40 protein-coding genes, 1 tRNA gene and 2 rRNA genes (2 of these 43 running past the window's edge) are annotated in these 57,671 nt (G+C 71.9%); 19 read left to right on the top strand and 24 right to left on the bottom strand.

The window, feature by feature from the left end:
* The 3 genes from AC3IYJ_RS29890 to AC3IYJ_RS29880 all read right to left on the bottom strand — a co-directional run.
* A protein-coding gene (locus AC3IYJ_RS29890) for an ROK family protein (RefSeq protein WP_489402967.1) crosses the window boundary here: on the bottom strand, positions 1–819 show its 5' portion. It extends 132 nt beyond the left edge of the window; the window shows 819 of its 951 coding nt (coding positions 1–819); it begins with the start codon at positions 817–819; the stop codon falls past the left edge of the window.
* A 75-nt stretch (positions 820–894) separates the two neighbouring features.
* Positions 895–1,926 carry a LacI family DNA-binding transcriptional regulator gene (locus AC3IYJ_RS29885; RefSeq protein WP_489397623.1) on the bottom strand — a complete coding sequence of 344 codons (1,032 nt, stop codon included), beginning with the start codon at positions 1,924–1,926 and terminating at the stop codon, positions 895–897.
* An 8-nt stretch (positions 1,927–1,934) separates the two neighbouring features.
* Positions 1,935–6,212: a glycoside hydrolase family 38 N-terminal domain-containing protein gene (locus tag AC3IYJ_RS29880; RefSeq protein WP_489397622.1), complete on the bottom strand. Its 4,278-nt coding sequence runs from the start codon at positions 6,210–6,212 to the stop codon at positions 1,935–1,937.
* Between the two features lie 249 nt (positions 6,213–6,461).
* Here AC3IYJ_RS29880 and AC3IYJ_RS29875 point away from each other — a divergent pair, with 249 nt between their 5' ends.
* Both AC3IYJ_RS29875 and AC3IYJ_RS29870 read left to right on the top strand, forming a co-directional pair.
* A complete protein-coding gene (locus AC3IYJ_RS29875) occupies positions 6,462–7,748 on the top strand; it encodes a glycoside hydrolase 5 family protein (RefSeq protein ID WP_489397621.1) in 1,287 nt (428 codons plus the stop codon).
* A 160-nt stretch (positions 7,749–7,908) separates the two neighbouring features.
* Positions 7,909–9,996, top strand: a complete 2,088-nt coding sequence (locus AC3IYJ_RS29870; RefSeq protein ID WP_489402966.1) for an endo-beta-N-acetylglucosaminidase — start codon at positions 7,909–7,911, stop codon at positions 9,994–9,996.
* Between the two features lie 63 nt (positions 9,997–10,059).
* Here the strand turns inward: AC3IYJ_RS29870 and AC3IYJ_RS29865 are convergent, their stop codons facing one another.
* Both AC3IYJ_RS29865 and AC3IYJ_RS29860 read right to left on the bottom strand, forming a co-directional pair.
* Positions 10,060–11,478, bottom strand: a complete 1,419-nt coding sequence (locus AC3IYJ_RS29865; RefSeq protein WP_489397620.1) for a sensor histidine kinase — start codon at positions 11,476–11,478, stop codon at positions 10,060–10,062.
* 11 nt (positions 11,479–11,489) lie between these two features.
* Positions 11,490–12,248, bottom strand: coding sequence for a response regulator transcription factor (locus AC3IYJ_RS29860; RefSeq protein ID WP_489397619.1), 759 nt, complete (start codon positions 12,246–12,248; stop codon positions 11,490–11,492).
* 279 nt (positions 12,249–12,527) lie between these two features.
* On the opposite strand from AC3IYJ_RS29860, the gene AC3IYJ_RS29855 reads away from it, so the two are divergent.
* The 8 genes from AC3IYJ_RS29855 to AC3IYJ_RS29820 all read left to right on the top strand — a co-directional run bounded on the left by AC3IYJ_RS29855 (position 12,528) and on the right by AC3IYJ_RS29820 (position 18,893).
* Positions 12,528–13,313, top strand: coding sequence for an amino acid ABC transporter ATP-binding protein (locus AC3IYJ_RS29855; protein WP_489397618.1), 786 nt, complete (start codon positions 12,528–12,530; stop codon positions 13,311–13,313).
* Between the two features lie 107 nt (positions 13,314–13,420).
* The gene (locus AC3IYJ_RS29850; protein WP_489397617.1) at positions 13,421–14,275 is read left to right on the top strand and encodes a glutamate ABC transporter substrate-binding protein; all 855 of its coding nucleotides are present in this window, start codon (positions 13,421–13,423) and stop codon (positions 14,273–14,275) included.
* Between the two features lie 154 nt (positions 14,276–14,429).
* On the top strand, positions 14,430–15,104 hold the full coding sequence (locus AC3IYJ_RS29845; protein WP_489397616.1) for an amino acid ABC transporter permease: 675 nt from the start codon (positions 14,430–14,432) through the stop codon (positions 15,102–15,104).
* Positions 15,101–15,982 carry an amino acid ABC transporter permease gene (locus tag AC3IYJ_RS29840; protein ID WP_489397615.1) on the top strand — a complete coding sequence of 294 codons (882 nt, stop codon included), beginning with the start codon at positions 15,101–15,103 and terminating at the stop codon, positions 15,980–15,982. The genes AC3IYJ_RS29845 and AC3IYJ_RS29840 overlap by 4 nt, the downstream gene beginning before the upstream one ends.
* A 188-nt stretch (positions 15,983–16,170) precedes the next feature.
* A complete protein-coding gene (locus AC3IYJ_RS29835) occupies positions 16,171–17,769 on the top strand; it encodes an FAD-dependent monooxygenase (RefSeq protein ID WP_489397614.1) in 1,599 nt (532 codons plus the stop codon).
* Between the two features lie 32 nt (positions 17,770–17,801).
* Positions 17,802–17,888, top strand: coding sequence for a putative leader peptide (locus AC3IYJ_RS29830; RefSeq protein WP_311318651.1), 87 nt, complete (start codon positions 17,802–17,804; stop codon positions 17,886–17,888).
* A 67-nt stretch (positions 17,889–17,955) separates the two neighbouring features.
* Positions 17,956–18,510, top strand: a complete 555-nt coding sequence (locus AC3IYJ_RS29825; protein ID WP_489397613.1) for a cupin domain-containing protein — start codon at positions 17,956–17,958, stop codon at positions 18,508–18,510.
* Entirely contained in the window at positions 18,501–18,893 is a 393-nt protein-coding gene (locus AC3IYJ_RS29820) for a rhodanese-like domain-containing protein (protein WP_489402965.1), read from the top strand. Before AC3IYJ_RS29825 ends, AC3IYJ_RS29820 begins: the two co-directional genes overlap by 10 nt.
* 82 nt (positions 18,894–18,975) lie before the next feature.
* On the opposite strand, the gene AC3IYJ_RS29815 is transcribed toward AC3IYJ_RS29820, so the two are convergent.
* From AC3IYJ_RS29815 to recA, 3 genes are all read right to left on the bottom strand, one after another.
* Positions 18,976–21,507, bottom strand: a complete 2,532-nt coding sequence (locus AC3IYJ_RS29815; protein WP_489397612.1) for an FtsX-like permease family protein — start codon at positions 21,505–21,507, stop codon at positions 18,976–18,978.
* A gap of 88 nt (positions 21,508–21,595) precedes the next feature.
* Positions 21,596–22,261, bottom strand: a complete 666-nt coding sequence (recX, locus tag AC3IYJ_RS29810; protein ID WP_489397611.1) for a recombination regulator RecX — start codon at positions 22,259–22,261, stop codon at positions 21,596–21,598.
* A 3-nt stretch (positions 22,262–22,264) separates the two neighbouring features.
* A complete protein-coding gene (gene recA / locus AC3IYJ_RS29805) occupies positions 22,265–23,377 on the bottom strand; it encodes a recombinase RecA (RefSeq protein ID WP_489397610.1) in 1,113 nt (370 codons plus the stop codon).
* Positions 23,378–23,561: 184 nt separating this feature from the next.
* Between recA and AC3IYJ_RS29800 the strand changes: the two genes are divergently transcribed.
* Positions 23,562–24,173 carry a 2'-5' RNA ligase family protein gene (locus AC3IYJ_RS29800; RefSeq protein ID WP_489397609.1) on the top strand — a complete coding sequence of 204 codons (612 nt, stop codon included), beginning with the start codon at positions 23,562–23,564 and terminating at the stop codon, positions 24,171–24,173.
* Positions 24,174–24,254: 81 nt separating this feature from the next.
* Positions 24,255–25,013: a Clp protease N-terminal domain-containing protein gene (locus tag AC3IYJ_RS29795; protein WP_489397608.1), complete on the top strand. Its 759-nt coding sequence runs from the start codon at positions 24,255–24,257 to the stop codon at positions 25,011–25,013.
* On the opposite strand, the gene AC3IYJ_RS29790 is transcribed toward AC3IYJ_RS29795, so the two are convergent.
* The gene (locus AC3IYJ_RS29790; RefSeq protein WP_489402964.1) at positions 24,967–26,079 is read right to left on the bottom strand and encodes an AI-2E family transporter; all 1,113 of its coding nucleotides are present in this window, start codon (positions 26,077–26,079) and stop codon (positions 24,967–24,969) included. The genes AC3IYJ_RS29795 and AC3IYJ_RS29790 overlap by 47 nt on opposite strands.
* Positions 26,080–26,262: 183 nt before the next feature.
* A complete protein-coding gene (locus tag AC3IYJ_RS29785; RefSeq protein ID WP_330298909.1) occupies positions 26,263–26,457 on the bottom strand; it encodes a DUF3046 domain-containing protein in 195 nt (64 codons plus the stop codon).
* Positions 26,458–26,535: 78 nt separating this feature from the next.
* Between AC3IYJ_RS29785 and AC3IYJ_RS29780 the strand changes: the two genes are divergently transcribed.
* Complete coding sequence (locus tag AC3IYJ_RS29780; RefSeq protein WP_489397607.1) at positions 26,536–27,489, top strand: hypothetical protein; 954 nt, start codon at positions 26,536–26,538, stop codon at positions 27,487–27,489.
* 51 nt (positions 27,490–27,540) lie between these two features.
* On the opposite strand, the gene AC3IYJ_RS29775 is transcribed toward AC3IYJ_RS29780, so the two are convergent.
* Positions 27,541–27,849 carry an AzlD domain-containing protein gene (locus tag AC3IYJ_RS29775; protein WP_384651178.1) on the bottom strand — a complete coding sequence of 103 codons (309 nt, stop codon included), beginning with the start codon at positions 27,847–27,849 and terminating at the stop codon, positions 27,541–27,543.
* Entirely contained in the window at positions 27,846–28,601 is a 756-nt protein-coding gene (locus tag AC3IYJ_RS29770; protein WP_489402963.1) for an AzlC family ABC transporter permease, read from the bottom strand. The genes AC3IYJ_RS29775 and AC3IYJ_RS29770 overlap by 4 nt, the downstream gene beginning before the upstream one ends.
* Before the next feature lie 72 nt (positions 28,602–28,673).
* Between AC3IYJ_RS29770 and AC3IYJ_RS29765 the strand changes: the two genes are divergently transcribed.
* Positions 28,674–29,480: a DUF4037 domain-containing protein gene (locus AC3IYJ_RS29765; protein WP_489397606.1), complete on the top strand. Its 807-nt coding sequence runs from the start codon at positions 28,674–28,676 to the stop codon at positions 29,478–29,480.
* On the opposite strand, the gene AC3IYJ_RS29760 is transcribed toward AC3IYJ_RS29765, so the two are convergent.
* Positions 29,477–30,352 (bottom strand): AraC family transcriptional regulator, encoded by an 876-nt coding sequence (locus AC3IYJ_RS29760; protein ID WP_489397605.1) that lies wholly within the window; start codon positions 30,350–30,352, stop codon positions 29,477–29,479. The two genes, AC3IYJ_RS29765 and AC3IYJ_RS29760, sit on opposite strands and share 4 nt — an antisense overlap.
* 80 nt (positions 30,353–30,432) lie before the next feature.
* Here AC3IYJ_RS29760 and AC3IYJ_RS29755 point away from each other — a divergent pair, with 80 nt between their 5' ends.
* From AC3IYJ_RS29755 to AC3IYJ_RS29740, 4 genes are all read left to right on the top strand, one after another.
* On the top strand, positions 30,433–35,049 hold the full coding sequence (locus AC3IYJ_RS29755; RefSeq protein ID WP_489397604.1) for an Lhr family helicase: 4,617 nt from the start codon (positions 30,433–30,435) through the stop codon (positions 35,047–35,049).
* Between the two features lie 124 nt (positions 35,050–35,173).
* Entirely contained in the window at positions 35,174–35,395 is a 222-nt protein-coding gene (locus AC3IYJ_RS29750; protein WP_489397603.1) for a hypothetical protein, read from the top strand.
* A 192-nt stretch (positions 35,396–35,587) separates the two neighbouring features.
* Positions 35,588–36,535, top strand: coding sequence for an Fpg/Nei family DNA glycosylase (locus AC3IYJ_RS29745; RefSeq protein ID WP_489397602.1), 948 nt, complete (start codon positions 35,588–35,590; stop codon positions 36,533–36,535).
* 36 nt (positions 36,536–36,571) lie between these two features.
* Positions 36,572–37,339 carry an SDR family NAD(P)-dependent oxidoreductase gene (locus tag AC3IYJ_RS29740; RefSeq protein WP_371618195.1) on the top strand — a complete coding sequence of 256 codons (768 nt, stop codon included), beginning with the start codon at positions 36,572–36,574 and terminating at the stop codon, positions 37,337–37,339.
* Between the two features lie 430 nt (positions 37,340–37,769).
* Here AC3IYJ_RS29740 and AC3IYJ_RS29735 read toward each other — a convergent pair whose 3' ends face one another.
* From AC3IYJ_RS29735 to AC3IYJ_RS29700, 8 genes are all read right to left on the bottom strand, one after another.
* On the bottom strand, positions 37,770–38,150 hold the full coding sequence (locus AC3IYJ_RS29735) for a helix-turn-helix domain-containing protein (RefSeq protein ID WP_371618193.1): 381 nt from the start codon (positions 38,148–38,150) through the stop codon (positions 37,770–37,772).
* Positions 38,151–38,259: 109 nt separating this feature from the next.
* Positions 38,260–38,799: a CinA family protein gene (locus AC3IYJ_RS29730; RefSeq protein ID WP_489402962.1), complete on the bottom strand. Its 540-nt coding sequence runs from the start codon at positions 38,797–38,799 to the stop codon at positions 38,260–38,262.
* Between the two features lie 152 nt (positions 38,800–38,951).
* Entirely contained in the window at positions 38,952–39,608 is a 657-nt protein-coding gene (gene pgsA / locus AC3IYJ_RS29725) for a CDP-diacylglycerol--glycerol-3-phosphate 3-phosphatidyltransferase (protein WP_489397601.1), read from the bottom strand.
* Positions 39,605–41,113, bottom strand: coding sequence for a 30S ribosomal protein S12 methylthiotransferase RimO (gene rimO, locus AC3IYJ_RS29720; protein WP_489397600.1), 1,509 nt, complete (start codon positions 41,111–41,113; stop codon positions 39,605–39,607). Before rimO ends, pgsA begins: the two co-directional genes overlap by 4 nt.
* Before the next feature lie 114 nt (positions 41,114–41,227).
* A complete protein-coding gene (locus AC3IYJ_RS29715) occupies positions 41,228–42,124 on the bottom strand; it encodes a helix-turn-helix domain-containing protein (protein ID WP_489397599.1) in 897 nt (298 codons plus the stop codon).
* 205 nt (positions 42,125–42,329) lie between these two features.
* Complete coding sequence (locus AC3IYJ_RS29710; protein ID WP_489397598.1) at positions 42,330–45,125, bottom strand: FtsK/SpoIIIE family DNA translocase; 2,796 nt, start codon at positions 45,123–45,125, stop codon at positions 42,330–42,332.
* 173 nt (positions 45,126–45,298) lie between these two features.
* Complete coding sequence (locus tag AC3IYJ_RS29705) at positions 45,299–45,985, bottom strand: response regulator (protein WP_489397597.1); 687 nt, start codon at positions 45,983–45,985, stop codon at positions 45,299–45,301.
* A 236-nt stretch (positions 45,986–46,221) separates the two neighbouring features.
* A complete protein-coding gene (locus tag AC3IYJ_RS29700; RefSeq protein ID WP_489397596.1) occupies positions 46,222–51,603 on the bottom strand; it encodes a HAMP domain-containing protein in 5,382 nt (1,793 codons plus the stop codon).
* Between the two features lie 393 nt (positions 51,604–51,996).
* Here AC3IYJ_RS29700 and AC3IYJ_RS29695 point away from each other — a divergent pair, with 393 nt between their 5' ends.
* Positions 51,997–54,531: a SpoIIE family protein phosphatase gene (locus AC3IYJ_RS29695; RefSeq protein ID WP_489397595.1), complete on the top strand. Its 2,535-nt coding sequence runs from the start codon at positions 51,997–51,999 to the stop codon at positions 54,529–54,531.
* Between the two features lie 118 nt (positions 54,532–54,649).
* On the opposite strand, the gene AC3IYJ_RS29690 is transcribed toward AC3IYJ_RS29695, so the two are convergent.
* The 3 genes from AC3IYJ_RS29690 to AC3IYJ_RS29680 form a co-directional block, all read right to left on the bottom strand.
* Positions 54,650–54,725 (bottom strand) — tRNA-Thr (locus AC3IYJ_RS29690).
* A gap of 5 nt (positions 54,726–54,730) precedes the next feature.
* A 5S ribosomal RNA gene (gene rrf, locus AC3IYJ_RS29685) occupies positions 54,731–54,848 on the bottom strand.
* A 74-nt stretch (positions 54,849–54,922) separates the two neighbouring features.
* Positions 54,923–57,671 (bottom strand): 23S ribosomal RNA (locus AC3IYJ_RS29680) (it continues 375 nt past the right edge of the window).

Below are 57,671 nucleotides of genomic sequence, written 5' to 3'. Positions count from 1 at the left end.
GATCGGCGTGAAGAGGGTGTCCCCCGAGGCCGCGACGCCGCCTCCGACGACCGCGATGTCGGTCTCCACGAGGGTGGCGGTGGCCGCGATGGCCGCGGCCAGCGCCCGGCCGGCGCGGTCGAAGGCCGCCAGGGCGACCGGGTCGCCCGCCTCCGCCGCCGCGGCCACGCCCGCCGCGGTGGGGTCCCCGGCCGGGATCCAGCCCTGGGCCAGGGCCCAGCGGGCGATGGCGGTGCCGGAGGCGATGGACTCCACGCAGCCGACGCCCCCGCACGCGCAGGGCTCCCCGTCGAAGGCGACGCTGATGTGGCCGATGTGACCCGCGTTGCCGGTGGGGCCGGGGTGGAGCCGGTTGTTCAGGACGAGTCCACCGCCGACCCCGGTGGAGACCACCATGCAGAGCGCGTTGGCGTGCCCCCTGGCCGCGCCGAGCCAGTGCTCGGCCGCGGTCATCGCCACCCCGTCACCGACCAGCACCGTCGGGATCCGGGCCCCGAGCTCCTCGAGCCGCGCCTCCACCCGGGCCTGGACCGGGAAGTCCCGCCAGGCACCGATGTTCACCGGGCTGACCGTGCCCCGCGCGGAATCCACCGGGCCCGCGCTGCCGATTCCGCAGCGCACCACCGAGGACCACAGCGGGCCGGCCGCGAGCTCCGCGACCACCTCCGCGACGGCCGCGAAGACGGCGTCCCCGTCCGGGCCGCGCGGGGTCGGGCGGCGGGTGGTGGCCGTCATCGTGCCGTCGGAGTGCACCAGCGCGCCGGCGATCTTCGTACCGCCGATGTCGATCGCGACCGTCAGGCCGGAGTCGCCCGGCACACCGGCCCGGGGGGCGGGAAATGCGGAGGTGGGAGTGGGAGTGGTCACGGGGGCGCTCCAGGAAGGGGTCGAAATTCAGTATGCGGCCGGCGGCGGAGCCGTACTCTCCCGGGGCTCCAGCCGGGGCCGCTCGCTCTCGCGGGACCTCGGCGGGCTCCCGGCCAGGACGGCGAGGAGTTCTTCGGCGGCGAGCCGTCCGAAGCCCGCGGTGTCCCGGACGAGGGCGGTGAGCCGGGGGTGGGTGACCCGGCAGAGCGCGGAGTCGTCCCAGGCCACGATGGAGAGCAGGCCGGGCACGGCGATGCCCAGCTCGGCCGCGACGGCGGCGCCCGCCACCGCCATCACGTCGTTGTCGTAGACGATCGCGGTCGGCGGCTGCGGCTCGGCGAGGATCCGCCGGGTGGCCGCCGCGCCCTCGGCGTCGGAGTAGTCGGTGGCCACCGAGCGCACCTGGCCGGGGCCGAGCCCCAGCCGCAGCGCCTCGGCCTGCAGCGAGCGGATGCGGCGATCCGTGTGGGCGAGTCCGGGCATTCCGGCGACGTGCGCGATCCGGCGGTGGCCGAGTCCGTACAGGTGGTCCAGCACCTGCGCCATGGTCCCGGCGTCGTCCGCCCACACCGCGGACAGGGTGGAGGGCGGGCTGGTCTCCCCGACCGTGACGGCGGGCAGCGCGAGCTGCTCGAGGAGGGCCGGGCGCGGGTCGTCGGTCCTGGGGTCCACGACGATGACCCCGTCCACGCGCCGCTCGGCCCACCAGCGGCGGTAGACGGCGCATTCGGCGTCCAGGTCATCGACGACCTGGAAGAGGAGGGCGATGCGGCCGGCGGCCAGGACCTCCTGGATGCCGGAGACCAGCTGGAGGAAGAAGGATTCGACGCCGAGGGTGTGCGCGGGCCGGGCGAGGACCAGTCCGACGGCCCCGGAGCGTTCGCCGGACAGGGCGCGGGCCGCGCTGTTGGGCTGCCAGCCCAGTTCCTCGGCGACCCGGCGGATCCGGGCACGGGTGTCCTTGGAGACTCCCGGCCGGTCGTTGAGCGCGAAGGAGACCGCGCTCTCCGACACCCCGGCCTGGCGGGCGATGTCCTTGATGGTGGGTCTGCGGGCCATGGCCTGTCTCATCCCTCGCTGACGTGGACGGCAATGGCCGGACCGTACGCGATCCTGCCCTGGCAGACCGCCTTGACCGCCACCCAGTACTCCCCCGGAGGGGTCCTGAGCGGCGGCCGCACCTCGATGACGACCTCGGCACCGCCGTCGGCCGGTACCTCGACCGGCTGCACGGCGGGGGCCGTCAGCTGCCAGCTGCCGTACGGGGAGACGGCGTACGCCTGCCCCCTCAGGGTGGACCGGATGCCGGTGGACCCGATGCGCACCCGTACGCGGGCACGTGCGCCGGGAGCGACGGTGACGGCGGGTTCCGGCGCCTGAACCCACAGCCCGGCCGGGCCGTCGGGGGCTCCGGGGACGGTGACGGTCAGCACGTCCTCGAATTCGCCCGCCGGGGTGTCGGCGAGGATCCGGACCAGGTGCTCGCCCGGTTCGGCGTCCGACGGGGGCTCCACGGCCAGCGGCAGCGACACGTGCCCGCCGGGCGGCAGCTCGGTCCGGCGCCGGGTCCAGGAGGTCTTCCAGCCCTCCGGGGCCCGGACCTCCAGGGCCGCCGGGCCGCCCGCCCCGGCCCCGTGGGCGGCGAGGGTGACGGTGGCGTCGGAGGCGATCCCGTCACAGGTCACCGTGTACGGGGCGTCGCCGAGCGGAGCGGTCCCGGTGTTGTGCAGCCAGTACCGGCTGAAGACCGGCTGGTGCGCTTCCCGTTCGCCCTCGCGCAGCGGCACGCCCGATTCCGCGAGCAGCAGCAGGGTGGTCGTGGCCGCGCCCCGGATCCGGCCCTCGAAGAAGCCGAGCGGGCGGTCCAGCAGATCGGCCTCGGCGGCCGGGTCCGTCGGCCACAGCGTCCCGGCCGTCGCCGGGCGGCCGTGCGTCTCCCGCAGCCGGACGGCGAGGTCCGCGGAGCCCTCGGCCCGTTTGACCGTCTCGATCAGCACCCGGTCGGCCGGCTCCACTCCGAGCAGCGAACGCGCGGGCGGCCGGGGGCCCTCGCCGGGCGCGGCCGTGACGGCGGTCAGCGGCTTGTTGAACTCCCGCCCCCGGCGCACCAGGTCCAGCGACCGCCAGTCCCCGGAGCCCGCGACCAGCGCGTGTTCGAAGACGTGGGTCCAGTGCTGGAGCTGGAAGGAGCTGCCGTCCGGGGCGGTGCGCCGCGGGGGGTCCATCCACTCGCCGCTCGGGCGGCCGGTGCAGGACCGCATCAGGGTGCTGTGCAGCCGCCCGGCGGTGTCGACGGCGAAGCTGGGGGTACCTCGGACCAGGATCCCGACCGTGCGGTCCGCGTACGGCTCCTCGTGCGGGTACGGCTCCTCGTCCGGGTACGCCTCCCCGTGCCCGTACGTCTCCTCGTGCGCGCCCCCCTCGGCGGCCGGATCCCGCGCTTCGAGCCGGCCCGACTCCGCGACGGCGTCCGCCAGTTCCGCCGCCGGCCCGGTCAGGACCAGCACCGGCAGGTCCCGGATCCCGGTCAGGTCGCAGCCCGGGGTCCACAGCGAGCGGAGCCCGGCGCGGGCCGGGATCCAGACCCGCGCGTGTTCCCGTACCGCCTTCGCGTACGCGGGAGCCGCCGACTCCAGCAGGGCCGCCGTGAAGGCGTTCTCGCCGGGGCCGCCGAGTGCGATGCGGAAGTCGGGCAGACTGCTGTCCACCGCCAGGTCCCCCCAGCGCGGCCCGCCGGGCCGGGTCGGGATCGCGGTGACCCCGTACCGGCCGAGGGCGGTGACCAGCTCCCGCAGGCCCTGCGCGGTGCCCGAGTCCGGGAGCACGATCTCGGCCGCGCCCAGTGCCCGTCCGCCCGGACCGGTCATCGGCGCCGACAGCGCGAACCAGTTCAGGCAGGGGCTGTCCAGGGTCCACGGAGCCCGCGTGTGATCGGCCCCGGCATCCGCCTCGGGGAAGGCGAACCCGCGCCCCACCACGGCGGCGGCCGTCTCGGCGACCGGCAGCGCGCCGGGCACGTCGGCCGGGATCCGCAGCCGCAGCAGCTGGTCGGAGCCTTCGAACGCGTGGACCGTGGTGGTGAGTTCCGCCCGGTCCAGGCCGTCCCACAGGGTGGTGGTCCGGGTCCAGCGGACGGGCCCGGTCCGCCCGGTGGCCACGATGCGCGACCCCAGCGGCCCGCGCTCCACGCGGCAGGACTCGGCGGGCGCGGCGCCCGACCCGGTGCCCGGCCCCTTGGGCAGCAGGTGCCAGGGGCCCTCCTCGAAGTAGGGATGCCTGTCGTACTCCTCCTGCACGACCAGCTCGTCCACCTCCCCCGCGATGAGCAGCTCCTGGCCGGTGCGCCGGTCCAGCAGCCGGGCGAGGCCGCCGCCGCGTGCGGGGTTGGCCTCGGCGCGCAGGAAGTCGTTCTGGACCGCGTGGCCCGGCGCGGGCTCCCAGCCGCCGGAGACCTGGAGCTCGGAGGCGGCGAGCCACCAGGTGCGGTGGCCGAGCGAGGGCACGTCCGCGGCGAGGAAGGCCAGCTCGGCGAACCCGTCCGCGGCGGCCTCGACATGGACGCACGCGCCGCGGCCCGCGTCGTCGATGACGGTGATCCGGTCGGCGGCGGCGTCCGCGAGGCCCAGTACCGCGAGCTCGACGCGGGTACGGACCAGGTCGGTGCGGGTCCAGGACACCGGGTTGTGGACGGTGACGGCGAGCGGGCCGGGGCCCCGGGTGTCGGCCCCGGCGGTCAGCGCGCGCAGCGCCTCCTCCCGTACCTGGGCGGCCAGGTCGTGGGCCTCGCGCCAGGTGGGGAGCAGGTCGAGGTAGACCTGGTCGGAGAAGGTCCCGGTGACGGCGTCGTGGTGGGCCGCGTGCAGCAGGTGGCGCCAGGCCTTGGACAGGGTCTGCGCCGGATAGTCGGTCAGTCCTTCGGCGCAGGCGAGGGCGGCGAAGGTCTCGGCCTGTTCGAGGAGGTTCTCGGCGGCCCGGTGGGCCTGTTTCACGTCGCTGTAGGTGACGTCCTTGCCGGTGTAGACGGGGCCCATCTCCCGGGTGACCGGCAGCGGCCGCTCGCCGCGCTCCGCGAACTCGGCGCGGACGGCGTCGAAGTGGGCGCGCGGGCCGCTGTGTTCCATGCGGGGCCAGCAGTAGCGGCGGTTCCAGGCGTGCTGGACGTCCAGGCCCCAGCGGTGCGGCCAGGAGAAGTCGGTGCCCATCGGGATCAGCACGTTCTTCGTGGCGGCGGCGGTGCGCAGTAGCTCGTACAGGTCCAGCAGCTGCTCTGCGGCGGCCTCGGCGTCGGGGGCCCGGTCGGAGAACCAGCCGGCGGAGTAGTGCGCGGGCAGGTAGTGCAGCAGCAGGCCCTGCCCGCCGTCACCGGGCGCGATCCACTCGTACTCGGCGGGCAGTTGCATGGCGGCGGGCGGGCGCAGCTCGTCGCCCCAGGTGTCCATCATCGGGCCCCACTGGTGGTGGGGGCCGCGGGCGAGGACGGCGGAGTCGAGGCCGGCGCCGGCCATCAGGGCGGGGAAGGACGGGTCGTGGCCGAAGACGTCGAGCTGCCAGGCGGTGCGCGGGTCGGCGCCGAGGGTGCCGCGGTGCAGGGCGAGGCCGTGGACGGCACTGCGGATGGTGGTCTCCGCGGAGGTGAGGTTGGTGGAGGGCTCGTTGTAGGTGCCGCCGACGATCTCCACGCGGCCTTCGGCGATCAGGGCGCGCAGCTCTTCGCGCTCGGCGGGGTGGGTGTCCCAGTAGGGCTTGAGGTAGTCGACCTCGGAGAGCACGAAGCGGTACGCGGGGTCGTCGCGGGCCTGCTGGAGGTGGAGCGGGACGAGGGTGAAGGCGGGAACGCCGGTGTACTCCCAGCCGCGTTCGGCCTCGCCGGGCTTCGGGGGCGCGTCCCAGAGGGAGGTGTAGGCGGCCTGGGTGTTCCACCACATGGGGTCGTAGTGGAAGTGCGGTACGAGGCGGACGGTCCAGCCGGGCTCGGCGACGACGAGGTCGAAGGCGCGCTCCGCGAGCGGGCGGCCGTCGGGGGTGGTGACGCGGACGGTGGCGGGCAGGACGGTCCCGGGGGCGGCGGCGCCGGTGCTGACGGCGACCTCGACGGTGGATTCGGGGACTTCGGCCCGGTCCCCGAGCGCTTCGCGGGCGTCCGTGCCCGCGTAGGCCTCGGCGGTGTCGGCGCGCACGATGCGCGGGTGCGCGGTGGTGATTTCGGCCCCGTGCACGGACACGTGCAGCGGTCCGGCCGGGCGCGCCCTGCGGATGCGCACCCGGATGACCTGCGACGGGGTTTCCGGCGGGCCGCTGAAGAGGGCCGGTGTGGTGACCGACGTGACCGTAATTCCGCTGTCCATTTCCGCACACTCCCTCGCACGACAACACCGCTCAACAACAGCTAAACCGCATTAGTGCACTTAGCTTCCAGCGGCTGGAACCGGCCTGTCAACGGGACTGAAGCGCATAAGTGCCACAGTCTCCGGGGGGGCAGGACTTTCATCCCGCCAAGTCGGGACCTTCGGAGATAACCATCCTGTTGACTTATCCGGTCCGGGGACGGCAGGTTATGGGCATCCGGTGAATTCCCCTGAACTCCAGGACCATTCATGCACGACGGCCCCGCCGCCTCCCCCGCCCCGCGAACCCTCCGCTTCGGCGCCAACTACACGCCGACGCGCGGCTGGTTCCACCACTGGCTCGACTTCGACCTCGACGAGGTCAGGGCCGACCTCGATTCGATCGCGGGCCTCGGCCTGGACCACGTACGGGTCTTCCCGCTGTGGCCGGTCTTCCAGCCGAACCGGACGCTGATCCGGCCGCGCGCCGTGGAGCAGCTCGTCTCGCTCGCCGACGCCGCCGCCGAGCGCGGGCTCGACGTGAACGTGGACGGCCTCCAGGGACACCTGTCGAGCTTCGACTTCCTGCCGGCCTGGACCGGAACCTGGCACCGCCGGAACATCTTCAGCGATCCGCAGGTGGTCGCCGGGCAGGAGGAGTACCTGCGCACGCTGGCCGCCGCCCTCGCGGACCGGCCCAACTTCCTCGGCATGACGGTCGGCAACGAGATCAACCAGTTCTCCGACGACCCGCACCCCTCCCCCGACCGGATCACGCGGGAGCAGGCCGGGCAGTGGCTGGAGCGGATGCTCGCCGCCTGCGAGGAGGGCGCGCCCGGCCGTCTGCACCTGCACGCCGAGTACGACGCCGCCTGGTACCAGGACGGACACCCCTTCACCGTGGCCCAGGCGGCCCGCCTCGGCGGTGCGACCGCCGTGCACTCCTGGGTGTTCAACGGAACCGCCCAGCGCCACGGCCGCACCGGGACGGCCACCGAGCACCACGCCGCGTACCTGATCGAGCTCTCCAAGGCCTGGGCCCGCGATCCGCACCGGCCGGTCTGGCTCCAGGAGGTGGGCGCGCCCGCGCCGCTGATCGGGCCCGAGCACGCGGCCTCCTTCACCGAGGCGACGGTGGCGGGCGCCCTGGACTGCCCGGACCTGTGGGGCGTGACCTGGTGGTGCTCGCACGACGTGTCCCGGGAGCTCGCGGACTTCCCGGAGCTGGAGTACGGGCTCGGCCTGCTCACCAACGACCGCGCGACCAAGCCCGCCGGCGAGGTGATCGCCCGGATCACCGATGAGTGGCGGGGCCGTGCGCACCGCCCCGCGGTGCGCACCACCGCGCTCGCCGTGGACGTGGGCGGAGCCGAGGCCGCGCCCAACCGCTCGGTGTGCGCGCCCGGCGGTGCGTTCTTCGAGGCCTGGGCGGAGCTCACGGCACAGGGGGTCCGCCCCGCGGTGGTCCTGACCGAACTCGCCGGGGACGCGGAGCACTTGGCCGCGCGCGGCATCACCGAGGTACTGCACGTCTCCGAGGTCCCCACCCGGACCTGACCGGCCCCTACGCCCTCCGGAGGATCCCCTCATGACCGAGACCGACAACGGCGTCGAGCCTCGTCACGACCGCATACCCGACCGCGTGTCCGACCGTAGGTCCGACCGCCCGTCCGACCGCTCCGCCGACCCCGCACCCCTGCGGCCGTCCCGGCGCGGGATGCTCGCCGCCGGGGCCGGGATAGGAGCCAGCGCCCTGCTCGGTGCGGCGGCCACCCCCGCCACGGCCACCCCCGCCCCCGCCGCGCCGGCCCCGTCCGCCGCCCCCGCCCCGGTCGGCCCCGCCGGCCTGGCCCCGTACGCCTCGTACTGGTTCCCGGACTCGCTCCCCCAGGGCGCTCCGGGTCCCGGGATCACCTGGCGCTCCCTCATGCGGTGGAGCCCCGAGTCCGACCCCGATCTGGCCCACAACACCGCGACCGTGCCGCTGGCCCCCCGCTTCACCCCGGTGGCGCCGAACGCCACCGCCCGCGCCGGCCAGGCCCGGATCGCCTCGCTCGTCTCCTTCGGGAACACCGCCGGGAATCCCTCGCAGGGTTCCCCGACCGCCGACTACTACGCCCTCACGCACTGGGCGTACATCGACGAGCTGGTCTTCTGGGGCGGCTCCTCGGGCGAGGGCATCGTGCTCGCCCCGAACGCGCCGGTCGTCGACGCCGCGCACCGCAACGGCGTACGAGTGCTGGGCAACGTGTTCCTGCCGCCCGTGGCCTACGGCGGCGACCTCCGGTGGACCCGGGACCTGGTCCAGCGGGACTCCCTCGGCCGCTTCCCGGTCGCCGAGAAGCTGGTGGAGGTGGCGCGGACGTACGGGTTCGACGGCTGGTTCGTCAACGCCGAGACCGGGGGCGGCGACAGCGCACTCGCCGCCCGGACCCAGCAGTTCCTGCGCGCCCTGCGGACCGCGGGCGAGCCGCACGGGCTGCGCATCACCTGGTACGACGCCATGAACTCCACCGGCGCGGTCGGCTGGCAGGGCGAGCTCAACGGGCTCAACCAGGAGTTCTTCGAGGACCGCCGGGGCAAGGTCGCGGACACCATGTTCGTGGACTTCCGCTGGACACCGGGCAGGCTCGCCGCCTCCGGAGCCCTCGCGGACAAGCTGGGCCGCAGCCGCCACGAGCTGTGGGCGGCCGTGGACACGGAGTCCGACGGCTGGGACTCCGCGGTGGACTGGGAGGCGATCGTCCCGCGCGGCCGCGACCACGTCGTCTCCTACGGGTTCTACCGGCCCGAGTGGACCCGCAACCATCTCACCGACCGATCCCCGGGCGCCTTCCACCGTGCCGACGACCGGTTCTGGACGGGCGATTCCCTGGACCCGGCCCGCCCCGCGGCCGGATCCGCCTGGCGGGCGCCCGCCACCGCCGTCGCCGACCGGTCCACCGTCACCGCCCTTCCCTTCGCCTGTTCCTTCAACACCGGCCACGGGGAACGGTGGTACGAGGACGGCAAGCCCGTCTCCGACACCCCGTGGAACCACCTCGGCCTCCAGGACCGGCTGCCGGGCCGGCGCTGGGTCGTGGACACCGCCGGGACCCGCCCCGAGGTCACCCTCGACTTCGCGGCCGCCTGGCGCGGCGGCTCCAGCCTCCTCGTCTCGGGCGGGCTCACCGCTCCGGCCGCCGTCGGGCTGCACTCCACCCGGCTGCCGCTGACCCGCTCCACCGTGGTCGAGCTGGTGCACGCCACCGAGTCGGGTCCGGTGTCGGTCGAGCTCGGGATCGCCACGCGCGAGCCGGCCGCCCCGGGGCAGGAGGTCCCGTACACCTGGCTGAAGGCGCAGGACCTGGGCACCGGGCAGGGCTGGCGCACCACCCGGGTCGGGCTGTCGGAACTGGCGGGCGGGACCGCTTACGGACTGGCCGTACGGATCACGGGACGCGGAAAGAAGCCGGTGCGCTGGCGGCTCGGCGCCCTGACGGTACGCGAAGGCGCCCCGGGCCCCCGCCCGGCGACCCCGGGGACCCCGGCCGTGTCCGCCTCGGCCCAGCAGTCCGGCAGCGCGGCCCTGCGACTGTCCTGGCAGCGGTCGCCCGGCCCGGTCCGCCACTACGAGGTGTCCCGCGTCCTGGCGGACGGCACCCGCCGCTTCCTCGGCGGCACCTGCGGCACGGCCCTGTACCTCCCGGCCGTCGAACGGGCCGGCCGGGAGAAGGCCGCCGTCTTCGAGATCCGGGCCGTGGACGAGCCCTACGCCGTCTCCGCCCCCGCCCGCACCTCCCTCGCCTGGGCCGGAGCCCTCTGATGCACGACGACCGAGCAGTGGTCGACGTAGGACCGGGGCCGTTCGGGCTGGTGACCCCGCGGTTCACCCGTCCGTAGCGGCGGGGTCGGTGCGGGGGACCGACACCGTCACGCGCAGCCCGTGCGGCGGGTTCGTCTCGTAGGAGAGGGATCCGCCGCCCGCGGCGAGCAGGGTGCGGGAGATGGACAGGCCCAGCCCGGAGCCCTTGACGTTCTGGTGGCGGCCGCTGCGCCAGAACCGGTCACCGACCCGGAGCAGCTCCTCCTCGGTGAGGCCGGGACCCCGGTCGGCGACCACGATGCGCACCCGGCTGCCCTCGACGGAGAGGCCCACCTCCACCGTCTCGCCCTCCGGGGTGAACTTGAGGGCGTTGTCGATCACCGCGTCGAGGGCGCTGGAGAGCGCGATCGGGTCGGCATAGCCGGTGGCGGCGGTCCGGCCCGTCCCGGTGAGCCGGACCCCCTTCTCCTCGGCGTACGGCCGCCAGGCGGTGACCCGTTCGGCGGCCAGCCCCGCGATGTCGATCAGGCTGATCTCGGCGGTGGCGTGCTCGGCGAGGGCCAGGTCGAGCAGATCGTCCAGGACCTGGGTCAGGCGCTTGCCCTCGGTCCGCACGGACGCGATCTCCTCGTTCCCGTCGGGGAGCTCCAGGGCGAGCAGCTCGATCCGCAGGAGCAGCGCGGCCAGGGGGTTGCGCAGCTGGTGGGAGGCGTCCGCGACGAAGGCGCGCTGCTGCTCCAGGACCTCCTCCACGTTGTCGGCCATCTCGTTGAACGAGCGGGCCAGGCGGCGGAGTTCCGGGGGGCCGCCGCCGGCCGCGACGCGGGAGTTCATCCGCCCGGTGGCGATGCCGTGGGCGGCCGCGTCCAGGGTCCGCACGGGCTTGAGCACCCAGCTGGTCAGCCGCAGGGCGGCGCCGAAGGCCACGAGCATGGCGGCGCCGAGCCCGCCAATGATGAGCAGCCAGCCCCGCAGGATCTTGGACCGCATCTGGTCGGTGGGCGATTCGGTGGCGACGACGGCGACGACGTCGCCGTCGAGGACCACCGGGGAGACCACGAGGAGCTTGCCGTCGGTCTGCCAGGGCCACACCTGGCCGGGGTCGTGGCTGCGGCGTCCGGCCAGGGCCTCTTCGAAGGCCTTGCGGCCCTCGCCCGACTCCGGGAGCCGCCACCAGCCGGGGGCGCGGACCATGGCGTTGTCGTCGCGGTAGAAGATGCCGACGTTGATGCCGTACAGCTCCTGGTAGCGGGCGAGTTCGAGCTGGAGGGTGTCGCGGCGCTCGTCGGCCCCGCTGGCCTTGGAGCCCTCGGCATCGATGACGAACTGGGCGAGCGCCGCGAAGCGGGCGCTGTCGTCGATCCGGTCGACGACCACCCGCTGCTGCTGCCCCGCCGCCAGGGACACCGCGAGCGGGAAGCCGAGGGCGAGGAGCACGCCCGCCATGAGGACGACGAGCAGCGGGAGCAGTCGGGCGCGCACGGCGGATCCCCCTAGAGGGCGGGCGGGACGGGCGGCGCGGCGGGCGCGGGCGGAGTTGCGGGCGGCGCCGGTGGGACCGTCGGGGCCACGAGCCGGTATCCGACGCCGCGGACGGTCTCGATGAGGGCCGGCATGCGCAGCTTGGAACGCAGCGAGGCCACGTGCACTTCGAGGGTCCGGCCGGTCCCTTCCCAGCTGGTGCGCCAGACCTCGCTGATGATCTGCTCCCGGCGGAAGACCACGCCCGGCCGCTGCGCGAGCAGGGCCAGCAGGTCGAACTCCTTGCGGGTGAGCGGCACGTCGGTGTCGTTGACGCCGACCCGGCGGGTGGACAGCTCGATGGAGACGGGTCCCAGCCGCACGGTGCCGGGCGTGCCCGCCCCGCCCGCGGGCTCCTCGGAGACCCCGGTGCGCCGGGCCACGGCATGGATGCGGGCGAGGAGTTCGCCGGTGTCGTAGGGCTTGGTGACGTAGTCGTCGGCGCCCATGTTGAGTCCGTGGATCCGGGAGCGCACGTCGGCCCGCGCGGTCACCATGATGACGGGCGTGGAGGTGCGCTTGCGGATCTTGCCGCAGACCTCGTAGCCGTCCTGGTCGGGCAGGCCGAGGTCGAGGAGGACCACGCCGAAGGGCGGGGCACCGGCCGGGAGCAGGGCCTGGAGGGCCTCCTCGCCGCTGCGGGCGTGGGTCACCTGGAAGCCGTGCCGGGCGAGGATCGCGGACAGGGCGGCGGCGACGTGGTCGTCGTCCTCGACGAGCAGCAGTCTCATACCGTCCCCTTCCGATCTTCTCGTATCCGTAGTCCGGCATCCGTTTTCCGGACACCCTGCATCCACGCCGATGGAGACTCTCACGTCAAGGCGGTTCCGGTCGCGGGCGGCTTCCGTTATGGACCCGGTACGGCCCCGGGGACCCGGCGGCGCGGCCGCGTACGGAGCGTATCGGTGCGAGGCCGGATCGTTATGCTCAATTCTCCCTCAGATGTGCTGACGCTGTGCGCGCCACGTCACTACTGTCCTCCCAACCGAGGAGGACGGAGCAAGAAGCCGATGAGCGGAGTATCAGTGACCAAGGACGTGCAGGACGCGGCCGGTGCCGCGGACGACCTGGTCGTGCTGAGCAACGTAAACAAGCACTTCGGCGCGCTGCACGTGCTTCAGGACATCGATCTGAGCATTGCCCGCGGCGAGGTCGTCGTGGTGATCGGGCCTTCTGGATCGGGCAAGTCGACGCTGTGCCGCACCATCAACCGCCTGGAGACGATCGATTCGGGCTCCATCACGGTCGACGGGAAGCAACTGCCGTCCGAGGGGCGGGAGCTGGCCAGGCTGCGCGCCGACGTCGGCATGGTCTTCCAGTCGTTCAACCTCTTCGCCCACAAGACGGTCCTCCAGAACGTCATGCTCGGTCAGCTCAAGGTCCGCAGGACCGAGCAGGCCGCGGCGATGGAGAAGGCGAAGTCGCTGCTGGAGCGGGTCGGCGTCGGCTCGCAGGCCGACAAGTACCCGGCCCAGCTGTCGGGCGGTCAGCAGCAGCGCGTGGCGATCGCCCGCGCGCTGGCGATGGACCCGAAGGTGATGCTGTTCGACGAGCCGACCTCGGCCCTCGACCCGGAGATGATCAACGAGGTGCTGGAGGTCATGCAGCAGCTCGCCCGGGAGGGGATGACGATGGTCGTCGTCACGCACGAGATGGGCTTCGCCCGCTCCGCCGCCAATCGGGTCGTCTTCATGGCCGACGGAAAGATCGTCGAAGAGGCCACGCCCGAACAGTTCTTCAGCAACCCGCGCAGTGACCGCGCCAAGGACTTCCTGTCGAAGATCCTGCACCACTGAGCCTCGCGTCTGGTAGTGATCCGGTGACGGATCGTCGTCCGACCACGTCTCACGTCAGTCCCACGTCTCACGCTCACGCTCACGTCTCACTTCGAGGGAAGTCCACCATGAAGCTCACCAAGGCCGGCGCTGCTGCCGCCGTCGCCGTCGCTCTCGCCCTGACCGCGACCGCCTGTGGCGGAAGCAGCGACAAGCCCGCCGCCGACGGCGGCGCGAGCGGCGGCGCCAAGAAGGAAAAGATCGTCATCGGCATCAAGTTCGACCAGCCGGGTGTGGGTCTCAAGACCCCCGACGGCAAGTTCACGGGCTTCGACGTGGACGTGGCGACCTACGTTGCCAAGGAGCTCGGCTACGAGCCCGACCAGATCGAGTTCAAGCAGGCCGTCAGCGCCGAGCGCGAGAACCTGCTCGCCAACGGCGACGTGAAGCTGGTCGTCGCGAGCTACTCGATCAACGACAAGCGCAAGGCGAAGGTCGACTTCGCCGGCCCGTACTTCCTGGCCCACCAGGACCTGCTGGTCCGCGCCGACGACACCTCGATCACCAAGCCCGAGGACCTCAACAAGAAGAAGCTCTGCTCCGTCACCGGCTCCACCTCGGCGCAGAACGTCAAGACCAAGCTGGCCCCCGAGGCCGACCTGCAGGAGTTCCCGGGCTACTCCGAGTGCCTCACCGGCCTGGAGAACAAGGCCGTCGACGCCCTGACCACGGACAACGTGATCCTGGCCGGCTACGCCGCGCAGGACAAGAACAAGGGCAAGTTCAAGCTGGTCGGGCTGAGCCTGAGCAACGAGAACTACGGCATCGGCCTGAAGAAGGGCGACAAGGACCTTCAGACCAAGGTCAACGCCGCCATCACGAAGATGGAGAAGGACGGCGCCTGGCAGGCGGCCGTGACCAAGAACTTCGGTCCCTCCGGCTACAAGAACGAGCCGGCTCCGGCGGTCACCGAAGGCAGCTGATCCGTCGGCCGGTCCACCGACCGGCCCACCGGCTGATTCACCGGCCAGATTCGTCGGCCCGATTCATCGATGAGGTACGTCGCCGCCCGCCTGCCGTGGGCGGCGACGTACCTCACCGGCCAACCTGGCCATCCTGGGGAGAGCGCAGGCCATCGTGTTCGATTTTCTTGATTCCGGGCAGTACGACCTGCTCGGAGCCTTCTGGGTGACGGTTCAGCTCACCCTCTACTCGGGTGCCGGAGCCCTGGTGTGGGGCACCGCCCTGGCCGGGATGCGGGTCGGCCCGGTCCCGCTGCTGCGGGGCTTCGGCACCACGTACGTCAACGTGGTCCGCAACATTCCGCTGACCCTGATCCTGATCGGCTGCTCGCTGGGTCTGAGCCAGACGCTCACCATCACGCTCGGCGGCGGCACCTTCAAGGAGATCGGCTTCCGGATGGCGGTCCTCGGACTCGCCGCCTACACCGGCACCTTCGTGTGCGAGGCCCTGCGCTCGGGCATCAACACGGTCCCGGTCGGCCAGGCCGAAGCGGCCCGCGCCCTGGGACTGAGCTTCTTCCAGGTACTCACCCTGATCGTGCTCCCGCAGGCCTTCCGGGCGGTCGTCGCACCGCTCGCCAACGTCCTGATCGCCCTCACCAAGAACACCACGGTGGCGGCGGCGATCGGCGTGGCCGAGGCGGCCCTGCTGATGAAGGAGATGAACGAGAACGAGGCGAACGCGCTCTTCGCCATCTTCGGGATCTTCGCCCTGGGCTTCGTCCTTCTGACCCTGCCCACCGGCCTGTTCCTGGGCTGGGTGGCCAAGCGAGTGGCGGTGAAGCGATGACCTCCGTGCTGTACGACGCCCCGGGCCCCAAGGCCAAGGCGCGCAACTGGATCTACACCGGCGTCTTCGTCGTGCTGTGTGCGGCGGCCCTGTGGTGGGTGCTGTCCAAGATGGCGGACAAGAACCAGCTCGACGCCGACAAGTGGAGCATCTTCTTCACCGACGGCCGGATCTGGACGACGTTCCTGCTGCCCGGCCTCGGAGAGACCCTGCGGGCCGGCGCCCTGGCCATGGTGATAGCCCTTCCGCTGGGTGCGCTGCTCGGCATCGGCCGGCTCTCCGACCACGCGTGGGTACGGGCCGCCGTGGGTGTCTGGGTCGAGTTCTTCCGGGCCATCCCCGTGCTGATGCTGATGTTCTTCGGCAACGCCCTGTACCGGATCTACACCGACGTCGGCACCGACGTCCGGCCGCTCTACGCGGTGGTCACCGGCCTCGTCCTGTACAACTCCGCGGTCATCGGCGAGATCGTCCGCTCCGGGGTCCAGTCCCTGCCCAACGGGCAGACCGACGCCGCGAAGGCGATCGGCATGCGCAAGAGCCAGGTGATGGGGTACGTACTGCTCCCGCAGGCCGTCACCGCGATGCTGCCCGCGCTGGTCAGCCAGCTCGTGGTCATCCTCAAGGACACCGCGATCGGCGGCGCGCTGCTGGGCCTGGCCGAACTGCTGTCGATGAACCGGCAGATCGCTGCGAACTACAGCAACGTCATCGCCTCGCTCGTCGTGATCGCCCTGCTGTACGTCGCGGTGAACTTCGCCCTCACCAGCCTCGCGTCCTGGCTCGAAAAGACGCTGCGGCGGTCGAAGCGGACCACCGACGCGAGCGTTCCGATCACCCAGTTCGACACGGGCGCCGACGCCGGCAGAACTTTCTGACCGAGCCTCCGACGCCCTGTCGGCACCCGGCCTGACAGACGGTCAGTACACTGGCGGTACACGTGTGGTGCGGCGGAACTCATCCGCCGCACCACTCGGCATTGTCCGGACCGGCGTCGCTTGACGCAGTCACCTCCAGTGGGTTGCATACGTTCTGTGATCACATACCGGACACCGGGAGCCACATCATGGACCCGGTGATCGTCGTCGGCGCGGGGCCCGTCGGGCTGTCCATGGCCCTCGCCCTGGCCGACCAGGGCGTGCCCTGCGTCGTGCTCGACGAGGGACCCGGCAAGGAGGAACCCCGCCCCGCCCGCACCGTCGCCCTGCACGCCGACACCGTCGCCATGGTGCACCGGCTGGGCTGTACGACCCTGCGCGACGAGGGCGCGTACTTCGCCGCCTGGCGGACCATGCGGCGCGGCCGGGACTCCCAGCGGATCACCTTCGAGGACGGTCCGGCCCCGATCCACCTGCCGCAGCACGCCCTGACCCGCGGACTGCGCGACGCCGCCGCCGCGCACCCCCTGGTCCAGCTGGTCGCCGAGAGCCGGATCGACTCCCTGGAGCAGGACGGCCGCGGGGTCACCGCGCACACCCGGGGCGCCGAAACCACCTGGTGGCGCGGCAGCTTCCTGGTCGGCTGCGACGGAGCCCGCTCCACCGTGCGCAAACTGCTCGGCATCCGCTTCCCCGGCCGCACCGCCGTCGAACGGCACGCCGTGGCCGCGCTGCGCACCGAACTGCCCTGGCCGGGCGAGGCCCTGCTGCACCGCGGGCTGCCCGGCGGGGCCGGCGAGGTCACCGCCCGGCCGCTGCCCGACGGGGTGTACCGGCTGGACTGGCTGCTGCCTCCGCAGGGGGAACTCGTCACCCCCGACGCGCTCGTGACCCTCATCCGCGACACCCTCGCGGTGTGGTGCGGGGGCACGGCTCCCCCGTACGACCTCCTCGACACCGGGGTCCACACCCTGCACCACCGGCTCGCCCGGCGCTGGCGCGACGGCCGCGCCTTCCTCGCCGGGGACGCGGCGCACCTGCTCGGCGCGCTCGGCACCCAGGGCGTCGAAGAGGGGCTGCGGGACGCCGAGAACCTCGCCTGGAAACTGGCCCTTGCCTGGCACCAGGGGGCGTCCGAGGAACTCCTCGACAGTTACGAGGCCGAGCGCCGCAGGGCCGCGGCCGCCCGGCTGCGCGCCGCCGACCAGGCCATGCCCGCACTGCGCTCCGGGGGCGGGCTGCGCGCCATGCTCCCCGGATCCTCGCGCGCCGCCGAATCCCTCCTCACCGACGGCCACCTGGGGCGGGGCCCGCTGGGCGCGGAGCCCGTGTACGCCCCGGCGGTGGCGGTGCACGAGGTGCCGACGGCCACCGAGCCGGGCGGGCCCGTGGAGAACATCCCGGTGACCGCCCCCGACGGCGCCACGGTGCCGCTCCGCGACCAGCTCGGCCGGGGCAGGCTGCTGGTCGTCCTCGTCGCCCCCGGCACCGGCGTCTGGGACCGGCGCCACTGGCTGGGCGCCGGCCTGATGCCCCGCCTCGCGGCGGCGGTCGCGGCGCTTCCCGTCCGGGCGGAGTTGCTGGTCGCCGACGGATACCCGGGGGCCGCGGCGCACACCGTGCTCCTCGTACGACCGGACGGGCATCTGGCCGCCACGTTCGCCGGGGTCCGCCCGGCGGAGTTGTACGAGGCCGCGGACGCGGTCCGCCACGGCCCGCCCGGATCCTCCCCCTCCCCTTCGCCCGCCCCGGCCGTGACGCCCGCCGCCACACCAGTGATCGATTGACCCTCCGGCGCACTCGTGCTTCACTCACGGACATGACCGGCAACGACGTACGCCTGTGGCGGAGGGTCCATATGGACCTGCTCCGCTACGCGGGCTGCGTGTGTCGCCCTTCCTGCTGATTCGCCTTCCTCCGCGCGCCCGCCGAGTGCCGCGCGCCTTCGCGAACCCCCAGGACGGTCACCCTCCATGTCTGCACCCACGTACACCCCTGCGTCCACGCACGCTCCGGCCGCCGCCACGGCGACCGCAGCCGTCACGGCCGCGGACCTCCTCGCCTTCACCCGGCGCATCGCCTCCGACCCCGAGCTGATCGCCTCCCTCCCCCTCGACCCCGAGGGCCGGACCTGGATCCGGCTCGACGGACCGGGCGGCAGCGAGGCCTGGCTGATCGGCTGGCCGCCGGGCACCGGCACCGGCTGGCACGACCACGCCGAGTCGCGGGGCGCGTTCACCACCGCCCGCGGGCACCTCACCGAGAACTCCCTTGCGGTCCGCATCCCCTCCGAGGGCTGGCACTCGCTCTCCCTGGCCCCGGACGTGGACCGCACGCGCAACCTGGGTCCCGGCACCGGGCGGGCATTCGGCGAGCACCACGTCCACGAAGTGCTGAACGAGTCCGGGACCGAGCACGCGATCTCGGTCCACGCGTACTACCCGCCGCTCCCGCTGATCCGCCGCTACAGCCGCAGTGGGCCGGTGCTCACGCTGGAGCAGGTCGAGCGTCCGGCGGACTGGCAGTGAGCGGCATCGACGCCCTCGTGGACCGGCTGCGCACCACGTACACCCGCGTGGATCCGGCCGAGGCGCACGCCGAGTCCCTGACCGGGGCGCTCCTGGTCGACATCCGCTACCAGGCCCTGCGCGAGCGCGACGGGCTGATCCCCGGCGCACTGGTGATCGAGCGCAACGAACTGGAATGGCGCCTGGACCCCGAGGGCTCCCACCGCCTCCCGGAGGCCACGGACCACGAGGTCCGCATCGTCGTCATCTGCAACGAGGGCTATGCCTCCACCCTCGCGGCGGCCTCCCTCCACGCGCTGTCGCTCCGCAACGCGACGGACCTCACGGGCGGCTTCCAGGCGTGGCGCGCCGCGGGCCTGCCGGTGACGCCGCCTTCTTCCTGAGACGCGCAGCGAACGGGCGCACCGAAACGCCGGTGGGGCTGGATTCAGCCCCACCGGCGTTTCTGCGGCCTGCCCCGAGGGGCTAGCCCTTCGCGGCCGCCACGTCCACCGGCCGGACCCGCAGGGCCAGCCGGCCCGGGACCGCGGTCGCACACAGGGCCAGCAGGCCCGCCCCGGCGACGACCACCCCGTAGGCCAGCGGGAGCACCACCGGCGCGGCCACCCCCGTCATGCCGACGCTGAAGGCGGTCAGTACCGCCAGCGCGATCCCCGAGCCCAGCGCCGCCCCCATCAGGAGCACCGCCAGTGCCTCCACCCGCAGCATCGCCCGTACCTGCCGCCGTGTGGCGCCCGTCAGGCGGAGCATCGCGAACTCCCGCAGCCGCTCCCCCGTGGACATCGCCAGCGTGTTCGCCACCGCGATCGCGGTGAAGGCCAGGACCAGGCCCATCGCCAGCAGGTTGATCTCCGCCCCCGCGGCCTGCCGCTGCGCCCGCGCCCCGTCCGCGTCGGCCGCCGACAGCACCGCCACGCCCGGGTACTCCCGTACGGCCGAGGTCAGCGCGTCCCGCCCGGCGCTCCCCGCCACCAGCACGCTCGAAGCCAGCGGATCGTCCACGTGCGCCGCCACCAGCGCGTGCGGCAGCGTCACGTCGCCGAAGCCCAGCCCCCGCCCGTACACGGCCGCGACGGTGAGGGTGACCGGAGTTCCGTCGCCCAGCGTCAGCGCCAGCGGGCTCCCCGGCTTCAGCCCAAGCTGGTCCGCGGCCAGTTCGCTCACCGCGACGCTCCCCTCCCCGAAGCCCGTCAGGCTTCCGCCCGTCACGCCCGGGTCCCAGGTCCGCTCCAGGCCGGCCGGGGTCACGCCCTGCGCCGCGTACTTCGTCAGCCCCACCCGCACCGACGTGTTCACGACCTCCGTGACCGCCGAGACCCCGGGGGTCCCGCGGAGCCGCTCGGCCGCGCCGTGGGTGACCCCCGGCCCCCGCCCGGCGAGCACCCACTCGGCCCGCACCCCGTCGCGGGCCTGCGCCCGCGCCGCGTCGCCGAGGGTCGGGGTGACGAAGAGCACGGTGCAGGCCATCCCGACCAGCAGCGTGAGCGGGGTGACGGCGGAGGCCATCCGGGTGGCGTTGCCGCGCAGGTTCGCGGTGGCCAGGTGACCGCCCGGACCGGCCGCGCGCAGCGGTCCGGCGAGCAGCGCGGCCGCGCCCTTGACGATGAAGGGGCCCAGCAGCGAGACCGCTCCGGCGAGCACCACCACGGCGAGGAAGGTGACCGGCGTGGACGCCGGTTCGGTGCGCAGCGTGCTCAGTACGGCGACCAGGACCGCTCCGGCGGCCAGCAGCAGCACCCCGGCCACGGTCCGCGCCCAGGGCCGGCGCCGCTCGACGGCGGCCTCGGCGAGCGCCTCGGCGGGGCGGATCCGGGCGATGCGCCGCGCGGTGATCCGGGCCGCGGCCCAGGCGCCGAGCAGGCTCGCGCCGACGGCGGCGATCATCGGGAAGATCCCGGCGGTGCGCTCCAGCGTGACGGGAACCACCCCGCTGTCCACGAACCGGCCGTGCAGCCATGCGGCGAGCGGCAGCCCGGCGAGGGCTCCGGCCACCCCGGCGGCCAGGCCGACGAGCAGCGCCTCGCGGCCGATCATGCGGCGCAGCTGGCGGGGCGTGGCGGCGATGGCGCGGAGCAGGGCGAGCTCGCGGTGGCGCTGCTGAATCGACAGGGCGAAGGTGCCGGTGACCACGAGGATCGCCACGAGGAGGGAGGTGCCGCCCATCGCGCCGCCCATGGAGACCAGCTTGATCCGGGCGCCGGCCGCGTCGAGGAACTCCACCGGGCCCCGCTCGTCACCCGAGGCGACCTGCGCGGTGGTGCCCTGGAGCGCCCGGCGGACCCGGTCCGCGAGTGCTCCGGCATCGACCCCGGGCTCGGGACGCACGCCGATGGCGCTGACCTGCCCGTCGCGGGCGGCGAGCCGCTGCGCTTCGGCGTCGCTGAAGAACAGCGCGCTCTGGTGCGCCAGGCTCCCGTCGGCCGTGGCGGCGATCCCGCTGACCTTGTACGTCCTGGGCTCACCGGTGGACTGCACGGTGAGTTCCGAGCCGGGCTCCAGGGCCGCGCGGGCGGCGAGTTCGCGGTCGACAACCACCTCGGCGCCGCCCTGGGGGGCACGGCCCTGGGCGAGCGTGAAGGGGGTGAGCGCGGCCGAGGTCCAGGCGTGCCCGTACGAGGGCTTCGTGCCCGCTCCCTCGATCAGCGGTACGGCCTGGAAGGTGAGCTCGGGGACGGCCTGCGCCACGCCGGGCACCGCGCGGACGGTGTCCACGGTGGCGGCCGGCAGCCAGGCCCGCTCGGCGACGGGCTTGGCCTTGTGCTTCGTCTTGCTCTTGCCCTTCTTCTCCTTGACCGTCGTCTCGTGGACGTTCTGGTCGGCGGAGACGACGATCGGGGCGCCCGCGTAGCGCTCGGTGGCGATCTTTCCGCGGAGCCCCGTTTCGAGGAGGGTGCCGCAGGCCGTGACGAGGGCCGCCGCGCACAACAGGGCGACGAAGGCTCCGAGGAAACCGGCTTTGCGGTCCCTGACGGTCTGGAGTGCGTAGCGCAGCATCATGCGGCCAACTCTGCCGCCGGGGCGGTCTCCTGACATTGGAGCACCCCGGCGTCCGCCTCCTGGGGCTAACCCCCCGCCCCCGGCGGGATCAGCCCCCCGAGTACCCCGAGTACCCCGGGTATCCCAGGTCCTCGCCGTCGAGGTCCTCGGTGCCCTCCGTCTCCAGGGCGCGGCGGACCACCCGCAGGGCCATGCCCTCCGGGTAACCCTTGCGGGCGAGCATCCCGGCGAGCCGCCGGAGCCGCTTGTCGCGCTCCAGGCCCCGGGTGGAGCGGAGCTTGCGCTCCACGAGCTCCCGGGCGGTCTCCTCCTCCTGGTCGGAGTCCAGCTGCTCCAGGGCCTCCTGCACGAGGGTGGGATCCACTCCCTTGGTCCGCAGCTCCTGCGCGAGCGCCCGGCGGGCCAGGCCCCGGCCGCGGTGGCGGGACTCCACCCAGGCACCGGCGAACGCGGCGTCGTCGATCAGGCCCACCTCCTCGAAACGGGAGAGGACCTGCTCCGACACCTCCTCGGGGATGTCCCGCTTGGCCAGGGCGTCCGCGAGCTGCCGCCGGGTGCGCGGCATCCCGGTGAGCAGGCGCAGACAGATCGCCCGCGCCTGCTCCTCGGGGCTCTGGGGCGGCAGCTCGGGACGGTCTTCCCTGCCGCCCTCCGGGCGGCGGCCACCCCGGCCGCCGCCTTCACGGCGGCCTTGCCGACCGCCCGCGCGGCGGCCCTCAGGACCGTCCGCGCCGCCCTTTTCCTGCTCCCACACGGGTCAGCTCTTGGCGACGGCGGCCTTGGCCGCGGTCTTGGCCTTCGAGGCGGGAGCGGGCACTGCCGGGGTCTCGGCGGCGGCGTCCGCGCCAGCCTCGGCGGCGGGGGCAGCGTCCTTGCGGACACCGACGCCCAGCTTCTCCTTGATCTTCCGCTCGATCTCGTTGGCGAGGTCGGGGTTGTCCTTGAGGAAGTTGCGGGCGTTCTCCTTGCCCTGGCCGAGCTGGTCGCCCTCGTACGTGTACCAGGCGCCGGCCTTGCGCACGAAGCCGTGCTCCACGCCCATGTCGATCAGGCCGCCCTCGCGGCTGATGCCCTGGCCGTAGAGGATGTCGAACTCGGCCTGCTTGAAGGGCGGCGCGACCTTGTTCTTGACGACCTTGACACGGGTGCGGTTGCCGACCGCTTCCGTGCCGTCCTTCAGGGTCTCGATGCGCCGGATGTCGAGGCGCACGGAGGCGTAGAACTTCAGCGCGCGGCCACCGGTGGTGGTCTCCGGCGAGCCGAACATCACACCGATCTTCTCGCGGAGCTGGTTGATGAAGATCGCGGTGGTCTTGGACTGGCTGAGCGCACCGGTGATCTTCCGGAGGGCCTGGCTCATCAGACGGGCCTGGAGACCCACGTGCGAGTCGCCCATCTCACCCTCGATTTCCGCGCGCGGCACGAGCGCCGCGACGGAGTCGATGACGATCAGGTCGATCGCACCGGAGCGGACCAGCATGTCCACGATCTCCAGCGCCTGCTCGCCGGTGTCCGGCTGGGACAGGATGAGGTTGTCGGTGTCCACACCGAGGGCCTTGGCGTACTCGGGGTCGAGCGCGTGCTCGGCGTCCACGAAGGCAACGGTGCCGCCGGCCTTCTGCGCGTTGGCCACGGCGTGGAGGGTCAGGGTCGTCTTACCGGAGGACTCCGGTCCGTAGACCTCGACGACACGGCCGCGGGGCAGCCCGCCGACGCCGAGCGCGATGTCCAGGGCGGTCGAGCCGGTGGAGATGACCTCGATGGGTTCGTTCGGCTTGTCGCCGAGTCGCATCACGGCACCCTTGCCGAATTGCCGTTCAATCTGTGCGAGCGCGGCGTCGAGGGCCTTCTCGCGGTCGTTGCCTGCCATGGGTTCCACCCGATTTGCTTGAGTCGATCGCTTCACGCCATTGACGCTAACGCCTGCCACTGACAACGCGGTCCGACGCCCGTTTTGACTGTGGACAACCCATAAGAATGTGTGTTCGATTTCCCTGTCAAGCGCGCCACGCCGAACCCGTCCGCCCCGCCCCCGGCTGGCATGATCCATTGCCATGACAGACACGGACGACACCGCGCGGGACGCCACGGACCACGCCGCGGACCACGCCGCCGAAGACACCCCCGGCGCGTTCCGAGCCGGCCGGACGGCGCTCATCATCCGGATACCCGAGGCGGAGCCGGTGGTCGGCGACTGGCGGGACCGGCTCGACCACTCCGCCCGGGTCGGGGTCCCGGCGCACGTCAGCGTCCTCTACCCGTTCCTCGACGAGAGCCGCGTCACCCCCTCCACCCTGGCCGCGCTGGCCACGATCCTGCACCCCCTGCACGCCTTCGACCTCCGCTTCGGGCGGACCGGCCGCTTCCCGGGATGCCTCTATCTCGCCCCCGAGCCCGGCGACCCGCTGAAGCACCTGACCCTGGAGGTCGCCGCACGCTGGCCGGAGGCACCGCCCTACGGCGGCCGGTACCCCGGAGTGGTCCCGCACCTCACCGTGGCCCAGCGGGCGGACGAGGCGACCCTGGACGCCGTCGAGGCCGAGCTCCGCGACCGGCTCCCCTTCACCGCCCGCGTCCGCTCGGTGGACCTGGTGGCCTTCGACGGCACGGCCTGGCGCGAGCACACCTCGTTCGCACTGCGGGAGCCCCAGCAGGAGCCGCAGTAGGAGCCCCCAGCAGGAGCCGGAGCCGAAAAAGTGACAACCCACGGTTGACAGTCATTCGACTGTCAACCTAGGGTTGCACTCATGACGAACCCTTCGGTGGAACCCGTTCGCATGACCAACCCGGTACGCCTCGACGAGCTGATCGAGGCCATCAAGAAGGTCCACACCGACACCCTGGAGCAGCTCAGCGGCGCCGTGGTCGCCGCCGAGGCGCTCGGGGAGGTCGCGGACCACCTCATCGGCCACTTCGTCGACCAGGCCCGCCGCTCCGGCGCCTCCTGGACCGACATCGGCCGCAGCATGGGCGTCACCCGCCAGGCCGCCCAGAAGCGCTTCGTCCCCAAGGCCGACAAGGCCGGGGAGGGCAACGACCTCGACGCCTCGCAGGGCTTCTCCCGCTTCACCCCCCGCGCCCGCAACGTGGTCGTGACCGCCCAGAACGAGGCCCGCGCGGCCTCCAGCCCCGAGATCGGCGCCGCGCACCTGGTCCTCGGCCTGCTCGCCGATCCCGAGTCCCTCGCCGCGCTCGCCCTGGGGGCGCAGGGGATCGTCCTGGAGGACGTGCGCGCCGCCGCGAACGCCGCCCTGCCGGCCGCCGCCGCGGAGATGCCCGCGCTCGTACCCTTCGACGCCGCCGCCAAGAAGGCCCTCGAACTCACCTTCCGCGAGGCCCTGCGCCTGGGCCACGCCTACGTCGGCACCGAGCACATCCTCCTCGCGCTCCTCGAACTCGAGGACGGAGAAGGCGTGCTGACCTCCCTCGGCATCGACAAGGCCACCGCCGAGGCGAGCGTCACCGAAGCCCTGGAATCCGTACTCGGCGCCACCGGGGAGAAGTAGCACCCCCCGCGGGGCCGTTCCCGTCCCTCTCCGCGTCCTCCGTCACCGCGTACCGCTTCACGTACGCGCCCAGGAAGGCCTGCATCGTGGCGACGGCCGGGATCGCGATGAGCGCCCCGACCGCGCCCAGCAGGGCGGTGCCGGCGATGACCGATCCGAAGGCCACCGCCGGATGGATGTCGACGGTCCTCGCGGTCAGCTTCGGCTGGAGGACGTAGTTCTCGAACTGCTGGTAGACCACCACGAATCCGAGCACGTACAGCGCGTACCAGGGGTTGACCGTGAAGGCCAGCAGCATCGGCAGCGCGCCCGCCAGGTAGGTGCCGATGGTGGGGATGAACTGCGAGACCAGCCCCACCCACACCGCGAGAGCGGGCGCGTACGGCACGTGGAGCACCACGAAGCAGATGTAGTGCGCGATCCCGGAGACCAGCGCCATCAGTCCGCGCGAGTAGAGGTACCCGCCCGTCTTGGTGACGGCGATCTCCCACGCCCGCAGCACCTCCGACTGCTTCGCGGGCGGCAGTACGGAGCACAGCGCGCGCCGCAGCCGCGGCCCGTCGGCGGCGAAGTAGAAGGAGAAGAGGCCGATCGTCAGCAGCTTGAAGAGGCCACCGAGCACGGCGCCGGACACGTCGAGCACCCCGCTCGCGCTGTTCTGCACGTACTTCTGGAGCCAGTCGGAGTGCAGCAGGCTGTCCTGGATGTCCAGCCGGGACAGATCCGTGCGGAAGGTGTCGTTGATCGAACCGATCACCGAGTCCAGATAGCCCGGGAAGCCTTCCACCAGGTCGACGATCTGCCCGGCGAGCATCGAGCCGAGCATGACGACGAATCCGGCGGCCGCCACGAACACCCCGAGGAACACCAGGAAGGTGGCGAGCCCGCGGCGCATGCCGCGGGCCGCCATCCGGGCCACGGCGGGTTCGATCGCGAGCGCGAGGAAGAACGCGATCAGGATGTTGACGAGCAGCCCGATCAGCTGGTGGAAGGCCCAGCTGCCGAGCTGGAAGCAGGCCACGAGGGCCAGTACGAGGACCACCGCGCGCGGCAGCCAGCGCGGCATCCGGGTCCCGTCCGGGACCGGGGCGACCGCAAGGGGTGCCGGGGCACCGGGCGGCACCTCGGGTGGTGCGCCGTCATCCGCGGGAACCTGTTCGGCGTGCCGGTCGGTCGTCGTCTCATCTGTCGCTGCCACGCCGCCAAGTCTGTCCCACCCGGCCCCCGTACGGGGAACCGCGCGGGTCCCTCAGCGCAGCGAGGCGGGCACGTCCATGGCCGAACACACCGCGCGCCACACGTCCTTGGCCTCCCAGCCGGCGTCCAGCGCCTCGTGGACCGTGCGGCCCCCGAGTTCCCCCATCACGTGGTCGCGTGCGAAGGACTCGGCGTAGCCCGCCCCGAAGTGCTCGGCCATCCGTTCCCAGAAAATCGTCAATCGCATGACCCCATTATCCCGCCCCGGAGAGTGCACCGGCCGCGTTCGGGCCCCGGGCGCAGCACCGGCCCCTACGTTTCTCGCATGCCTGGAGACGAAGCCTGCGCCCCGGCGGCGCCGAGCGCCACGATCCCGCCGTCCCCGCTGGCCCGCGCCGAGCGGTTCATCTGGCTGACGGCCCGGGTCCTGGAGCAGCGGCGGTACGCGTTCCACTTCCTCGGCGGGGAAGCCGACCCGGTGGACGCCGCCCTCGGCGCCTATCTCGGCGCCGACGGCGGCTACGGCCACGCCCTGGATCCGGATCTGCGCGGCCCGCTCAGCCATCCGCTGCACTGCGCCCACGCCCTGCGCGTCCTGGACGCCCTGGGGCGCTGCTCCGGGCAGCGCATCGAGCGGCTCTGCGCCCACCTGACCCGGGTCTCCAGCCCGGACGGGGCGCTCGCGGTGACCTCCCCGGAGCCCGGCGGCTACCCGGCGGCCCCGTACCACCGGCTGCACGACGATCCGCCGGGCGACCTGCTGACCACCGGCCCGGTGGTCGGGCTGCTGCACCGCAACCGGATCTGGCACGCGTGGCTGTTCCGGGCCACGGACTTCTGCTGGGACCGGGTGGAGCACCTGCGCCACACGCACCCGTACGAGATCCAGGGCGCGGTGGCCTTCCTGGACGGGGTCCCCGACCGGGCACGGGCCGCGGCGGCCGCGGACCGGCTGGGGCGCCTCACGCGCGAGCAGGGGCTCGTCGTACTGGATCCCGCGGACCGGGACTCGTACCCCCCGGTGCCCGGCTACGCCCCGGGCGAGCACCTCTACCCGTACGACTTCGCCCGCCGCCCCGACTCGGTGGCCCGTGGCTGGTTCACGGACGCGGAGATGCGGCGCTCGCTGCGCTTCCTGGCCGACGCCCAGCAGCCGGACGGCGGCTGGCCGGTGCACCGCAGGGCCTGGGCGCCGGGCAGCTCGCTGGAGCGGCGGCCGATCGCCACGCTGGAGGCGCTGCTGACGCTGCGCGCCCACGGGGTCCTAGGGGGTGCCTGATGGACGCCGCGACGCCACGGAGATCCATCAGACACCCCCCAGCGGAGGGAATCAGCCTCCCAGGGCCCGCAGGCCCGCGGTGACGACCACGGCCGCCGCGACCACGACCAGGAACGGGGCCCGCAGCAGCAGCGCGATCCCGGCGGCCGCGAGCCCGGCGGCGCGGGCGTCGAGGACGAGCTCGTGCCCGGTGGCGAAGGTCTGCTGCGCGGTGAGCGCGGCGAGCAGGGCGACCGGAAGCAGCGCGGACAGCTTGCGCACGGCCGGCCGCTCCAGGGCTCCGGCGGGAACGAGCAGTCCGGCGAGCTTGACTCCGTAGCAGCCGACGACGGTGAGCCCGATGGCGATCCAGACGTTCATGAGCGGCGTCCCTTCAGCCAGAGGATCACGGGGGCGGCGAGCGCGGCGACGAGCACGGGCACCCCGGCGGGCAGGACCGGCAGCAGTCCGAGCCCGAGGACGAGGGCGAGCGCGGCGACGGCCCGCTCGGTGGAGGTCTTCAGCATGGGCGCGAGCAGCGCGAGGAAGACGGCGGGTCCGGCCGCGTCCAGCCCCCAGACCCTGGTGTCCCCGATGGCTTCGGCGCCGAGCGCGCCCAGCAGGGTGGTCAGGTTCCACAGGACGTAGAGGCTCAGTCCGGTGACGGTGAAGCCGAGCCGGGCCGTCCTGCGGTCGGGCTGGGCGAGGGCCACCGCGGTGGTCTCGTCGATCACCCAGTGCGCGGCGAAGGGCCGGATCCCCTTGGGGAGCGCGAGGAGCTGGGACAGCCTGAGCCCGTAGAAGGCGTTGCGGGTCCCCAGGAAGAAGGCCCCGGCGGCGGCGGTGAACGGGTTCCCGCCCGCGGCCAGCGCCCCGACCAGCGCGAACTGCGAGGCCCCGGTGAAGACGAGCAGGCTGAGCACGCACGCCTGGAGGGTGCTGACCCCGGATCCGGCGGCCGTCACCCCGAAGGCGAACCCGGACAGCCCGACCGCCACCCCGACGCCGAGCGCGTCGCGGACGACGGCGGCGCGCGGCTTGGCCGGGGCGGCGACCTCGGCTTCGGACCCCGCTTCGGATCCGGACCCGGCCCCGGACCCGCCGGGGACCTCTCGGTCGGGAACTCTTCGTATGGTCATCTGATGTTCTCCCACGCCCCGAATCTACGGAGCGGGCGGCACGGCGGTCTTGTACGTTCTTGCACCATGCGCGAAATGATCAATGAGATGGCCGGGCGGCTGGCCGCGGTACCCGGTGTCGGCGGAGTCATGCTCGGCGGCAGCCGGGCCCGCGGCGAGCACCGGCCGGAATCGGACTGGGACCTCGGCGTCTACTACCGCGGCGACGCCCTCGACCTCGGCGCGCTGCGCGCGCTGGCCGGTCCGGACGTGGAGGTGTCCGGGCCGGGCGACTGGGGCCCCTGGGTCAACGGCGGCGCGTGGCTGAAGGTCGACGGCGTGGCGGTGGACTGGATCCTTCGGGACCTGGACCGGGTCGAGCGGATCTGGGAGGAATGCCGCGAGGGCCGGTACGAGGTGGGCGTGCAGCCGGGGCATCCGCTCGGTTTCTGGTCCCCCTGCTACCCGGGCGAGGTGGCCCTCGGGCAGGTGCTGGCCGACCCCTCGGGCGAACTGACCGAGCTGCGCGCCCGCACCTCCGTCTATCCGGAGCCCTTGCGGGACGCGCTGATCGCCGGGGCCTGGGAGGCGGAGTTCCTCGTCGCGGGCGCGGTCAAGGGCGCGGCCCGCGCGGACGGGCTGTACGTCTCGCTGTGCCTGTCCCGGGCGTTCGGAGTCCTCGCCCAGGCCCTGTTCGCGGCGGACCGCCGCTGGTGCCTGAACGAGAAGGGCGCGCTGGCGGCCGCGGAGCTCCTGCCGTCGGCTCCGCCGGGCTTCGGCGACCGCGTCCGCGCCCTGCTGGGCGAGCAGGGCGCGGACGCCGCGTCGCTGACGGCGACGGTGGAAGGGGCCCGCGCCCTGATCGAGGAGACCCGCGCGGCGCTGGCCGGCTAGCCGGTGTTCCCCGGATCCAGGGGCCTACCGGCGGCCCTGCCCCGCCGGTAGGCGCCCGGCGGAACCCCCACGATGCGGGTGAAGTGCCGGTTCAGGTGGGGCTGGTCGGTGAACCCGACGGTGACGGCCGCCTCCGCCGGCGGGGTTCCGGCGTCCAGGAGGCTGCGCGCCCGCCGGACCCGGGCGTCCGTCAGCCAGGTGTGCGGGGGCATGCCGTACCGGTCCCGGAAGGCCCGCAGCAGGGCGAACGGGCTGGTGCCCAGCTCCGCCGCAAGCTGCTCCAGCGAAGGCGGTTCACCCATCCGCTCCTCCAGGACGGCCCGGGCCCGCTCCGCGTCGGCCGCCCCCGCGCGGCGCACCGGACGGGCCGGCAGCGGTCCGGCGTGCCGGGTCAGCATCCGGGCGACGGCGCCGCGCAGCAGGGTGTCGGCGGCCAGGGCGTTGCCGGCCTCGGCGGCCCGGTGGACCTCGGTGATCACCCGGGAGGCCTGCGGGTCGGCGACCACGTCGGCGGTGAAGCCGGGGGTTCCGCGCAGGGTGCCGATCTCGGCGGCGACCTCGGCGATCAGCTCCCGGGAGGGGTAGAGGGTGGCGTAGGCCCAGCCCTCGGGAACCCCGGCGCGGGCGGTGTGCGCGACCTCGGGGTTGATCAGGACCACGCTGCCGGGGCCGGCGCGGACGGTTCCGCCCGGCAGCCCGACCTCCTCGATGCCGCCGGTGACGGCCGCGATGACGTAGCCGTCGTGGGCGTGGCGCGGGAAGGTGTGGCGTACGTAGTGGGCGCGCAGCAGGTCCAGGCCGGGCAACTGCGCGTACTGCCAGTGCCGTGCCCATTCCCGGCCGCCCTCGGCCGCCGGCGTCCCCGTACCCATCTCCCCATTCTGCGCCCCGCCCCGGTCCGGTGTTTGCCCAGGTCCGGCCGGTTGTCAGTGGCCGGGTGCACGATGGGGGCATGTCCGGTACCGCGCTCGACTCGTTCTCCCCCGCGACCCGCTCCTGGTTCACGGGGGCCTTCGCCTCGCCCACCTCCGCGCAGGAGGGCGCCTGGCGGGCGATCGCGCAGGGCTCGGACGTGCTGGTGGTGGCCCCCACCGGCTCCGGCAAGACCCTGGCCGCCTTCCTGGCCGCCCTGGACCAGCTCGCGTCGACCCCGCCGCCGGCCGACCCGAAGAAGCGCTGCCGGGTGCTGTACGTATCGCCGCTGAAGGCCCTGGCGGTGGACGTGGAGCGCAATCTGCGCAGCCCCCTCACCGGGATCCGGCAGGAGTCCGCGCGCCTGGGGCTGCCCGAGCCCGAGATCCGGGTCGGGATCCGCTCCGGCGACACCCCGCCCGCCGAGCGGCGGGCCCTGTCGACCCGGCCTCCGGACATCCTGATCACCACGCCCGAATCGCTGTTCCTGATGCTGACCTCGGCGGCCCGCGAGGCCCTGACCGGCATCGAGACGGTGATCCTGGACGAGGTGCACGCGGTGGCCGGTACCAAGCGCGGGGCCCATCTCGCGCTGTCGCTGGAGCGGTTGGACGAGCTGCTGGCGCGCCCCGCCCGCCGCATCGGCCTGTCGGCGACGGTCCGGCCGGTGGACGAGGTGGCCCGCTACCTCGCGCCGCGCGGCCGGGTGGAGATCGTCCAGCCGCCGTCGACCAAGGAGTTCGACCTGTCGGTGGTCGTCCCCGTCGAGGACATGGGCGAGTTGGGCGGCTCCCCCGCCAGCGAGGGCAAGGAGGGCGGCGACAAACCCTCGATCTGGCCGCAGGTGGAGGAGCGGATCGCCGATCTGGTCCAGGCCCACCGCTCCACGATCGTGTTCGCCAACTCCCGGCGCCTCGCCGAGCGCCTGTGCAACCGGCTCAACGAGATCGCCTACGAGCGCGCCACGGGCGGCCCGCTGCCCCAGGGCCCGCCCCCGGCCGAGCTCATGGCCCAGTCGGGTACCGCCCACGGCGCGCCGCTGCTGCTGGCCCGCGCCCACCACGGTTCGGTCTCCAAGGAGCAGCGGGCCCTGGTGGAGGAGGACTTGAAGGCGGGCCGGCTGCCCGCCGTGGTCGCCACCTCCAGCCTGGAGCTCGGCATCGACATGGGCGCGGTGGACCTCGTCATCCAGGTGGAGTCCCCGCCGTCGGTGGCCTCCGGGCTCCAGCGGGTCGGCCGGGCCGGGCACCAGGTGGGCGCGGTCTCCACCGGGGTCGTCTTCCCCAAGTACCGGGGGGACCTGGTCCAGGCAGCCGTGGTCACCGAGCGGATGCGCACCGGCTCGATCGAATCCCTGCGCGTGCCCTCCAATCCGCTGGACGTCCTCGCCCAGCAGCTCGTCGCGATGACCGCGATGGACACCTGGCAGCTGGACGACCTGCTCGCCCTGGTGCGGCGGGCGGCGCCGTTCGCGGCGCTGCCCGATTCGGCCTTCACGGCGGTCCTGGACATGCTGGCGGGCCGCTATCCGTCGGACGCGTTCGCCGAGCTCAGACCCCGGGTGGTGTGGGACCGCGTGGCCGGTACGGTCACCGGCCGGCCCGGCGCCCAGCGGCTCGCGGTCACCTCCGGCGGGACCATCCCGGACCGCGGCCTCTTCGGCGTCTTCCTGGCCGGCAGCGACCCGAAGAAGGGCGGCGGCCGGGTCGGAGAGCTCGATGAGGAGATGGTCTACGAGTCCCGCGTCGGCGACGTCTTCACCCTGGGCACCACCTCCTGGCGGATCGTGGACATCACCCGCGACCGCGTCCTGGTCACCCCCGCCCCCGGGGTCCCGGGCCGGCTCCCGTTCTGGAAGGGCGACCAGCTGGGCCGCCCGCTCGAACTGGGCCGCGCGGTCGGCGCGTTCCTGCGCGAGCTCGGCGGGCTCACCGAGCAGGACGCCCGCCTGCGCCTACTGGCGGCGGGCCTGGACGCCTGGGCCGCGCAGAACGTCCTGTCCTACCTCGCCGAACAGCGCGAGGCCTGCGGCCACGTACCGGACGACCGCACCATCGTGGTCGAGCGGTTCCGCGACGAGCTCGGCGACTGGCGGGTCGTCGTCCACTCCCCCTTCGGCGCCCAGGTGCACGCCCCCTGGGCGCTGGCCCTCGGCGCCCGCCTCTCCGAGCGGTACGGGATGGACGCGCAGGTGATGCACGCCGACGACGGCATCGTGCTCCGCCTCCCGGACGCCGACCTGCTCTCCATGGACCTCCTCGACCACGACCCCGCGGGTCCCGGGTCCCCCGGCGGGGCCGGACTCGGCCTCGGTTCCTTCGAGTTCGACGACGAGAAGGCCCCGCTGGGCGCGGCGGACGTGACCTTCGACCACGGGGACGTCCAGCAGATCGTCACCGACCAGGTCGGCGGCTCCGCCCTGTTCGCCTCCCGCTTCCGCGAGTGCGCGGCGCGCGCCCTGCTCCTGCCGCGCCGCAATCCGGGCAAGCGCACTCCTCTGTGGCAGCAGCGCCAGCGCGCCTCGCAGCTCCTCCAAGTGGCTTCGGAGTTCGGCTCGTTCCCGATCGTGCTGGAAGCCGTACGGGAATGCCTGCAGGACGTCTTCGACGTACCGGGCCTGACCGAGCTGATGGGGGACATCGAAGCCCGCCGGGTCCGCCTCGTCGAGGTCACCACCGCCGAGCCCTCGCCCTTCGCGCGCTCCCTCCTCTTCGGCTACGTCGCCCAGTTCCTCTACGAGGGCGACTCGCCCCTGGCCGAGCGCAGGGCGGCCGCGCTGTCGCTGGACTCCCGGCTGCTGGCGGAACTGCTCGGCCAGGCCGAGCTCCGCGAGCTGCTGGACGCGGAGGTACTGGCGGAGCTGGAGCGGGAGCTCCAGTGGCTGACGGAGGACCGGCGGGCCAAGGACGCCGAGTCGGTGGCCGACCTGCTGCGCCTGCTGGGCCCGCTCACCCCGGCCGAGCTGAAGGCGCGCGGCGCGGACCCGGCATGGGCGCGGTCCCTCGAATCGTCCCGCAGGGCGATCCGGGTCCGGATCGGCGGCGAGGAGCACTGGGCGGCGATCGAGGACGCGGGCCGGCTGCGGGACGCGCTGGGCACGGCGCTGCCGGTGGGCGTCCCGGAGGCGTTCACCGAGCCGGTGAAGGACCCGCTGGGCGATCTCCTCGCCCGCTGGGCCCGCACCCACGGCCCCTTCACCACGGCCTCCGCCGCCACCCGCTTCGGGCTGGGCGCGGCCGTGACGGACGGCGCGCTGCACCGGCTGGCGGCGGCCGGGCGGGTGGTCCAGGGCGAGTTCCACCCGGCGGGCATCGGCCAGGAATGGTGCGACGCCGGCGTGCTGCGCAGGCTCCGGCGCCGTTCGCTCGCCGCGCTGCGCCAGGAGTTGGAGCCGGTCCCGCCCACCGCCCTCGCCACCTTCCTCCCCCAGTGGCAGCATCTGGGCGGAGCCCTGCGCGGCATCGACGGCCTGGCCCGCGCGATCGAACAGCTCCAGGGCGCCCCGGTCCCGGCTTCCGCCCTCGAACGCCTGATCCTCCCGTCCCGGGTCTCGGACTACTCCCCGACCCTCCTGGACGAACTGACCACCACGGGCGAAGTGCTCTGGGCGGGCGCGGGCTCCCTCCCGGGCAAGGACGGCTGGATCTCCCTCTACCTGGCCGAGGCCGCCCCGCTCCTGCTGCCCCCACAGCACCCCCTGGAGCTCACCCCGCTCCACGAAGCGGTCCTGAGCGCCCTCTCCGGCGGATACGCCCTGTTCTTCCGCCAGCTCGCGGACGCGGTCCGCGCCCACACCCCGACGGCCTCGGATCTGGACCTCTCCTCGGCGATCTGGGACCTCACCTGGTCGGGACGCCTCACGAACGACACCCTGGCCCCCCTGCGCTCCCTCCTAGGCTCGGGCCGGACGGCCGGGGCCACGGCCCACCGGGCCCGCCGCACGATCCCCCGAGGCCGCTACGGCACCCTCGCCCCCCAGGCCTCCCGTACCGGCCCCCCGACGGTTTCGGGCCGCTGGTCCCTGCTCCCGGCCCACACCCCGGACCCGACGCACCGGGCACACGCCCTGGCCCGCACCCTGCTGGACCGTCACGGCGTGGTGACCCGGGGCGCGGTGGCCGCCGAAGCGGTGGAGGGCGGCTTCGCCGCCGTCTACCGGATCCTGTCGGCCTTCGAGGACAGCGGCCAGGCCCGCCGGGGCTACGTGGTCGAAGGCCTGGGTGCGGCCCAGTTCGCCATGGACGGGGCGGTCGACCGGCTCCGTGCCGCCGAGCGCACCCCGCCCCCGCTGGCGGCGACGGTCCTCGCGGCCGCCGACCCGGCGAACGCCTACGGCGCGGCCCTCCCCTGGCCGGAGCCCCCGTCCGGCGCCACCCACAAACCGGGCCGCAAGGCCGGCTCCCTGGTGGTCCTTGTGGACGGCGCCCTGACCCTCTACCTGGAACGCGGCGGCAAGACCCTCCTGGCCTGGCCCGTACCGGACGCCCCCCAGCTCACGGCCGCCCTGGCGGCCATCACCGCCGCCTCCCGCGCGGGCACCCTCCCGGACCTCACGGTGGAGCGCATCAACGCCACGCCCTCCCTCACCTCCCCCTACGCCCCACCCGTGGAATCCTCCGGCTTCCACGCCACTCCCCGAGGCCTCCGCCTGCGATGACGAGCCGGCGCGTCGAAGCCCCGACCGTCAACCCGGGGCCGAGCACCCCCGCCGTCCTGCCCGTCCGGCCACCACGACCGCCTCGGTCCGAGTACGGTTTGCGCTCTCGACGAGGGGAGCCGAGATGGCTGAGCAACAGGGTCCCGACTGGGCACGCGGGCTGCTGGCCGTGGGCCTGCTGCTGCTGATCGTCGGGGTCTTCACCCTCTGGCCGCTGTGCGTGGTGGGCTTCCTGATGATCCTGTTCGTGGGTGTGTCCACCGCAGGCCGGCGCCGGGCGAGCGGGAAGGCGCCGGAGACATTGCTGAATCCGGGCGACCGCCCGTGGCGTCGCCCCCAGGACTAGGGCCCGTCGTCAACATGCCGCCTGCCCCGCGACGCCCGGCACGCACTCTCACCGCACCGGACGCCTCGGGGCCGCCCTCCGGGCGACGACGGCACTCTGACGACAGGCCCTCGGCCGTCCCTTTCGGATCCTGCCGGGTCCGCGTCGCCCGGTACCGCACCCCGCCGCGCTGCCGGGGCCCAGAATGGGGACATGCCCGAAGGCGACAGCGTCTACCGCACCGCGGCCCTGCTCCGCGAAGCCCTGGCGGGGAAGGTGCTCACCCACTCGGACTTCCGCGTGCCCCGCTTCGCCACCGCCGATCTCACCGGCCGCACCACCCTCGAGGTCGTCCCCCGCGGCAAGCACCTCCTCATCCGCCTGAGCGGCCCCGCCGACCCCGGACCGGCGGACCCCCCGCCCGGCGGCCTCAGCGGCTCCGGCAGCCCCGGACCCTCCGGTCCCCCGCCCCGGACCCCCCACCGGCCCACGGACAGCCTCACCCTCCACACCCACCTCCGCATGGACGGCGCCTGGCGCGTCTTCGCCAACGCCACCCCCACCGGCGGCTCCGATGCCCCCGCCGCCGGAGGCGCCGCCACCTCCACCCCCGCCGGAGGCCACCGGCGTGCCGACCACGAGATCCGCCTGGTCCTCGCCACCGCCACGCACACCGCCGTCGGCTACCGCCTCCCCGTCGTGGAGCTGCTCCGCACCGCCGACGAGCACCGCGTCGTCGGTCACCTCGGCCCCGACCTGCTCGGCCCGGACTGGGACCCGCAGGCCGCCGCGGACAACCTGCTCGCCGACCCCGGCCGTCCGCTAGGCGAGGCCCTGCTCGATCAGCGCAACCTGGCCGGGATCGGCAACATCTACAAGGCCGAGCTCTGCTTCCTCGCCCGGCTCACCCCCTGGACCCCCGTCGGCGACATCCCGCGGGCCACCCTCCCCCGCCTCACCGCCGCCGCGCACCGGCTCCTCGACGCGAACAAGGACCGCCGTCGCAACACCACCGGCAGTCGCCGCCCCGGCCAGGACCTCTTCGTCTACGGCCGCTCCCACCGGCCCTGCCTGCGCTGCGGCACCCCCGTGCGCGAGGCCCCGCAGGACGGCCGCCCCACCTACTGGTGCCCGCGCTGCCAATCCGGCCCGACAGTATAGTTGACGCTCCGTCAGATCCGGTCGTACCGTCCCCGCATGCCCACACCCACTGCGTACGACCTCACCGGCCGCACCGCCTTGATCACCGGCGCCGCCAGCGGCATCGGCCGCGCCACCGCCGTGCTCCTCGCCGAGGCGGGAGCGGCCGTGCACTGCGCGGACCGCGACGCGCAAGGACTCCAGGAGACCGCCGAGCTGATCACCAAGGCGGGCGGCCGTGCCACCGTCCACCCTCTCGACGTCACCGACCGCGCCGCGATCAAGGCCGCCATCGCCCAGGCCGGCCCGCTCGACATCACCGCCGCGATAGCCGGGATCATGCACAGCAGCAGCGTCCTGGACACGGCCGACGAGGACCTCGACCGGGTCCTGGACATCAACTTCAAGGGCGTCCTGCGCACCTGCCAGGAGGCCGCCCGCTCCATGATCGCGGCGGGCCGTCCCGGCTCGATCGTCACGATGGCCTCCGGCGCCGTGGACGCCGCCCAGCCCGGCCTGCTCTGCTACAGCGCTGCCAAGGCCGCCGTGGTCCAGCTGACCAAGACCCTGGCCACCGAGGCCGGCCCCCACGGCATCCGGGTCAACGCCGTGGCCCCCGGCTGGATCCGCACCCCGATGACCGGTCGGCACAGCCCCGAGGTCCAGGAGCAGACCGAGGCGATGATGACGCGGATGTCCCCGCTGCGCCGGGTCGGCGAGCCCGAGGACATCGCGCAGGCCGTGCTCTACCTCGCCTCGGACGCCTCGTCCTTCATGACGGGCCAGATCCTTCGCCCGAACGGTGGGGTGTCGATGCCCTGGTAGCGCCCCCGTCCCCAACACGGTCCCCGGCACCGGCACCGCCCCCGGCCCGCCCGTCGGCCCGGCGACGCCCCCGCTCGGGGCGGCCCCGCCCCGGCCCCGGCACGCAGTGCACCGGAAGCAGTCCCAGCCCCCATCCGCCGACGGCGACCGCGCCCTCCAGGGGCCCGGTCTCCTGCGGCGCCAGCGCCAGCCGCAGCACCGCCCACCACCACAGGACGCCCACCACCAGCGCAAGGGCCAGGCCCGCGGGTATCCGCGTCCGCAGCAACCGCCGCACGGTCATCTCCCAGGGGCCGGGGTCCCGGACACGCCCAATCCTCCCGTACCCCCCGCGACCCCGCACCCAGAACGGCCGGGAGCCCCGGCCGGTGCATCAGCACCGACCGGGGCTCCGGCCACACTCACACGCGCGCCACGAACGGCTCGCACATCACGCGGCTACGACATTCACCGCTTCCACGGGCGCCTTGATGGTCACCCGCTCCGGGCCACCCGTGACCGAGGCCACGGATACCGAATTGAGCATCGGGCGAACCGGTGCGGACACCGGACCGCTTGCCGCAGCCGACTGTGCCAGCTCGGCGAGCGACAGCTCGTCGCTGACTTCGCGCATCAGCTCTGACATCCGTACGTCAAGCGCGTCGCAGATCGCGGAGAGCAGCTCGGAAGATGCCTCCTTCTGCCCCCGCTCCACCTCGGAGAGATAACCGAGCGAAACTCGGGCGGACGAGGAGACTTCGCGCAGAGTACGGCCCTGGCGCTGGCGCTGCCGACGCAGCACGTCACCCAGCAGGCGACGGAGCAGAATCATCGGTGGCTCCCTCCTCTGACCGTGTAGCCGTAACCTTCACGCCCCACCGTACCGCCTCGCGCCGCGGCCGTGCGGGGAGCGATGTCGTGTTCACTCAGGGCTGCAAACATCAAATCCCCCCGTCCTGTTCCGTATCCTGCCCCCGCAGATTCTCGCGAAGTTCGCTCGCGAGAAGCTTGAGCACTGTGCGTGCACTCTCCCTACGGATTTCCTCCCGGGAGCCTTTCAACCGCAGCCGGGCCGTTTTCCTGCCCCGGGGGCCCGCCACGGACACGAAAACGGTGCCAACCGGCTGCCCGTCCTGTGGCTCCGGGCCGGCCACTCCGGTGGTCGCGATGCCCCACGAGGCGCCCAGGACGCGTCGCACTCCGGCCGCCATCTCCTCTGCGACCTGCGCGTTTACCGCGCCTTCGGCCGCCAGCAGCTCCGCGTCCACGCCCAGTACCCGGTGCTTGAGCTCGGTCGCGTACGCCGTGACGGAACCTCGGAATGACCGAGAAGCGCCGGGGACCGCGGTGAGCTCGGCGGCCACCATGCCGCCGGTCAGGGACTCCGCGACAGCGACCGTTCCGTTACTCTCCGCGAGCAAGTTCAGCACATCGGCCGCAACCGCCCCGGTGTCCCCGCCAGCCTCAGCGGCACTCCGGATCGCCTCACCCGTCTCTGGAGCCACTGAAGATTCCCCCGTACCGATTACCGCAGAATTACCGGCGCCGCCCGCCGAGGCACCCGCCGGGCCGCCCGTGGGGCCGCTCCCGGCGTCGCCGACGAGCCCGAACCCCGCACCGGTCCCCGCGTCGTTCACCGCGCGGCCCGCTCCTCGGCCAGCCCCTGGCGCCGCAGCACGATCGCCTGGCGGATGTAATCCAAACCGGTGACCACGGTCAGCACGACGGCGACCGCCATCACCCAGAACCGCATCGTGGCCAGCGGCCCGGTCAGCGCGAGCACGTACATGCCCACGGCCGTGCCCTGGGCCAGGGTCTTGAGCTTGCCGCCCCGGCTCGCGGGAATCACCCCGTACCTGATGACCCAGAAACGCAGGAGCGTGATCCCGAGTTCCCGGCCGAGGATCACCCCGGTCACCCACCAGGGCAGATCACCGAGCCACGACAGACACACCAAAGCCGACCCCATGATCGCCTTGTCGGCGATGGGGTCGGCGATCTTCCCGAAGTCGGTGACCAGGTTGTAGGTGCGGGCCAGATGCCCGTCGAAGATGTCGGTGATCATGGCGACGGCGAACGCCGCCCAGGCCAGCGCCCGCCAGACGGGGTCGTATCCCCCGTCGGCGAGCAGCAGCATCACGAATCCCGGCACCAGGACCAGCCGGATCATCGTCAGGATGTTGGCGATGTTCCACAGGCTGGCCTGACTGACCGCCGCGGCGCCCAGCTTCGCGCCGGGCGCGGGCCGGCGGCCGGTCCCGCCCGCCGCGGATGCCGGGGCTCCGCTCATCCGGCCGCCTCCTCGAGGTCCACGCCCAGGGGCTCGGCCACCAGGTCCACGCCCAGGGTGCCGACCACCTTCGCTGTGACGATGCGCCCGGGGACCAGGCCCGCGCCGTCCGTGAAGACGACCTGGCCGTCGGTCTCGGGGGCCTGGTGGGCGGCGCGCCCGTAGGCGCCCTCGCCGTCCTCGGCCTCGTCGATCGGGACGACCGTCTCGACGAGCACCTCCAGGGTCTCTCCGATCCGCTCCTCCGCGCGCTGCGAGGTGAGCTCCTCGGCGAGGCGCTGCATGTGGGCGAGGCGCTCGGCGATCGTGTCGGCGTCCAGCTTGTTGTCGTAGGTGACGGCCTCGGTGCCGTCCTCGTCCGAGTAGCCGAAGACGCCGATGGCGTCGAGCCGCGCGTTGGTGAGGAAACGCTCCAGCTCGGCGAAGTCCGATTCCTTCTCGCCGGGGAAGCCGACGATGAAGTTGGACCGGACGCCGGCCTGCGGGGCCTTGGAGCGGATGGTGTCCAGCAGCTCCAGGAAGCGGTCGGTGTCACCGAAGCGGCGCATGGCGCGCAGCACGTCAGGGGCCGAGTGCTGGAAGGAGAGGTCGAAGTACGGGACGACCTTGGGGGTCGAGGTCAGTACGTCGATCAGGCCGGGCCGCATCTCAGCGGGCTGGAGGTAGCTGACGCGGACGCGCTCGATGCCGTCCACCTCGGCCAGCTCGGGCAGCAGGGTCTCCAGCAGGCGGATGTCGCCGAGGTCCTTGCCGTACGAGGTGTTGTTCTCGGAGACCAGCATGATCTCCTTGACGCCCTGCTCGGCGAGCCAGCGCGTCTCGCCCAGCACGTCGCTGGGGCGGCGGGAGATGAAGGAGCCGCGGAAGGACGGGATGGCGCAGAAGGAGCAGCGGCGGTCGCAGCCGGAGGCCAGCTTGACGGAGGCCACCGGGCTCTTGTCCAGGCGGCGACGCAGCGGCGCGCGCGGCCCGGAGGCGGGCGCGAGCCCGTCCGGGAGGTCGGCGGGGGCCTCGGCCGGCTCCTCGGCGGGCGCCGACTGCGCGTGGCCGGGCAGGGCCACCTCCGCCTCCTGGCGGGCCGCCGGGCTGATCGGCAGCAGCTTGCGCCGGTCGCGCGGGGTGTGGGAGGCGTGGATGCCGCCGTTGAGGATGGTCTGGAGGCGGTCGGAGATGTCGGCGTAGTCGTCGAATCCGAGGACTCCGTCGGCTTCGGGGAGCGCTTCGGCGAGTTCCTTGCCGTAGCGCTCGGCCATACAGCCGACGGCTACGACGGCCTGCGTCCTGCCGTGATCCTTGAGATCGTTGGCTTCGAGCAGGGCGTCTACGGAGTCCTTTTTGGCGGCTTCGACGAAGCCGCAGGTGTTGACGACGGCTACGTCCGCATCGGCGGCGTCCTCGACGAGCTCCCAGCCATCCGCCGCCAAGCGGCCTGCGAGCTCCTCCGAGTCCACCTCGTTACGGGCGCAGCCAAGAGTGACAAGGGCGACGGTACGGCGTTCGGGCATGGACTCAAGACTACTTCGTCCCGGCGGCGGCCCCCGCCTCCCATCCCAGTACGACAAGATCCCCGGAGTGCGGCGCAGCACTCCGGGGATCCGGAACGATTTATTCCTCGCTGGTCAGCCCGCCTGGGCCTGGCCCTGACGCGGGTCGTCCTTGGTGTATGTGAGACGTTCCACCTGGCCCGGCTGGAACTTGTCCTTGATCTCCTTGCCGTTCACGAACAGCTTCACGACCCCGGCGTCGCCGAGGACCAGGTCGATGGAATCCTTGTCGGTGAACGTCTTCGACTCGCCCGGCGCCAGGGTTCCGTCGAAGAGGAGCCGGCCACTGTGGTCCTTGGCCGAGATCCAGCTTTCCCCGTCGTTGGCGGTCAGGACGACCGTGACGAGGTCCTTGGGCGCGGCGGCGATGGCGCTTTCCGAGGGCTCGGGCTTGGGGGCCAGAGGTGCCTGCGGGGTCTGGGGCGACGGCTTGGCGCCGCTCTGGGTGGGTGCGGCCTTGGGGGCGGCGGAACCTTCCGCCACCGGCTGCTTGGACTTCTCGTCACCGCTGCCGAAGGCGGTGAAGCCGACGAAGCCGATCACGGCGACGATGGCGGCGACCATGGCGGCGGTCCAGTTGGGCCGCTGCCGTTCGGGGCGGATCCGCTCGGCTTCGAACATCGGCGCGGCGGGGGTGGGTGCCGGCCGGCCGCCGTGGGCCGCGTCGTAGCTCTCGACCAGGGGTGCCGGATCGATGCGCACGGCGCGGGCGAGCGTACGGATGTGGCCGCGGGCGTAGACGTCGCCGCCGCAGCGCGAGAAATCATCGGATTCGATCGCGTGCACGATCGGAATGCGCACGCGGGTGGTGGAACTGACCTCGTCGACGGTCAGCCCGGCGGCGATCCGGGCCTTCTTGAGGGCCGTCCCGATGGACGGTCCTTCGACGGAACGTTCGACGACGCGGTCCTCGGACCGGTCGTCGGTCGAAGGCCGCTCTTCTTCGGGGGAGTTGGAGTTGCCGATGGACACGAGGGCGCCTTTCGAGCGTGTAGCCACCTGCTGGATGTCCAGTCTAGGGGGGTGACGAAAGGGTGTGGCAACCGGAGGGGTGACTCCGTACGCCATACGAATGGCCACGGTGATTCCGCCCGGTGTCGCGGCCCGGGACGCGCCGCCACCTCCCTCAACTGGACGCGGCCCCGGAGGAAACGGCCACCCCCGGAACACGGACGGCCTAGAGGGGAGTCTCCCCGCGGATCATCGCGAGCACTCCGTCAAGTTCGTCGGCCTTGAGCAGGACGTCGCGCGCCTTCGAGCCCTCGCTCGGGCCCACGATCCCGCGCGACTCCATCAGGTCCATCAGCCGGCCGGCCTTCGCGAAACCGACCCGCAGCTTGCGCTGGAGCATCGAGGTGGACCCGAACTGCGTGGAGACGACCAGCTCGGCCGCCTGGCACAGCAGGTCCAGGTCGTCGCCGATCTCCTCGTCGATCTCCTTGGTCTGCTTCTGCCCGACCGTGACGTCGTTGCGGAAGACCGGCGCCATCTGGTCCTTGCAGTGCTGCACGATCCCGGCGATCTCGTCCTCGGTGACGAAGGCGCCCTGCAGCCGGACCGGCTTGTTCGCGCCCATCGGCAGGAACAGCCCGTCGCCCTTGCCGATCAGCTTCTCCGCACCGGGCTGGTCGAGGATCACCCGGCTGTCCGCGAGCGAGGACGTGGCGAACGCGAGCCTGGAGGGCACGTTGGCCTTGATCAGGCCGGTGACCACGTCCACCGAGGGCCGCTGCGTGGCGAGCACCAGGTGGATGCCGGCCGCACGGGCCAGCTGGGTGATGCGGACGATGGAGTCCTCCACGTCGCGCGGGGCCACCATCATCAGGTCGGCGAGCTCATCGACGATCACCAGCAGGTACGGGTACGGGCTGAGCTCCCGCTCGCTGCCCGGCGGCAGTTTGATCTTGCCTTCGCGGATCGCCTTGTTGAAGTCGTCGATGTGCCGGTACCCGAAGGCCGCGAGGTCGTCGTAGCGCAGGTCCATCTCGCGCACGACCCACTGGAGCGCCTCTGCGGCCCGCTTCGGGTTGGTGATGATCGGGGTGATCAGGTGCGGGATGCCCTCGTACGCCGTCAGCTCCACCCGCTTGGGGTCCACGAGCACCATCCGGACGTCCTCCGGGGTGGCCCGCACCATCACCGAGGTGATGAGGCAGTTGATGCAGGAGGACTTGCCGGAGCCCGTGGCGCCGGCGACCAGCACGTGCGGCATCTTCGCGAGGTTGGCCATGACGTAGCCGCCCTCGACGTCCTTGCCGAGCGCGACCAGCATCGGGTGGTCGTCCTCGGCCGCGTCGGCCAGCCGGAGCACGTCGCCCAGGTTGACCATCTCGCGGTCGGTGTTCGGGATCTCGATGCCGACCGCCGACTTGCCGGGGATCGGGCTGATGATCCGGACGTCCGGCGAGGCCACCGCGTAGGCGATGTTCTTCGCGAGCGCGGTGATCCGCTCGACCTTCACGGCCGGGCCGAGCTCCACCTCGTAGCGGGTGACCGTCGGACCGCGGGTGAATCCGGTGACCTTCGCGTCGACCTTGAACTCCATGAACACGTTGGTCAGCGAGGCGACCACCGCGTCGTTCGCAGCGCTACGGGTCTTCCCCGGCCCCCCGCGCTCCAGCAGGTCCAAGGAGGGCAGGGAGTACGTGATGTCCCCGCGCAGCTGGAGCTGCTCGGCGCGGGGCGGCAGCGCCTGGGTCTCGGGCGGGGCCTTGGTCAGGTCGGGCACGGACAGCGTCCCGGAGGCCACGGCGGTGGTGCCGTGCGGCGTGGCTCCGGGAACGACGGGGGCCGGGGCAGCGGGCCCCGGGGCAGCGGCTGCGGCTGCGGCTGCCGCTGCCGAGGCCTTCTCCTCGCGGGCGGAGGGCACCGGAGCAGTGATCTCCGCGCCCTCGCGCTCCACCGAGATGCCCTGGGTGAGATCGGCGACCAGCAGGGAGGGCGGCATCCCGCCGTAGACCGCACCGTCCAGCGCCGCCGCGGCCGCGGCGGCCACGTCGACGGCGTCCATCTCCCGGTCCATGCCCGGCCTGCCGGTGGCCCGCCGGGGGCGCCGCCGCCGGGCGAGCGCCTCCTCCTCGGTGGTGGCGGCCGCACCCGTACGGGCCCGCCACTGCTCGGCGTCGTGCCGGTCGGCGGAGACAGCCTCCGCGGCGGCCTGCCCGTAGCCCTCGTCGTACTCGTTCGGCGCGATCACCCCGAGCCGGATCCCCGCGTTGCGCAGCCGCCGCGGGATCGCGTTGACCGGGGTGGCGGTGACCACCAGCAGCCCGAAGACGGTGAGCAGCACCAGCATCGGCACGGCCAGCGGCGCGCCCATCGTGAAGATCAGCGGCTTCGAGGCGCCCCAGCCGATCAGCCCGCCCGCGTTCTGCATGGCGGTGGTGCCCTCGTCGCGCCCGGGGGCTCCGCAGGCGATGTGCACGAGCCCCAGCACTCCGATGACCAGCGCGGAGAGCCCGATCCCGATGCGGCCGTTGGCGTCCGCCTGTTCGGGGTGGCGGATGAAACGTACCGCCATGACGCCGAGCAGGATCGGCACGAGCAGGTCGAGCCGCCCGAAGGCGCCGGTGATCAGCATGGTCACCAGGTCCCCGACGGGCCCGCTCAGGTTCGACCAGGTCCCGGCGGCGACGATCAGCGCGAGCCCGAGGAGCAACAGCGCCAGGCCGTCCTTGCGGTGGGCGGGGTCGAGGTTCTTCGCGCCCTGCCCGATGCCGCGGAAGACCGCGCCGACCGCGTGCGCGAGGCCCAGCCAGACGGCGCGCACCAGCCACAGCACTCCCCCGGTGGGGGACGGCGCGGGTTTGGGCGCGACCTTCTTGACCGGGGCGCGCCGAGTGGCGGCCGCGGCCTTCTTGGCGGGCGGCTTGCGAGCGGGGGCTGCCTTCGCCGGCGCCGTCGTACGGCCCGTGCGACCCTTCGCGGTGCCCGCCGTGCTCTGGGAACCCTTACCGGACGTACTTGAGGCCATGGGCCCGAGGTTACCGGTGTGCGTACCGGTGGACACGCGTGCCCACCGCTTCACCCGTTCGTGTCGCCACCTGTGGACCCGCTTTGACGTGCCGCCAGGCCTGACGGTCCGCCAGGCCTGCGGGCGGGCGCGCTCCTACGGAAACCCGCGAAATCCCACGGGCCCCACGGCTCTCAGCCCTGCGCGGGCAGCACGGGCGCACCGCTCCCGGTCCCCGGCTCCAGCGCGTCGAGCGCCCGCCGCAGTCCGGTGAGCTTGCGCTCCAGGTGGGCCGCGGTGGCCACCACCGACGGATCGGCGGCCTCCTCGCCCAGCTGCTTGGTCAGCGCTTCCGCCTGCTCCTCCACCGCGGCGAGCCTCGCGGAGAGCTCGGCCAGCAGCCCGGCCGTCTCCTTGGAGCCATCCACCGAGCCGTTGGAGCTGCCGCCCTCCAGCTGGAGCCTCAGCAGCGCCGCCTGCTCGCGCAGTTGGCAGTTCTTCGTGTAGAGCTCCACGAACACCGAGACCTTGGCCCGCAGTACCCACGGGTCGAAGGGCTTCGAGATGTAGTCCACCGCCCCCGCCGCGTAGCCGCGGAAGGTGTGGTGCGGACCGTGGTTGATCGCGGTCAGGAAGATGATCGGGATGTCCCGGGTCCGCTCCCGCCGCTTGATGTGCGCGGCCGTCTCGAAACCGTCCATGCCCGGCATCTGCACGTCCAGCAGGATGACCGCGAAGTCGTCCGTCAGCAGCGCCTTGAGCGCTTCCTCCCCCGACGACGCCCGGACCAGTGTCTGATCGAGCGCGGAGAGGATGGCCTCCAGCGCCAGCAGATTCTCCGGCCTGTCGTCGACCAGGAGGATCTTGGCCTTCTGCACCATGCCCTGTCCTCCTCGCCCCGGCATGGGGCCTCCCCGGCTCCTGGCACCGGCCTGTGCGCCGGGCCCCGCCCCAGAGGACGGCATCCTTGCGCCGTCCGTCCTTGTGCCGGTCATCGTAGCCCCAGTCCCGAGATCGCCACACCCTGTCACCAAGATGTCACTGTGCACGAAGCGGAAACGTGGTGGGAGGGCAGAAGGTTCCCTCGGGAGTCCCTTCCCGCCCGCCCGATCACGCCTCAGTTTCCGCGCATGTGTCCTTCCATGACCGACAGTAGGTAGTCGGGTTCGACCGGCTTGGTCACGTAGTCCGAGGCACCGGACTCGATCGCCTTCTCCCGATCCCCCTTCATCGCCTTGGCCGTCAGCGCGATGATCGGCAGCCCCTCGAACTGCGGCATCCGCCGGATCGCCGAGGTCGTCGCGTACCCGTCCATCTCCGGCATCATGATGTCCATCAGCACGAGCGCCACGTCGTCGTGCTGCTCCAGGACCTCGATGCCCTCCCGGCCGTTCTCCGCGTACAGCACCGCCAGTCCGTGCTGTTCCAGCACGCTGGTCAGCGCGAAGACGTTGCGCACGTCGTCGTCCACGATCAGCACCCGCTCGCCGTGGAAGTCGTACGTCCGCGGCGCCACCGGCAGCGGCTCGTCGACGGCCCACGCCTCCGCGTCGCCCTGCCCCGGCACCTCCGCCCTCGGCAGCGGTTCGCTCAGGGCCTTGCGCCGCCGCCGGAACAGCGCCGAGGACCCCTGCCCGACCGGCTCCCCGGCCCGCGGCGCGGCCAGCGGCTGCGCGGGCGACACCGGACCCTGCTCGGCCGGGGCCGCCGGCAGCGCGGGCCGCGCCGCCTCGGCGGCCGGCCTGCGGTACAGCTCGGCGCGCGCGCCGCCGGGCGTGGGCGGCGCGTACCCCTGCGGGGGCAGCTCGCTCGGGTTCAGCGGCAGGTACAGCGTGAACGTCGACCCCCGGCCCGGCTCGCTCGCCGCGTGGATCTCCCCGCCCAGCAGCCGGGCGATCTCCCGGCTGATGGACAGTCCGAGACCGGTGCCCCCGTACTTGCGGCTGGTGGTTCCGTCCGCCTGCTTGAACGCCTCGAAGATCACCAGCATCTTGCTCGCGGCGATCCCGATCCCGGTGTCGGTCACCGAGAAGGCGATCAGGTCGGCGTCCGCCTCGCGCAGCGAGCCGGCCTCCAGCAGCTGCTCGCGGATGGCGACGGGCACGTCGGCACCGGCGGGCCGGATCACCAGCTCCACCGCCCCGGTGTCGGTGAACTTCACCGCGTTCGACAGCAGGTTGCGGAGCACCTGGAGCAGCCGCTGCTCGTCGGTGTGCAGGGTGGCCGGGAGCTCCGGGGAGACCCGTACCGAGAAGTCCAGCCCCTTCTCCGCCGTCAGCGGCCGGAAGGTGGCCTCCACGTAGTCGACGAGCTGGACCAGCGCGATCCGGGTCGGCGAGACGTCCATCTTCCCCGCCTCGACCTTCGACAGGTCGAGGATGTCGTTGATCAGCTGGAGCAGGTCGGAGCCGGCCCCGTGGATGGTCTCGGCGAACTCCACCTGCTTGGGCGAGAGGTTCTCGTCCGCGTTGTCGGCGAGCAATTTGGCCAGGATCAGCAGGGAGTTGAGCGGGGTCCGCAGCTCGTGCGACATGTTCGCCAGGAACTCGGACTTGTAGCGCATCGAGACCGCGAGCTGCTCGGCGCGCTCCTCCAGGACCTGGCGGGCCTCCTCGATCTCGGTGTTCTTCACCTCGATGTCCCGGTTCTGCCTGGCCAGCAGCTCGGCCTTCTCCTCCAGTTCGGCGTTGGCGGCCTGCAGGGCCTTCTGCCGGTTCTCCAGCTCGTCGGAGCGCTCGCGCAGCTGCTCGGTCATCTCCTGCGACTGCTTGAGGAGCACCTCCGTCTTGGAGTTGACGGAGATGGTGTTGACGCTCGTACCGATCATCTCGGCGATCTGGCTGAGGAAGTCCTTCTGGATCTGCGTGAAGGGCTGGAAGGAGGCCAGCTCGATGACGCCGAGCACCTTCCCCTCGAAGAGCACCGGCAGCACGATCACGTGCGCCGGCGGGGCCTCGCCGAGCCCCGAGGAGATCTTCAGGTAGCCGGGCGGGGTGTTCTCGATGAGGATCATCCGCTTCTGGTCGGCGACCGTCCCGATCAGCCCCTCCCCCGGCCGGAAGGAGATGGGCATCTGGCCGCCGGCGTACGCGTAACTCCCGCGCATCCGCAGTTCGTACGAGCCCTCGGCGCCCCCCTCCGTCCCGATCTCGGTGGTGCCCCCGGTCGGCAGCGCCAGGAAGAAGGCGCCGTGCTGCGCGGAGACCACCGGGGTCAGCTCGCTCATGATCAGCGAGGCCACGTCGTCCAGCTCGCGACGGCCCTGCATCAGGCCGGAGATGCGGGCGAGGTTGCCCTTGAGCCAGTCCTGCTCCTTGTTGGCCAGGGTGGTGTCGCGCAGGTTCGCGATCATCGTGTTGAGGTTGTCCTGGAGGACCTGGATCTCCCCGGCCGCGTCCACGTCGATCTTGAGGTTGAGGTCGCCGCGGGTCACCGCCGTGGCGACGGCCGCGATGGCGCGGACCTGCCGGGTCAGGTTCCCGGCCATCTCGTTCACGGACTCGGTCAGGTCGCGCCAGGTGCCGTCGACGTCCCGGACCCGTGCCTGGCCGCCGAGGATGCCCTCCGTGCCCACCTCGCGGGCGACCCGGGTCACCTGGTCGGCGAAGGAGGACAGCTGGTCGACCATCGTGTTGATGGTGGTCTTGAGCTCAAGGATCTCGCCGCGCGCGTCGATGTCGATCTTCTTGGTCATGTCGCCCTTGGCGATGGCGGTCGTGACCATGGCGATCTGGCGCACCTGCCCGGTGAGGTTGGAGGCCATGAAGTTCACCGAATCGGTGAGGTCCTTCCACGTCCCGGAGACCCCCGGCACGTGCGCCTGACCGCCGAGGCGGCCCTCGGTGCCCACCTCGCGGGCCACCCGGGTGACCTCGTCCGCGAACGAGGACAGGGTCTTGACCATCGTGTTCACGGTGTCGGCGAGCTGCGCGACCTCACCGCGCGCCTCGACGGTGACCTTCTTCGTCAGATCGCCGTTGGCGACCGCCGAGGAGACCTGGGAGATGTTGCGGACCTGCGAAGTGAGGTTGTTGGCCATCAGGTTGACGTTGTCGGTCAGGTCCTTCCAGATGCCCGTCACCCCGCGCACCCGGGCCTGCCCGCCGAGGATGCCCTCCGAGCCCACCTCGCGGGCCACCCGGGTCACCTGCTCCGCGAACGAGGACAGCTGGTCGACCATCGTGTTCACGGTGGTGACGAGCTCCAGGATCTCGCCCTTGGCATCGACGGTGATCTTCTTCGAGAGGTCGCCGGTGGCCACCGCCGTGGTCACCTCGGCGATGTTGCGCACCTGGGAAGTGAGGTTGTTCGCCATGAAGTTGACGGACTGGGTGAGGTCCTTCCACGTGCCGGAGACCCCCTTGACCTCCGCCTGGCCGCCCAGGATCCCCTCGGTGCCCACCTCACGGGCCACCCGGGTCACCTGCTCCGCGAAGTTCGAGAGCTGGTCCACCATCGTGTTGAGGGTGTTCTTCAGCTCCAGGATCTCCCCGCGGGCGTCCACCTCGATCTTCTGCGACAGGTCGCCGCGGGCCACCGCGGTCGCCACCTGCGCGATGTTGCGGACCTGACCGGTGAGGTTCCCGGCCATGCCGTTCACCGAGTCCGTCAGGTCGCGCCAGACCCCGGCCACGCCGGGCACCTGCGCCTGACCGCCGAGGCGGCCCTCCGTACCCACGTCCCGGGCCACCCGGGTCACCTGCTCCGCGAAGGCGGACAGCTGGTCGACCATCGTGTTGATGGTGTTCTTCAGCTCCAGGATCTCGCCGCGGGCGTCCACGTCGATCTTCTGGGAGAGGTCACCGCGGGCCACCGCCGTGGTGACCTGGGCGATCTGGCGCACCTGGGAGGTCAGGTTCCCGGCCATGAAGTTGACGGAGTCGGTGAGCTCCTTCCAGGTACCGGAGACCCCCTCGACCCGCGCCTGACCACCGAGCCGGCCCTCGGTTCCCACGTCCCGGGCCATGCGCGTGACCTGGTCCGCGAAGGAGGACAGCTGGTCCACCATCGTGTTCACGGTGTTCTTCAGCTGGAGCATCTCGCCGGAGACGTCGACCGTGACCTTCTGCGACAGGTCGCCGTTGGCCACCGCCGTCGTCACCTGGGCGATGTTGCGGACCTGACCGGTGAGGTTGCGGAAGGCGGTGTTCACCGAATCGGTGAGGTCCTTCCACGTCCCGGCCGCGCCCGGCACCTGCGCCTGGCCGCCGAGTTCACCCTCCACGCCGACCTCACGGGCCACGCGCGTCACTTCCGCACCGAAGGACTGGAGCTGGTCCACCATCGTGTTGACGGTGTTCTTCAACTCCAGCATCTCGCCCGCGACGTTCACGGTGACCTTCTGCGACAGGTCGCCGTTGGCCACCGCCGTCGTCACCTGGGCGATGTCGCGCACCTGCGTGGTGAGGTTGCGGAAGACCGTGTTCACCGAATCGGTGAGGTCCTTCCACGTCCCGGCCGCGCCCGGCACCTGCGCCTGCCCGCCGAGCAGGCCCTTCGCCCCGACCTCGCTGGCCACGCGCGTGACCTCGTCCGCGAAGGTCCGTAGCGTCTCGGTCATCTGGTTGATCGTTTCGGCCAGCTGCGCGACTTCGCCGCGCGCGCTCACCCGGACCTTCTGCGACAGGTCACCGTTGGCGACCGCCGTGGTGACCTGCGCGATCCCGCGCACCTGGGCCGTCAGGTTGCCGGCCATCGTGTTGACGGAGTCGGTCAGGTCCTTCCAGACGCCCGCGACTCCGGGCACCTTCGCCTGACCGCCGAGCTCGCCCTCCGTACCCACTTCCCGGGCCACCCTGGTGACCTCGGAGGAGAACGAGGACAGCTGGTCCACCATCGTGTTGACGGTGTTCTTCAGCTGGAGCATCTCGCCGGCCACGTGCACCGTGACCTTGCGCGAGAGATCGCCCTTCGCCACCGCCGTCGTCACCAGGGCGATGTCACGCACCTGGGCGGTGAGCCGGTACGCCATCGTGTTGACGGAGTCGGTCAGGTCCTTCCAGGAACCGGACATTCCGCGCACCTGGGCCTGGCCGCCGAGCTTGCCCTCGGTGCCCACCTCCAGCGCCACCCGCGTCACCTCGTCGGTGAACGCGGAGAGCTGGTCGACCAGGTTGTTGACCGTCCGGCCGACCTTCAGGAACTCCCCGCGCAACGGATGCCCGGCCCCCTCGGCGGCCTGGGTCCGCAGGTCCATCCGCTGGTCGAGGTCACCCTCGGCGACCGCCGACAGCACCCGGCCCACCTCGGACACCGGCCTGGCCAGGTCGTCCACCAGCTGGTTCGAGGCATCGATCGCGGCCGCCCAGGAGCCCTCGCAGGCACCCGTTTCCAGCCTTTCGCTGAGCTTGCCCTCGCGGCCCACCATCCGCCGCACCCGGGACAGCTCCCCGGTCAGGTGGAGATTGCGGTCGGCGACCTCGTTGTAGACGGCGGCGATCTCCGCCATCACGCCCTCGCCGGACACCGTCAACCGCTTGCGGAAATTTCCGTCCCGCATCGACACCAAGGCCGTGAGCAGCCTGTTCAGTGCCGCGGTATCAACTTCCGTCGTGTCGCCCCGCCGGGACCGTCCGCCCTTAGGGCGCGTTCCCGTACGCCGCACCGCCGCGCCAGACTCCACCGTGTCCCTCCCGAAAGGGTCGACCACTGTTCCACCGGGCACCGCGCTCATCACGCTGCGCCCTTTACGCTGTGCCCATCAACCTGCGCCCATCAACTACCTGACTCCAAGCCTGCCCAGTGTTTCACCTCGGCCCAACCCGGCCATAACACTCCGGCACCATCGCACACGGGCCGTACCCTGCGGGTGGATTCCCCGACGACGGCAACATGGCGGGCGCGAAGGTAAGTAACCTGGCACATCCGATGTCCACCGCGTCGAAGGAGACTCGTGATCACGGCACGGGCGGCTGCCAGTTTTGATCCACAAGGGCGCTCGGTCGCCGCCGCCCGAGCGTTCGTCCGCGACACCCTCCAGGGCTGGGGCTTCGCGGACATCATCGACGACGCGGTGGTCCTCACCAGTGAGCTCGTCACCAACGCCGTGGTCCACGCGGGCACCAGCGCCGAAGTCCTGTGCCTGCGCACCGAGGACGGCGTACGGGTCGAGGTCGCCGACCGGTACCCGGAGCGCGAGCTCCCGCTCCACCTCCCCGGCGAGCGCCCGTACGCCGACCCCGACCGCGAGAACGGCCGCGGGCTGATGCTCTGCGCCGCCCTCGCCACCCGCTGGGGCGTCGAATACACGGCCGCGCACAAACACGTGTGGTTCCGGCTCGACATGCCGGACCGTCCGGTCGGTACCCGCTCCGCGGGCCCGGTCGTCCCCGACCAGCTGCTGCCCCTCGCCGACAGCCGGGTCCGCGTCGCCGTCGTCCAGGTCGACGCCACCGACACCGTCTCCGGCTGGAACGAGGACGCCGAGATCATCTTCGGCCACCCCGCGGAGAAGGCCGTCGGCCGCCCCCTCGCCGAACTCGCCGCCTGGCCCCAGACCCCCGGCACCGGAACCGGCATCGCCGAGGCCCTGCGCCTGTCCCGCTGGGAGGGCAGCTACGGCATCCGCGGCGCCGACGGCCGGGTCATCCCCGTCTACGCCTCCCACCTGCGGGTCCGCGATGCCCACGGCGAGCCCTCCATCGTCTGCCTCCTCGTCCACGACGACGAGCGCGCCCTGCTCCAGACCCCCGCGCGCCTCCCCGCCACCGACGGCGGCACCCTCACCGAGCCCCGCCCCGTGGACCCCTTCGAGATCTTCATCGGCTCCCCCGCCCCCGACGACCTCGACGGCCTCCTCCAGCGCACCGTGGAACGCGCCCGCGACCTCCTCGACGCCGACGCCGCCTTCCTCCTCCTCGCCACCGACGACGAGACCGAGCTGGAGGTCCGCGCCACCACCGGGCTGCCCTCCACCCGCCAGCGCTTCGCGCGCGTCCCCATCGAAGCCGGCACCAACCGGTGGGGCAGCGCCCGGATGCCCGCCGTCCACGACGACCTCCTCGTGGTGCCCGGAGCCGTCCCGCTCTTGGAATCCACCGGCATGCGCTCCGCCGTCACCGTGCCCCTGAAGGTCGAGGGCCGCCTCACCGGCTCCCTCGGCGTCGCCACCGAATCCTCCGGCCGCTACTCCAACGACGACGCCCTGCGCCTCCAGTTCGCCGCCGACCGCATCGCCCTCGCCGTGGAATCGGCCCGCCTCGGCGAGCTCGAACGGCTGCGCCGCGGCTCCCTCTCCTTCCTCGTCGAGGCCTCCGACCTGCTCGCCGGCACCCTCGACCGGGACCAGACCCTGGCCCTCATGGCCCAGATGGCCGTCCCCACCCTCGCCGCCTGGTGCGCCGTCTACACGATCGCCGACCCGGCCTCCGACCCGTACCTCTCCTACGTCCTGCACGAGGACGAAGAGCGCATCGACGGCCTCAAGGACCTTCTCTCACAGGTCAGTCCGCCCGAACCGGTCCGCGAGGCCGGCGCCCGCCCCTGGCCCTCGACGGCTCTCGCGGTGGGCGGCGAGACGGTGGTCCTCCCCCTCCTCGCCCGCAACCGCGTCATCGGCATGCTGACCCTCGGCAAGCCCTCCGAGGAGCACTTCCGCCAGGAGATCCTCGAACTCGCCGAGGACCTCTCCCGCCGCGCCGCCCTCGCCCTGGACAACGCCCGCCTGTACTCCGAGCGCACCGCCATCAGCCGCTCCCTCCAGCGCAGTCTGCTGCCGCCCGGCTCCCCCGCCATCCCCGGCATGGAGGTGGAGGTCATCTACCGCGCCGCCGGTGAGGGCAACGAGGTGGGCGGCGACTTCTACGACGTCTTCCCGATCCGCCCCGGCGTCTACGGATTCGCCATCGGCGACGTCTGCGGTACGGGCCCCGAGGCGGCCGCCGTCACCGGCCTGGCCCGCCACGCCCTGCGCCTCCTGGCCCGCGAGGGCCTCGGCGGCCCGGCCGTACTGGAGCGCCTCAACGCCGCGATCCTCGACGAGGGCGACCGCAGCCGCTTCCTCACCCTCCTCTACGGGGAGCTCCACCCCCAGCCCGACGGCAGCGCCCACATGAAGGTGGTCTGCGCCGGCCACCCGCTCCCGCTGCGCCTGCGCCCGAACGGCGAGGTCCTCCCGGCGGCGGACCCGCAGCCCCTCCTGGGTGTCCTGGAGGATCTCGACCTCTACGAGCAGACCCTGACCCTGGACCCGGGCGACGTCCTGCTCTGCGTCACGGACGGCATCACCGAACGCCGCGAGGGCACCCGCATGCTCGGCGACGACGGCCTCACCGAGGTCCTCAGCACCTGTACGGGGCTCACGGCCGGCGCGGTGGCCTCCCGGGTGCTGCGCGCGGTGGAACGCTTCGCCGCCGAACCGGCCTCGGACGACATGGCCATCCTCGCCTTCCGCGTCCCCCGCCAGCGCGAGGGCGACCAGCCCGCCTGATCCCCGGCCGACCCCCTGCTGGGCCGGCCGGGGTCGGCCGTGGTCGACTCTCAGACACCGTCCCCGGCCCGAGGGGAAAACAAAAAAGGCCCCCGCCAATGGCGGGGGCCTTCTCTCTTGGAGCCCTTTAACGGAATCGAACCGTTGACCTTCTCCTTACCATGGAGACGCTCTACCGACTGAGCTAAAAGGGCGGGTTGTTCGGCGGCGTCCTACTCTCCCACAGGGTCCCCCCTGCAGTACCATCGGCGCTGAAAGGCTTAGCTTCCGGGTTCGGAATGTAAACCGGGCGTTTCCCTAACGCTATGACCACCGAAACACTATGAAGTTAACCAACCGGATATGAACACAGTTCGTTACTTCAGAACTAACACAGTGGACGCGAGCAACTGAGGACAAGCCCTCGGCCTATTAGTACCAGTCAGCTCCACCCGTTACCGGGCTTCCACATCTGGCCTATCAACCCAGTCGTCTACTGGGAGCCTTACCCTCTCAAGGAGGTGGGAATACTCATCTTGAAGCAGGCTTCCCGCTTAGATGCTTTCAGCGGTTATCCCTCCCGAACGTAGCCAACCAGCCATGCCCTTGGCAGGACAACTGGCACACCAGAGGTTCGTCCGTCCCGGTCCTCTCGTACTAGGGACAGCCCTTCTCAATATTCCTACGCGCACAGCGGATAGGGACCGAACTGTCTCACGACGTTCTAAACCCAGCTCGCGTACCGCTTTAATGGGCGAACAGCCCAACCCTTGGGACCGACTCCAGCCCCAGGATGCGACGAGCCGACATCGAGGTGCCAAACCATCCCGTCGATATGGACTCTTGGGGAAGATCAGCCTGTTATCCCCGGGGTACCTTTTATCCGTTGAGCGACGGCGCTTCCACAAGCCACCGCCGGATCACTAGTCCCGACTTTCGTCCCTGCTCGACCCGTCGGTCTCACAGTCAAGCTCCCTTGTGCACTTACACTCAACACCTGATTGCCAACCAGGCTGAGGGAACCTTTGGGCGCCTCCGTTACTTTTTGGGAGGCAACCGCCCCAGTTAAACTACCCATCAGACACTGTCCCTGATCCGGATCACGGACCGAGGTTAGACATCCAGCACGACCAGAGTGGTATTTCAACGGCGACTCCACCATGACTGGCGTCACAGCTTCAAAGTCTCCCACCTATCCTACACAAGCCGAACCGAACACCAATATCAAACTATAGTAAAGGTCCCGGGGTCTTTCCGTCCTGCTGCGCGAAACGAGCATCTTTACTCGTAGTGCAATTTCACCGGGCCTATGGTTGAGACAGTCGAGAAGTCGTTACGCCATTCGTGCAGGTCGGAACTTACCCGACAAGGAATTTCGCTACCTTAGGATGGTTATAGTTACCACCGCCGTTTACTGGCGCTTAAGTTCTCAGCTTCGCCACACCGAAATGTGACTAACCGGTCCCCTTAACGTTCCAGCACCGGGCAGGCGTCAGTCCGTATACATCGCCTTACGGCTTCGCACGGACCTGTGTTTTTAGTAAACAGTCGCTTCTCGCTGGTCTCTGCGGCCACCCCCAGCTCAGGAAGCAAGTTCCTTCACCAGTGATGGCCCCCCTTCTCCCGAAGTTACGGGGGCATTTTGCCGAGTTCCTTAACCATAGTTCACCCGAACGCCTCGGTATTCTCTACCTGACCACCTGAGTCGGTTTAGGGTACGGGCCGCCATGAAACTCGCTAGAGGCTTTTCTCGACAGCATAGGATCATCCACTTCACCACAATCGGCTCGGCATCAGGTCTCAGCCTTATATGAGGGACGGATTTGCCTACCCCTCGGCCTACACCCTTACCCCGGGACTACCACCGCCCGGGCTGGACTACCTTCCTGCGTCACCCCATCGCTTACCTACTACAAGTCTGGTTCGTCGGCTCCACCACTTTCCTTTCCCCGAAGGGTCCGGAACGGCTTCACGGACTTAGCATCGCCTGATTCGATATTGGGCGTTTCAAAGCGGGTACCGGAATATCAACCGGTTGTCCATCGACTACGCCTGTCGGCCTCGCCTTAGGTCCCGACTTACCCTGGGCAGATCAGCTTGACCCAGGAACCCTTAGTCAATCGGCGCACACGTTTCTCACGTGTGTATCGCTACTCATGCCTGCATTCTCACTCGTGAACCGTCCACAACTAGCTTCCGCTGCTGCTTCACCCGGCACACGACGCTCCCCTACCCATCACAGCGGGCGTTGGCCCTATTGCTGCAATGACACGACTTCGGCGGTACGCTTGAGCCCCGCTACATTGTCGGCGCGGAATCACTTGACCAGTGAGCTATTACGCACTCTTTCAAGGGTGGCTGCTTCTAAGCCAACCTCCTGGTTGTCTCTGCGACTCCACATCCTTTCCCACTTAGCGTACGCTTAGGGGCCTTAGTCGATGCTCTGGGCTGTTTCCCTCTCGACCATGGAGCTTATCCCCCACAGTCTCACTGCCACGCTCTCACTTACCGGCATTCGGAGTTTGGCTAAGGTCAGTAACCCGGTAGGGCCCATCGCCTATCCAGTGCTCTACCTCCGGCAAGAAACACGTGACGCTGCACCTAAATGCATTTCGGGGAGAACCAGCTATCACGGAGTTTGATTGGCCTTTCACCCCTAACCACAGGTCATCCCCCAGGTTTTCAACCCTGGTGGGTTCGGTCCTCCACGAAGTCTTACCTCCGCTTCAACCTGCCCATGGCTAGATCACTCCGCTTCGGGTCTAGAGCGTGCAACTCAATCGCCCTATTCGGACTCGCTTTCGCTACGGCTTCCCCACACGGGTTAACCTCGCTACACACCGCTAACTCGCAGGCTCATTCTTCAAAAGGCACGCAGTCACGACCGTTATTCCGAAGAATAACGGCGACGCTCCCACGGCTTGTAGGCACACGGTTTCAGGTACTATTTCACTCCGCTCCCGCGGTACTTTTCACCATTCCCTCACGGTACTATCCGCTATCGGTCACCAGGGAATATTTAGGCTTAGCGGGTGGTCCCGCCAGATTCACACGGGATTTCTCGGGCCCCGTGCTACTTGGGAGATTCTTAAGCAAGCCGCTGATGTTTCGTCTACGGGGGTCTTACCCTCTACGCCGGACCTTTCGCATGTCCTTCGACT

It is taken from the genome of Streptomyces sp. GL_140 (assembly GCF_057834465.1).
The sequence above is the reverse complement of the archived record's forward strand: the minus strand, read 5'-3'. Positions and strand labels throughout refer to the sequence as shown.

What these genes read in the sequence shown, in the direction of transcription:
- AC3IYJ_RS29835 (WP_489397614.1), top strand. Translation starts at nt 16,171, where the DNA reads ATGGACCCGGTGATCGTCGTCGGCGCGGGGCCCGTCGGGCTGTCCATG.
- AC3IYJ_RS29840 (WP_489397615.1), top strand. Translation starts at nt 15,101, where the DNA reads ATGACCTCCGTGCTGTACGACGCCCCGGGCCCCAAGGCCAAGGCGCGC.
- AC3IYJ_RS29870 (WP_489402966.1), top strand. Translation starts at nt 7,909, where the DNA reads ATGCTCGCCGCCGGGGCCGGGATAGGAGCCAGCGCCCTGCTCGGTGCG.
- AC3IYJ_RS29740 (WP_371618195.1), top strand. Translation starts at nt 36,572, where the DNA reads ATGCCCACACCCACTGCGTACGACCTCACCGGCCGCACCGCCTTGATC.
- AC3IYJ_RS29815 (WP_489397612.1), bottom strand. Translation starts at nt 21,507, where the DNA reads ATGATGCTGCGCTACGCACTCCAGACCGTCAGGGACCGCAAAGCCGGT.
- AC3IYJ_RS29880 (WP_489397622.1), bottom strand. Translation starts at nt 6,212, where the DNA reads ATGGACAGCGGAATTACGGTCACGTCGGTCACCACACCGGCCCTCTTC.
- AC3IYJ_RS29765 (WP_489397606.1), top strand. Translation starts at nt 28,674, where the DNA reads ATGCGCGAAATGATCAATGAGATGGCCGGGCGGCTGGCCGCGGTACCC.
- AC3IYJ_RS29860 (WP_489397619.1), bottom strand. Translation starts at nt 12,248, where the DNA reads ATGAGACTGCTGCTCGTCGAGGACGACGACCACGTCGCCGCCGCCCTG.
- AC3IYJ_RS29745 (WP_489397602.1), top strand. Translation starts at nt 35,588, where the DNA reads ATGCCCGAAGGCGACAGCGTCTACCGCACCGCGGCCCTGCTCCGCGAA.
- AC3IYJ_RS29780 (WP_489397607.1), top strand. Translation starts at nt 26,536, where the DNA reads ATGCCTGGAGACGAAGCCTGCGCCCCGGCGGCGCCGAGCGCCACGATC.
- AC3IYJ_RS29775 (WP_384651178.1), bottom strand. Translation starts at nt 27,849, where the DNA reads ATGAACGTCTGGATCGCCATCGGGCTCACCGTCGTCGGCTGCTACGGA.
- AC3IYJ_RS29830 (WP_311318651.1), top strand. Translation starts at nt 17,802, where the DNA reads ATGACCGGCAACGACGTACGCCTGTGGCGGAGGGTCCATATGGACCTG.
- AC3IYJ_RS29710 (WP_489397598.1), bottom strand. Translation starts at nt 45,125, where the DNA reads ATGGCCTCAAGTACGTCCGGTAAGGGTTCCCAGAGCACGGCGGGCACC.
- AC3IYJ_RS29750 (WP_489397603.1), top strand. Translation starts at nt 35,174, where the DNA reads ATGGCTGAGCAACAGGGTCCCGACTGGGCACGCGGGCTGCTGGCCGTG.
- AC3IYJ_RS29800 (WP_489397609.1), top strand. Translation starts at nt 23,562, where the DNA reads ATGACAGACACGGACGACACCGCGCGGGACGCCACGGACCACGCCGCG.
- AC3IYJ_RS29700 (WP_489397596.1), bottom strand. Translation starts at nt 51,603, where the DNA reads ATGCGGGACGGAAATTTCCGCAAGCGGTTGACGGTGTCCGGCGAGGGC.
- rimO (WP_489397600.1), bottom strand. Translation starts at nt 41,113, where the DNA reads ATGCCCGAACGCCGTACCGTCGCCCTTGTCACTCTTGGCTGCGCCCGT.
- AC3IYJ_RS29825 (WP_489397613.1), top strand. Translation starts at nt 17,956, where the DNA reads ATGTCTGCACCCACGTACACCCCTGCGTCCACGCACGCTCCGGCCGCC.
- AC3IYJ_RS29785 (WP_330298909.1), bottom strand. Translation starts at nt 26,457, where the DNA reads ATGCGATTGACGATTTTCTGGGAACGGATGGCCGAGCACTTCGGGGCG.
- AC3IYJ_RS29705 (WP_489397597.1), bottom strand. Translation starts at nt 45,985, where the DNA reads ATGGTGCAGAAGGCCAAGATCCTCCTGGTCGACGACAGGCCGGAGAAT.
- recA (WP_489397610.1), bottom strand. Translation starts at nt 23,377, where the DNA reads ATGGCAGGCAACGACCGCGAGAAGGCCCTCGACGCCGCGCTCGCACAG.
- AC3IYJ_RS29850 (WP_489397617.1), top strand. Translation starts at nt 13,421, where the DNA reads ATGAAGCTCACCAAGGCCGGCGCTGCTGCCGCCGTCGCCGTCGCTCTC.
- AC3IYJ_RS29855 (WP_489397618.1), top strand. Translation starts at nt 12,528, where the DNA reads ATGAGCGGAGTATCAGTGACCAAGGACGTGCAGGACGCGGCCGGTGCC.
- AC3IYJ_RS29795 (WP_489397608.1), top strand. Translation starts at nt 24,255, where the DNA reads ATGACGAACCCTTCGGTGGAACCCGTTCGCATGACCAACCCGGTACGC.
- AC3IYJ_RS29755 (WP_489397604.1), top strand. Translation starts at nt 30,433, where the DNA reads ATGTCCGGTACCGCGCTCGACTCGTTCTCCCCCGCGACCCGCTCCTGG.
- AC3IYJ_RS29790 (WP_489402964.1), bottom strand. Translation starts at nt 26,079, where the DNA reads ATGCCGCGCTGGCTGCCGCGCGCGGTGGTCCTCGTACTGGCCCTCGTG.
- AC3IYJ_RS29760 (WP_489397605.1), bottom strand. Translation starts at nt 30,352, where the DNA reads ATGGGTACGGGGACGCCGGCGGCCGAGGGCGGCCGGGAATGGGCACGG.
- AC3IYJ_RS29885 (WP_489397623.1), bottom strand. Translation starts at nt 1,926, where the DNA reads ATGGCCCGCAGACCCACCATCAAGGACATCGCCCGCCAGGCCGGGGTG.
- AC3IYJ_RS29875 (WP_489397621.1), top strand. Translation starts at nt 6,462, where the DNA reads ATGCACGACGGCCCCGCCGCCTCCCCCGCCCCGCGAACCCTCCGCTTC.
- AC3IYJ_RS29735 (WP_371618193.1), bottom strand. Translation starts at nt 38,150, where the DNA reads ATGATTCTGCTCCGTCGCCTGCTGGGTGACGTGCTGCGTCGGCAGCGC.
- pgsA (WP_489397601.1), bottom strand. Translation starts at nt 39,608, where the DNA reads ATGAGCGGAGCCCCGGCATCCGCGGCGGGCGGGACCGGCCGCCGGCCC.